General features: G+C 33.4%; 55 protein-coding genes. 34 read left to right on the forward strand and 21 right to left on the reverse strand.

Features of this window, described 5'->3' with window-relative positions:
* Nucleotides 1-63: 63 nt before the first annotated feature.
* From ACRBBL_RS06760 to ACRBBL_RS06845, 18 genes are all read left to right on the forward strand, one after another.
* Nucleotides 64-2,160 carry a gliding motility-associated C-terminal domain-containing protein gene (locus ACRBBL_RS06760; RefSeq protein WP_431368263.1) on the forward strand — a complete coding sequence of 699 codons (2,097 nt, stop codon included), beginning with the start codon at nucleotides 64-66 and terminating at the stop codon, nucleotides 2,158-2,160.
* A 208-nt stretch (nucleotides 2,161-2,368) separates the two neighbouring features.
* Nucleotides 2,369-7,204, forward strand: a complete 4,836-nt coding sequence (locus ACRBBL_RS06765; protein WP_431368264.1) for a choice-of-anchor L domain-containing protein — start codon at nucleotides 2,369-2,371, stop codon at nucleotides 7,202-7,204.
* Nucleotides 7,205-7,374: 170 nt separating this feature from the next.
* Nucleotides 7,375-9,753: a TonB-dependent receptor domain-containing protein gene (locus ACRBBL_RS06770; protein ID WP_431368265.1), complete on the forward strand. Its 2,379-nt coding sequence runs from the start codon at nucleotides 7,375-7,377 to the stop codon at nucleotides 9,751-9,753.
* Between the two features lie 150 nt (nucleotides 9,754-9,903).
* On the forward strand, nucleotides 9,904-10,272 hold the full coding sequence (locus ACRBBL_RS06775) for a glyoxalase (RefSeq protein ID WP_431368266.1): 369 nt from the start codon (nucleotides 9,904-9,906) through the stop codon (nucleotides 10,270-10,272).
* 219 nt (nucleotides 10,273-10,491) lie between these two features.
* Nucleotides 10,492-11,019 carry a hypothetical protein gene (locus ACRBBL_RS06780; protein ID WP_431368267.1) on the forward strand — a complete coding sequence of 176 codons (528 nt, stop codon included), beginning with the start codon at nucleotides 10,492-10,494 and terminating at the stop codon, nucleotides 11,017-11,019.
* A gap of 9 nt (nucleotides 11,020-11,028) precedes the next feature.
* Nucleotides 11,029-11,583, forward strand: coding sequence for a hypothetical protein (locus tag ACRBBL_RS06785; protein ID WP_431368268.1), 555 nt, complete (start codon nucleotides 11,029-11,031; stop codon nucleotides 11,581-11,583).
* 272 nt (nucleotides 11,584-11,855) lie between these two features.
* On the forward strand, nucleotides 11,856-12,269 hold the full coding sequence (locus ACRBBL_RS06790) for a 5-fold beta-flower protein (protein ID WP_431368269.1): 414 nt from the start codon (nucleotides 11,856-11,858) through the stop codon (nucleotides 12,267-12,269).
* Between the two features lie 309 nt (nucleotides 12,270-12,578).
* Complete coding sequence (uvrB, locus tag ACRBBL_RS06795; protein ID WP_431368270.1) at nucleotides 12,579-14,567, forward strand: excinuclease ABC subunit UvrB; 1,989 nt, start codon at nucleotides 12,579-12,581, stop codon at nucleotides 14,565-14,567.
* Between the two features lie 80 nt (nucleotides 14,568-14,647).
* The gene (locus tag ACRBBL_RS06800; protein WP_431368271.1) at nucleotides 14,648-15,220 is read left to right on the forward strand and encodes a hypothetical protein; all 573 of its coding nucleotides are present in this window, start codon (nucleotides 14,648-14,650) and stop codon (nucleotides 15,218-15,220) included.
* Nucleotides 15,221-15,604: 384 nt separating this feature from the next.
* Complete coding sequence (locus ACRBBL_RS06805) at nucleotides 15,605-16,528, forward strand: ABC transporter permease (RefSeq protein ID WP_431368272.1); 924 nt, start codon at nucleotides 15,605-15,607, stop codon at nucleotides 16,526-16,528.
* On the forward strand, nucleotides 16,522-17,202 hold the full coding sequence (locus tag ACRBBL_RS06810) for an ATP-binding cassette domain-containing protein (RefSeq protein ID WP_431368273.1): 681 nt from the start codon (nucleotides 16,522-16,524) through the stop codon (nucleotides 17,200-17,202). Before ACRBBL_RS06805 ends, ACRBBL_RS06810 begins: the two co-directional genes overlap by 7 nt.
* Before the next feature lie 95 nt (nucleotides 17,203-17,297).
* On the forward strand, nucleotides 17,298-17,489 hold the full coding sequence (locus tag ACRBBL_RS06815; protein WP_431368274.1) for a cold-shock protein: 192 nt from the start codon (nucleotides 17,298-17,300) through the stop codon (nucleotides 17,487-17,489).
* A gap of 110 nt (nucleotides 17,490-17,599) precedes the next feature.
* Nucleotides 17,600-17,884, forward strand: a complete 285-nt coding sequence (locus tag ACRBBL_RS06820; protein ID WP_431368275.1) for a DUF1456 family protein — start codon at nucleotides 17,600-17,602, stop codon at nucleotides 17,882-17,884.
* 50 nt (nucleotides 17,885-17,934) lie between these two features.
* Complete coding sequence (locus ACRBBL_RS06825) at nucleotides 17,935-18,537, forward strand: short chain dehydrogenase (protein WP_431368276.1); 603 nt, start codon at nucleotides 17,935-17,937, stop codon at nucleotides 18,535-18,537.
* Between the two features lie 32 nt (nucleotides 18,538-18,569).
* Complete coding sequence (locus tag ACRBBL_RS06830) at nucleotides 18,570-19,415, forward strand: hypothetical protein (RefSeq protein ID WP_431368277.1); 846 nt, start codon at nucleotides 18,570-18,572, stop codon at nucleotides 19,413-19,415.
* A 71-nt stretch (nucleotides 19,416-19,486) separates the two neighbouring features.
* A complete protein-coding gene (locus tag ACRBBL_RS06835; protein ID WP_431368278.1) occupies nucleotides 19,487-20,065 on the forward strand; it encodes a PhnA domain-containing protein in 579 nt (192 codons plus the stop codon).
* Between the two features lie 90 nt (nucleotides 20,066-20,155).
* Nucleotides 20,156-21,043, forward strand: coding sequence for a radical SAM protein (locus ACRBBL_RS06840; RefSeq protein WP_431368279.1), 888 nt, complete (start codon nucleotides 20,156-20,158; stop codon nucleotides 21,041-21,043).
* Between the two features lie 38 nt (nucleotides 21,044-21,081).
* Nucleotides 21,082-21,498: a GNAT family N-acetyltransferase gene (locus tag ACRBBL_RS06845; RefSeq protein WP_431368280.1), complete on the forward strand. Its 417-nt coding sequence runs from the start codon at nucleotides 21,082-21,084 to the stop codon at nucleotides 21,496-21,498.
* Nucleotides 21,499-21,712: 214 nt separating this feature from the next.
* On the opposite strand, the gene ACRBBL_RS06850 is transcribed toward ACRBBL_RS06845, so the two are convergent.
* Complete coding sequence (locus ACRBBL_RS06850) at nucleotides 21,713-22,210, reverse strand: hypothetical protein (protein WP_431368281.1); 498 nt, start codon at nucleotides 22,208-22,210, stop codon at nucleotides 21,713-21,715.
* Nucleotides 22,211-22,973: 763 nt separating this feature from the next.
* On the opposite strand from ACRBBL_RS06850, the gene ACRBBL_RS06855 reads away from it, so the two are divergent.
* Entirely contained in the window at nucleotides 22,974-23,198 is a 225-nt protein-coding gene (locus ACRBBL_RS06855; RefSeq protein WP_431368282.1) for a hypothetical protein, read from the forward strand.
* Nucleotides 23,199-23,272: 74 nt separating this feature from the next.
* On the opposite strand, the gene ACRBBL_RS06860 is transcribed toward ACRBBL_RS06855, so the two are convergent.
* Nucleotides 23,273-23,710: an Hsp20/alpha crystallin family protein gene (locus ACRBBL_RS06860; RefSeq protein WP_431368283.1), complete on the reverse strand. Its 438-nt coding sequence runs from the start codon at nucleotides 23,708-23,710 to the stop codon at nucleotides 23,273-23,275.
* 363 nt (nucleotides 23,711-24,073) lie between these two features.
* Between ACRBBL_RS06860 and ACRBBL_RS06865 the strand changes: the two genes are divergently transcribed.
* Nucleotides 24,074-24,889, forward strand: a complete 816-nt coding sequence (locus ACRBBL_RS06865; RefSeq protein WP_431368284.1) for a GH25 family lysozyme — start codon at nucleotides 24,074-24,076, stop codon at nucleotides 24,887-24,889.
* Nucleotides 24,890-24,988: 99 nt separating this feature from the next.
* Here ACRBBL_RS06865 and sucC read toward each other — a convergent pair whose 3' ends face one another.
* The 5 genes from sucC to ACRBBL_RS06890 form a co-directional block, all read right to left on the reverse strand.
* A complete protein-coding gene (gene sucC / locus ACRBBL_RS06870) occupies nucleotides 24,989-26,182 on the reverse strand; it encodes an ADP-forming succinate--CoA ligase subunit beta (protein WP_431368285.1) in 1,194 nt (397 codons plus the stop codon).
* Nucleotides 26,183-26,378: 196 nt separating this feature from the next.
* On the reverse strand, nucleotides 26,379-26,642 hold the full coding sequence (locus ACRBBL_RS06875) for a hypothetical protein (RefSeq protein ID WP_431368286.1): 264 nt from the start codon (nucleotides 26,640-26,642) through the stop codon (nucleotides 26,379-26,381).
* Between the two features lie 231 nt (nucleotides 26,643-26,873).
* Nucleotides 26,874-27,044 (reverse strand): hypothetical protein, encoded by a 171-nt coding sequence (locus ACRBBL_RS06880; RefSeq protein ID WP_431368287.1) that lies wholly within the window; start codon nucleotides 27,042-27,044, stop codon nucleotides 26,874-26,876.
* A gap of 177 nt (nucleotides 27,045-27,221) precedes the next feature.
* Nucleotides 27,222-27,407, reverse strand: coding sequence for a hypothetical protein (locus tag ACRBBL_RS06885; RefSeq protein ID WP_431368288.1), 186 nt, complete (start codon nucleotides 27,405-27,407; stop codon nucleotides 27,222-27,224).
* Between the two features lie 121 nt (nucleotides 27,408-27,528).
* Nucleotides 27,529-27,699, reverse strand: a complete 171-nt coding sequence (locus ACRBBL_RS06890; RefSeq protein WP_431368289.1) for a hypothetical protein — start codon at nucleotides 27,697-27,699, stop codon at nucleotides 27,529-27,531.
* A 223-nt stretch (nucleotides 27,700-27,922) separates the two neighbouring features.
* On the opposite strand from ACRBBL_RS06890, the gene lysA reads away from it, so the two are divergent.
* Nucleotides 27,923-29,167: a diaminopimelate decarboxylase gene (gene lysA, locus ACRBBL_RS06895; protein ID WP_431368290.1), complete on the forward strand. Its 1,245-nt coding sequence runs from the start codon at nucleotides 27,923-27,925 to the stop codon at nucleotides 29,165-29,167.
* A gap of 49 nt (nucleotides 29,168-29,216) precedes the next feature.
* Here lysA and ACRBBL_RS06900 read toward each other — a convergent pair whose 3' ends face one another.
* Nucleotides 29,217-29,483 carry a hypothetical protein gene (locus ACRBBL_RS06900; protein WP_431368291.1) on the reverse strand — a complete coding sequence of 89 codons (267 nt, stop codon included), beginning with the start codon at nucleotides 29,481-29,483 and terminating at the stop codon, nucleotides 29,217-29,219.
* A gap of 253 nt (nucleotides 29,484-29,736) precedes the next feature.
* Between ACRBBL_RS06900 and ACRBBL_RS06905 the strand changes: the two genes are divergently transcribed.
* The 3 genes from ACRBBL_RS06905 to ACRBBL_RS06915 all read left to right on the forward strand — a co-directional run bounded on the left by ACRBBL_RS06905 (nucleotide 29,737) and on the right by ACRBBL_RS06915 (nucleotide 32,523).
* On the forward strand, nucleotides 29,737-30,849 hold the full coding sequence (locus tag ACRBBL_RS06905) for a serine hydrolase (protein ID WP_431368292.1): 1,113 nt from the start codon (nucleotides 29,737-29,739) through the stop codon (nucleotides 30,847-30,849).
* A gap of 4 nt (nucleotides 30,850-30,853) precedes the next feature.
* A complete protein-coding gene (locus ACRBBL_RS06910; protein ID WP_431368293.1) occupies nucleotides 30,854-31,678 on the forward strand; it encodes a M23 family metallopeptidase in 825 nt (274 codons plus the stop codon).
* 119 nt (nucleotides 31,679-31,797) lie between these two features.
* Nucleotides 31,798-32,523, forward strand: coding sequence for a DUF6090 family protein (locus tag ACRBBL_RS06915; RefSeq protein ID WP_431368294.1), 726 nt, complete (start codon nucleotides 31,798-31,800; stop codon nucleotides 32,521-32,523).
* A gap of 3 nt (nucleotides 32,524-32,526) precedes the next feature.
* On the opposite strand, the gene ACRBBL_RS06920 is transcribed toward ACRBBL_RS06915, so the two are convergent.
* The gene (locus tag ACRBBL_RS06920; protein WP_431368295.1) at nucleotides 32,527-32,907 is read right to left on the reverse strand and encodes a glyoxalase superfamily protein; all 381 of its coding nucleotides are present in this window, start codon (nucleotides 32,905-32,907) and stop codon (nucleotides 32,527-32,529) included.
* 96 nt (nucleotides 32,908-33,003) lie between these two features.
* On the opposite strand from ACRBBL_RS06920, the gene ACRBBL_RS06925 reads away from it, so the two are divergent.
* Complete coding sequence (locus ACRBBL_RS06925) at nucleotides 33,004-34,311, forward strand: DUF2314 domain-containing protein (protein WP_431368296.1); 1,308 nt, start codon at nucleotides 33,004-33,006, stop codon at nucleotides 34,309-34,311.
* A 249-nt stretch (nucleotides 34,312-34,560) separates the two neighbouring features.
* On the opposite strand, the gene ACRBBL_RS06930 is transcribed toward ACRBBL_RS06925, so the two are convergent.
* The 4 genes from ACRBBL_RS06930 to ACRBBL_RS06945 all read right to left on the reverse strand — a co-directional run bounded on the left by ACRBBL_RS06930 (nucleotide 34,561) and on the right by ACRBBL_RS06945 (nucleotide 39,912).
* Nucleotides 34,561-35,520, reverse strand: coding sequence for an NAD(P)H-dependent flavin oxidoreductase (locus ACRBBL_RS06930; RefSeq protein ID WP_431368297.1), 960 nt, complete (start codon nucleotides 35,518-35,520; stop codon nucleotides 34,561-34,563).
* A gap of 14 nt (nucleotides 35,521-35,534) precedes the next feature.
* Complete coding sequence (locus tag ACRBBL_RS06935) at nucleotides 35,535-37,151, reverse strand: S8 family serine peptidase (RefSeq protein WP_431368298.1); 1,617 nt, start codon at nucleotides 37,149-37,151, stop codon at nucleotides 35,535-35,537.
* A gap of 145 nt (nucleotides 37,152-37,296) precedes the next feature.
* Nucleotides 37,297-38,484 (reverse strand): tRNA 2-thiouridine(34) synthase MnmA, encoded by a 1,188-nt coding sequence (gene mnmA / locus ACRBBL_RS06940; protein WP_431368299.1) that lies wholly within the window; start codon nucleotides 38,482-38,484, stop codon nucleotides 37,297-37,299.
* Nucleotides 38,485-38,766: 282 nt separating this feature from the next.
* The gene (locus ACRBBL_RS06945) at nucleotides 38,767-39,912 is read right to left on the reverse strand and encodes a carboxypeptidase-like regulatory domain-containing protein (protein WP_431368300.1); all 1,146 of its coding nucleotides are present in this window, start codon (nucleotides 39,910-39,912) and stop codon (nucleotides 38,767-38,769) included.
* Nucleotides 39,913-40,240: 328 nt separating this feature from the next.
* Between ACRBBL_RS06945 and ACRBBL_RS06950 the strand changes: the two genes are divergently transcribed.
* The 7 genes from ACRBBL_RS06950 to ACRBBL_RS06980 all read left to right on the forward strand — a co-directional run bounded on the left by ACRBBL_RS06950 (nucleotide 40,241) and on the right by ACRBBL_RS06980 (nucleotide 45,903).
* Nucleotides 40,241-40,576 carry a hypothetical protein gene (locus ACRBBL_RS06950; RefSeq protein ID WP_431368301.1) on the forward strand — a complete coding sequence of 112 codons (336 nt, stop codon included), beginning with the start codon at nucleotides 40,241-40,243 and terminating at the stop codon, nucleotides 40,574-40,576.
* Nucleotides 40,577-40,579: 3 nt separating this feature from the next.
* Nucleotides 40,580-41,680: a glycoside hydrolase family 3 protein gene (locus ACRBBL_RS06955; protein WP_431368302.1), complete on the forward strand. Its 1,101-nt coding sequence runs from the start codon at nucleotides 40,580-40,582 to the stop codon at nucleotides 41,678-41,680.
* Nucleotides 41,681-41,687: 7 nt separating this feature from the next.
* Nucleotides 41,688-42,638 (forward strand): SDR family NAD(P)-dependent oxidoreductase, encoded by a 951-nt coding sequence (locus ACRBBL_RS06960; protein WP_431368303.1) that lies wholly within the window; start codon nucleotides 41,688-41,690, stop codon nucleotides 42,636-42,638.
* Entirely contained in the window at nucleotides 42,635-43,312 is a 678-nt protein-coding gene (locus tag ACRBBL_RS06965) for a nucleotidyltransferase family protein (protein WP_431368304.1), read from the forward strand. The genes ACRBBL_RS06960 and ACRBBL_RS06965 overlap by 4 nt, the downstream gene beginning before the upstream one ends.
* 85 nt (nucleotides 43,313-43,397) lie before the next feature.
* Nucleotides 43,398-43,637: an acyl carrier protein gene (locus ACRBBL_RS06970; RefSeq protein ID WP_431368305.1), complete on the forward strand. Its 240-nt coding sequence runs from the start codon at nucleotides 43,398-43,400 to the stop codon at nucleotides 43,635-43,637.
* Between the two features lie 3 nt (nucleotides 43,638-43,640).
* The gene (locus tag ACRBBL_RS06975) at nucleotides 43,641-44,744 is read left to right on the forward strand and encodes a hypothetical protein (RefSeq protein ID WP_431368306.1); all 1,104 of its coding nucleotides are present in this window, start codon (nucleotides 43,641-43,643) and stop codon (nucleotides 44,742-44,744) included.
* Nucleotides 44,728-45,903, forward strand: a complete 1,176-nt coding sequence (locus ACRBBL_RS06980; protein ID WP_431368307.1) for a radical SAM protein — start codon at nucleotides 44,728-44,730, stop codon at nucleotides 45,901-45,903. The genes ACRBBL_RS06975 and ACRBBL_RS06980 overlap by 17 nt, the downstream gene beginning before the upstream one ends.
* A gap of 4 nt (nucleotides 45,904-45,907) precedes the next feature.
* Here the strand turns inward: ACRBBL_RS06980 and ACRBBL_RS06985 are convergent, their stop codons facing one another.
* Nucleotides 45,908-46,837: a hypothetical protein gene (locus tag ACRBBL_RS06985; protein WP_431368308.1), complete on the reverse strand. Its 930-nt coding sequence runs from the start codon at nucleotides 46,835-46,837 to the stop codon at nucleotides 45,908-45,910.
* 170 nt (nucleotides 46,838-47,007) lie between these two features.
* Between ACRBBL_RS06985 and ACRBBL_RS06990 the strand changes: the two genes are divergently transcribed.
* Nucleotides 47,008-48,312: an AMP-binding protein gene (locus ACRBBL_RS06990; RefSeq protein ID WP_431368309.1), complete on the forward strand. Its 1,305-nt coding sequence runs from the start codon at nucleotides 47,008-47,010 to the stop codon at nucleotides 48,310-48,312.
* Between the two features lies 1 nt (nucleotide 48,313).
* Nucleotides 48,314-49,306 (forward strand): LLM class flavin-dependent oxidoreductase, encoded by a 993-nt coding sequence (locus ACRBBL_RS06995; RefSeq protein ID WP_431368310.1) that lies wholly within the window; start codon nucleotides 48,314-48,316, stop codon nucleotides 49,304-49,306.
* A gap of 96 nt (nucleotides 49,307-49,402) precedes the next feature.
* Here the strand turns inward: ACRBBL_RS06995 and ACRBBL_RS07000 are convergent, their stop codons facing one another.
* The 7 genes from ACRBBL_RS07000 to ACRBBL_RS07030 form a co-directional block, all read right to left on the reverse strand.
* Nucleotides 49,403-49,579 carry a hypothetical protein gene (locus tag ACRBBL_RS07000; RefSeq protein WP_431368311.1) on the reverse strand — a complete coding sequence of 59 codons (177 nt, stop codon included), beginning with the start codon at nucleotides 49,577-49,579 and terminating at the stop codon, nucleotides 49,403-49,405.
* A 431-nt stretch (nucleotides 49,580-50,010) separates the two neighbouring features.
* Complete coding sequence (gene yidC, locus ACRBBL_RS07005) at nucleotides 50,011-51,942, reverse strand: membrane protein insertase YidC (RefSeq protein WP_431368312.1); 1,932 nt, start codon at nucleotides 51,940-51,942, stop codon at nucleotides 50,011-50,013.
* Between the two features lie 103 nt (nucleotides 51,943-52,045).
* Complete coding sequence (locus tag ACRBBL_RS07010; RefSeq protein WP_431368313.1) at nucleotides 52,046-53,680, reverse strand: CTP synthase; 1,635 nt, start codon at nucleotides 53,678-53,680, stop codon at nucleotides 52,046-52,048.
* 197 nt (nucleotides 53,681-53,877) lie between these two features.
* A complete protein-coding gene (locus tag ACRBBL_RS07015) occupies nucleotides 53,878-54,234 on the reverse strand; it encodes a hypothetical protein (RefSeq protein ID WP_431368314.1) in 357 nt (118 codons plus the stop codon).
* A gap of 21 nt (nucleotides 54,235-54,255) precedes the next feature.
* On the reverse strand, nucleotides 54,256-54,720 hold the full coding sequence (locus ACRBBL_RS07020) for a hypothetical protein (RefSeq protein WP_431368315.1): 465 nt from the start codon (nucleotides 54,718-54,720) through the stop codon (nucleotides 54,256-54,258).
* Between the two features lie 20 nt (nucleotides 54,721-54,740).
* A complete protein-coding gene (locus ACRBBL_RS07025) occupies nucleotides 54,741-55,337 on the reverse strand; it encodes an N-acetylmuramoyl-L-alanine amidase (protein ID WP_431368316.1) in 597 nt (198 codons plus the stop codon).
* Nucleotides 55,338-55,681: 344 nt separating this feature from the next.
* On the reverse strand, nucleotides 55,682-55,897 hold the full coding sequence (locus ACRBBL_RS07030) for a class I lanthipeptide (protein ID WP_431368317.1): 216 nt from the start codon (nucleotides 55,895-55,897) through the stop codon (nucleotides 55,682-55,684).
* Nucleotides 55,898-56,188: the final 291 nt, after the last annotated feature.

Consider the following 56,188-nt stretch of genomic DNA (forward strand, 5'->3'; position numbering starts at 1 on the left):
AGATATTCTTCGGTTTTTTTATGAAGTAAGAAATTGTTACTTTCAAGCATAAATTAAGTATGTGTGAATAAACGAACTTACATAAGTATTTTTCTGTTTCTAAGTTGTTTTTTTAACACATACAAATCGGCTGCTCAAGATATTACTCTATTCCAACAATTTAATGGCCGTTATGACTACACCGCATTCGGAAACACACTTAATACAGTTGAAAATGGCGCCAATGGTATTTGCATTATCAATACCAGTTCTAGCGCAAGCTTAACACTCAATTCCGATCAAACTATGGTTGCTGCTTACTTATATTGGGCAGGTTCAGATGATGGTGATTTTGACATTGAATTGAACGGAACTCCCGTAACAGCACAACGTACATTTAGCGATGCCTTAGATGCCAATCGCACTTTTTTTGCAGCTTTTGCAGATGTAACAGACATTATACAAGCCGAAGGTAATGGATTGTATACCGTAAGTGAATTCGATTTAACTTCTGTAATTCCTCCATATTGCCCTAGTGGAACTAATTTTGGAGGCTGGGCGATTACTGTTATTTACGAAAATCCTTCGCTTCCGCTGAATCAACTCAATGTATATGATGGTTTAGAAAGTGTACCTGATGAATTAGAAATTACACTGACCAACCTCAACGTTTTTGATAATATGGGCGCAAAAATAGGTTTTATTGCATGGGAAGGTGATCAGGCTTTAAGCGTGAATGAATCGTTGCGCGTGAACGGAAATATTATTTCAAATTTTCCCTTGAATCCTCCTGATAATGCTTTTAATGGAACCAATAGTTTTACAGGCGCAACAAACCTATATAATATGGATATTGATTTTTACAGTATTCAAAATAACATCAGTATAGGTGACACAGAAGCTACTATTTCGCTGACTTCAGGGCAAGATTTTGTAATGATTAATAATATTATTACCGTATTAAACAGTCAACTTCCAGACGCTACAGTTATGATTGATCAAATAGATTCTGAATGTGACTCGCGCGATTTAGACATTACATATACCATTTCAAATACGAATAGCACAGCTGCTCTACCACAAAATACGCCCATAGCATTTTATGCTGACGGCATTTTAATTGCTACAGATGTGACGCAAATTGCGCTTCCTATCGGCGGAAGCACGCAACAAACAATTACAGTTAGCATTCCTACCACAATTCCAAATACATTTAATTTTTTAATTGTAGTAGATGACGATGGAACTGGCACAGGAACTGTTGATGAAATTAATGAAGACAACAACAGCGCATCACAAATTTTCACCTTACCTACTTCACCTGTAATCCCTACTTTACCTGCTTTAGAACGTTGTGATAATAGTGAAGTTATTATGTTTGATTTAACTGTTCAAGAAAGTTTGTTTAGCGATCCTTCTTTCACTTTTGAATATTACGAAACACTACTAGATGCTTCAAACAATACGGATGCCATTGTAAATCCTGATTCATATAGTGCTACAAATTATCCCGCAGATATTTTTATAAAAGTGACCAATAGTACTACATTATGTACTTCCATCGGGAATTTTGAATTGATTCTTTTAGAAAGCCCAGAAGCAACTCAACCAGAAGATTTAGAAGCTTGCAAATTAGACGAAACCGAATCAGTTACTTTCGATTTAACCATTAATGAAACTATTATAAATCCTGCATCAAACCTAATTTTCACCTATTACGAAACTGCAAATGCTGATGGAACGTTTCAAGATGAAATAACAACTCCAACAGCTTATGACAACAATTCCAATCCGCAAACAGTTTATGTAACTCTCGAAAACATTTTTGGCTGTATTTCTTCAACTAATTTTGATTTAATCGTAGACGATTGTGAAATTTATATTCCAAACGGTTTTTCCCCCAATGATGATGGAAAAAATGATGTGTTCAATATTTTAAACTTAGAAGCACATCCAAATCATACCATTCATATTTACAATAGATACGGTACACTCATCTTTGAAGGAAATAAAAATACCTCACGTTGGGATGGTTATTCGAATAGAGGTACTCCAAAAAATAAAAAACTTCCTACAGGAACTTACTTTTATGTACTCTATCTAAATGACGAAAACACCTTAGCGAGTCCTTTGTTTCTAGAGCAAACATACACAGGCTGGGTATATTTACAGAATAATTAAGTTTTCTTTACGGTAATGTCCTTGATTTTCTGTATTTTAGTATGGATCAATAGCTAATTTTAAAATAAGTCATAAGTGTTAAAAATAATTTCAAAGGCATGAAATTATGTATATATTTGTCCATAATTTACAATGACCTAGAAGCCAAATAATGGAGCTTGCCCAGCTCACATTGTTTTAGTCACAAATATGACTTAACCCCACATCTATGAAAAAAGTACTCTTGACGCTTTTCACTATTTGCGCCTACCAAATAGTTTCTGCACAACAAGTAACTACCAACGAGTCGTTTACTTTACAACAACTTGTAGAACAGCTTGTACAAGGTTGTGTTGAAATCTCAAATGTCACCTCAAATATCAATGGAAATATAGATGGTTTTGCCAGTTATGCTGCGTTTAATCAAAACGGTTCTAACTTTCCTTTTACCAATGGTTTGGTATTAACTTCTGGTCGTGCTTCCGATGCTGGAACACCTGTAATGACTACACCATTAAATAGCGGAACAACTGCTTGGGGAACAGATCCAGATCTTGAAGCCGCTTTAGGCGTAAACAATACATTAAATGCAACTTCAATTGAATTTGACTTTATTGCAGTTACCAATCAGATAAGTTTTAATTATTTACTTGCGTCAGAAGAATATGCGGAAGATTTCCCGTGTCGATTTTCAGATAGTTTTGCATTTTTAATTAGACCTACAGGAAGTGCCGCACCATATACCAATATTGCTGTAGTACCAGGCACAAATATTCCTGTGAGCACAAGTGTTATTCACGATGAAATTGTAGGTTTCTGCCCTGCTGAAAATGAAGAATTTTTTGAAGGATATAATTTAGGAGATACTAACTATAATGGACGTACAACTGTACTAACAGCTACTGCAACTTTAATTCCAAATCAACAATATCACATCAAATTAGTATTGGCTGATGGAACGGATCAAAATGCTGATTCAGCAATCTTTATCCAAGGAAATAGTTTCAATGCCACAGTAGATTTAGGTCCAGATGTAACAACTTGTGCAAACTCATATTTATTAAATGCTGATATTGGAAATCCACTAGCAACATACGAATGGTTTAGAAATGGTGTTACAATTCCTGGAAGTAATGGTGTTACACATGATGCTGTATTAACAGGAACCTATCGTGTAGAAATCACAATTCCAGTAGGAACTGAAACCTGTACTATTGAAGATACTGTAGAAGTTACTCTAAACTCAGCCCAAACTGTTGGTCCTATCACAGATTTTGAACTTTGTGATACTACAGGAGCTGTTGGCGTTGAAAGTTTTGATTTAACGATCAAAGAGCCAGAAATACTAGCAACAGTTCCAACTGCAAACTATACAGTAAGCTATCACCCAACTCAAAATGATGCAGATAATGACACCAATGCATTTCCTACTACAATTTTAAATACAAGTTCTCCACAAGAAATCTTTGTACGTGTATTAGATGTAGACAATGGTTGTTTGGCTTTTACTAGTTTCAACTTGATTGTAAATGAATTGCCAGTAATTAACGATCCAACGCCAATTGATGTTTGTGATGAAGATAGTGATGGATTTACTCAAATAGATTTAACGGTTCGTAACGACGAAATTACTGGAATGAATCCTGTATTTGGTGTTACATATCACTTCACGCAAAGTGATGCTGACAACAATATCAATCCTATTGTAAACAACTATTCAAATATTTCAGCGAATGATACTGTTTTTGTTCGTGTGGTAAATACTGAAACTGGTTGTGTAAGCACAACTACCTTAGACATAAACGTAGGAACATCTCCGCTATTAACTTTACCAAACAGAAACTTATTAGATGCTTGTGATCCCGAACATGATGGTATTGCAACATTTGACTTAACAGACATTCTTAACGAAATTACGGCTGGACTTACTGATATTACCGTCACAGTTCATACTTCTCCAGAAGATGCACAAACGGGCGACAATCCGATACCAGACATCACAGATTTTACTAATACAAATCCTGAACAGCAAACTTTATTTATCCGAGTAGTCGATGACAATACAGGTTGCTTCACAGTAACACAATTCAACGTACATGCCAATGCGCTTCTTACCGCAACAAACATACAAGATATAAATCGTTGTGATGATGCTAGTAATGATGGTGTTCACGAGTTTGATTTTCAAAACATCATTTTACCTTCTATCCAAAATAGTTTAGCTTTTGTAGGAGTCGATTTCTTTGTCTCTGAAGATGATCGCGATAATAATGTAAATGCAATTGACATTACAGTTCCGTTTAGCAACACTTCCAATCCGCAAGAAATTTTCCTTAGACTTACCGATACAGATACAGGTTGTGAAGATGTAGCTTCTATCAATTTAATGGTACAACCATTTGTAAGCGCTCCAACTGTTGGTACGCTTACCGCTTGTGACACAAATTCCAACGCCATTGCTGTGGTAGATTTAGAAATGTTTACACCAGACATCGTAGGAACAAATACAGACTTTAGTGTTATCTATTTTTTAACACTAAATGATGCTACATTTTCTACAAATGCTGTTACAGAACCTATTGTTAATACTTCCAATCCACAGGAAATATTTTTTAGGTATAGAAACACAAACACTTTTTGTTCCGATATTGGTTCGTTTATGCTAGAAGTACTGCCAGCTCCAGAAGTGAATGACCCAAGTACTGTTTTAATCTGTGATGATGATACGGATGGAATTGCTGATGTAGACATCGCTGCGAGTCTCCCAGAAATCATTACAGACTTAACCAATATCAACATTTCATACCATACTTCTGCTAATGGTGTTACAAATAACACAGGCATCATCGTTGATCCTACAGCATATAATACTGCAACTGGCTCAGCTTTTGTTCGTGTAGAAAATGCAACAACAGGTTGTTTTGCTACTGTAGAAATTCCAATCATCGTAAATACAATTCCAAACGTTGTTGCTACAGATATTTATCAATTGTGTGAGACAGATACCGATCAAACGGAAAACTTCATCATGGAAACTAGAGATGATGAAATCTTAAATGGTCAAACCGATATGACTGTGCTCTACTATCCTACTGCGCAAGATGCGTTGGACAAAACCAATGAGATTGACAAAACGATGCCGTATGCAAATCAGACGAATCCGCAAACCATTCATGTTCGTATTGAAAATGATACGGATGCAGACTGTTTTGCCGTTTCAGATTTTGTCATTCAAGTAAGTCCTGCACCTATGTTTAATGTTCCTACAGATATTTTTGTTTGTGATGATATTACAAATGATGGTGTAGATACGTTCGATTTAACGGCTACGCAAGATGAAATTGCCGCGGGAATTGCTCAAAACTTAACCATTACCTTTCACTTATCGCTTGAAGATGCTTCTACAGATGTAAATCCAATAGCAAATACATTTACAAATACCGTAAATCCACAAGATATTTATGCACGAATTACGAATGATTCTGAGTGTTTTACTGTGATAGATTTCGCGTTGAATGTCATTCAAGTTCCAGAAGCAAATCCTGCGCCAGATGTAACCGTTTGTGATGTAGATTATGATGGACAAGTTGTTTTTGATTTGACAGAAGCTGAATTCTCCATCTTAAATATTCGTCAAGATAATGTTGTAATTACCTATCATGAAGATGAAGATGATGCCGAAAATGGAATAAACGCAGTTCCAGATCCTACAAATTATACCAATACAAACAATCCGCAACCAATTTTTGTGCGATTAATAAATACGATTTCTGGCTGTTATGTAATTATTCCGTTTACACTGAATGTAAATTTACCGCCATTGCTAAACAATATTACCGAAGCAACTTTTTGTGATTCAGAAGTACCTGGTACTGTTGACATACGTCAAATTGATGAAATTATAATTGATGACGACACAGGAGTAACATTATCATACTACAACTCTGCTGCCGATGCACAAGCTGACACCAATGCGCTTCCAGATATTTACACATACATGTCAACTCCTGAAACTATATTCATCAGAGCTGAAAATGATACAACAGGTTGTTTCTTTGTACAAAGTATTGATATTATCATCAATCCAAATCCAATTGCAAACCCTGTAAGTAACATGCAAGCATGTATTAGCGACAATGCAAATACAACACAGACATTCAACTTTTCAACACAAACTCCAACCATCTTAGGTACGCAAAATGCTGCCTTATTCACCGTGAGTTACCATGTAAGTATTGAAGATGCAGAAGATGATGTAAGTCCAATACCGCAACTATTTAATGCCTTTAACGAACAAATTATTTTTGTGCGAGTAGAAAATAATGCCACAGGTTGTTATGCAACTACTTCGTTTATGACAATTATACATCCGCTACCTGTAATTGATTTACCAGAAGATATTACTTTATGTCTAAATGATCTGCCATTGACAGTAACTGCAGGTTCTGCCATTGGAAACACGTATTTGTGGTCTACTGGAGAAACAAGCGCTTCTATTGATATTACTACAGTAGGAACATATTCCGTAACCGTAACAAGTCCGTTTGGCTGTGTGGAAATGGATAGTTTTACTGTAAATGAATCAGAATTGGCTACTATTGTTGATGTTGAAGTTGTAAACTTCTCAGATAATAATACAATTACTGTAACCGCAAGTGGAAACGGAGACTATTTATATTCTTTAGATGGTGGAACACCACAAACTTCAAACGTATTTGAATTTGTAGCACCAGGATATCATGTCGTTACCGTTTCAGATGTAAATGGTTGTGGCGAAGTAAGCGAAGAAGCCGTTGTAATTGATTACATCAAATTTGTGACACCAAACAGCGATGGATACAACGATACATGGCATATTATCGGAATTGAAACCTTGCCAAAATCGGTAGTATACATCTTTGATCGTTATGGAAAACTTCTCAAAACCTTACGTGCAAGCGATCCAGGTTGGGACGGAAATTACAGAGGTCAAAGAATGCCATCAAGTGATTATTGGTTCTTAGCTGAAATAAAAGACGGTCCAGATTCTTTTGATGTAAAAGGACATTTTACGCTGAAGCGATAATACAAAGACAAGCTATTACAAAACATTCGCACGCAAAGTCATTGTAAACAACCAATATTATATACTGAAAACACAAATGTTGTTTATAGGAATCTTATTGCTGTTCACAGGAATATTTTTTAATATAAGAAACTGCTCATAGATATTTGTCATCAAAAATAATCGCATCTATGAAAATCAACTTGTTTTGCTTTTTAATTACATTATGTTACATCGGTATATTTTCAGCTAATGCTCAAAAAAATACCGAAACAACAATCACTGGAACTGTGGTTGAAAGCAACGGTGTTCCTATAGAATTTGCAACAGTGATCATTGCTACCAATGATACTCAAAAAGCCATTACAGGAGCTACAACAAACGAAAAAGGAGAATTCTCTCTTACAACTTCAACAGCTAACTTTTATGTTGAAGTAAGCTTTATAGGTTTTAAAAACAAAAAAATCGAAAACTTTACAATACAAAAAAACCGCATAGATTTAGGTAAAATTGTATTATCTGAAGATCAATCTCAATTAGACGAAGTAATTGTTAGTGCTGAAAAATCGCAAACGGTTTTTAAACTTGACAAACGTGTATTTAATGTTGGATCTGATCTTAGTAGTACTGGAGCAAGTGCGTTAGAAATTTTAAACAATGTTCCTTCTGTAAATGTAAATATAGAGGGACAAATAAGTTTACGTGGAAATTCAGGTGTGCAAATCCTTATCAACGGAAAACCATCTGTACTTGCTAGTGAAGAAGGAAATGCATTGGGAAGTATTACTGCTGATATGATTGATAAAATAGAAGTTATTACAAATCCTTCAGCAAAATATGATGCCGAAGGAACTTCTGGAATCATTAATATCATTTTAAAAAAGAGTGAAAAAAAAGGGTTAAATGGTTCAGTAACACTCAATACTGGAATTCCAAACAATCATAGTATTGGCTTAAGCTTAAACAGACGTACAGAAAAATTCAACCTCTTCAGTCAATTAGGATATGGAAGACGTACCTTTCCAAGAGAGAGTGAATCTACAAGTTTAAACAGAGCGGCGGAGACTAGCTTAAATACAGCTGGTGAAAGTGATAAAAATGAAAAATTTTTCAATATCATTTTAGGTACAGATTATCACATTAATGATTTAAATGTACTTACACTATCTGGACATTATGCCTTTGAAGATGAAAAAGAAAATTCAAATCAGGTGTATCAATTTATTGACAACACAGCAACAACTACAGATGCTTGGAATCGTCGTGAGCTCACTACTGCTAGCAATCCAAAATGGCAATATGAATTACAATACAAAAAGGACTTTAAAGACCATGAAGATCACGACTTACTTTTTAGTGCTTTAGGAACCTCATTCGGCAAAGACAAAACTTCCAATTTTAATAATACAACTACTATTGGTAATATTCCTGATATGCTACAAGAAGCGCTGACAAATTTTGCGCAAAATGAATATACTTTTAAACTGGACTACACACATCCTTTTGGTGAAAAATACACCTTAGAAACTGGTGCTCAATTTATCATAGATGACGTAAGCAATGATTATCAAGTTCGAGATTTCATCAACAATGTTTGGATAATCAATACGGATTTTAGCAATGTTTTTGATTACAATCAAAATGTACTTGGCGTGTATTCTACATTTGCATACGAAGCTGAAAAATGGGGAATTAAAGGTGGATTACGTTTAGAGAGTACTGATTTAAAAACCAAACTAGTAAATACAAATGAACGCAACTCTCAAAAATATACCAACCTATTCCCTAGCGTTCATACTTCTTATAAAGTTACTGAAGATCTTTCATTACAAGCAGGATATTCCAAGCGTATTTACAGACCACGTTTATGGGATTTGAATCCTTTTTTCTCCTTCCGAGACAACTTTAATATTTCAACCGGAAACCCTAATTTGAATCCTGAATTCACAGATTCTTTTGAAATCACAAGTATTCTTAAATTTAATCAAGGATCACTAAACTTTGGAATTTACCATCGAGCTACTAAAGATGTAATTGAGGACATTTCTACTTTTGAAAACAATGTTACAACCTCACAACCAAGTAATGTTGGAACTAATAATGGGACTGGTATTGAACTCAACGCAAAATACAATCTGACAAATTGGGTAACATTAACCACTGACTTTAACTACAATTCTTTTGCGCGAAAAGGACAATTTGAAGACCTAAGTTTTGACTTTAATGGAAATCAGTGGAGCTCGAGACTAACAGGAAAGTTTAAATTGCCATTAGATTTTACCTTAGAAACAACAGGAAACTATCGTTCAAAATATAAAACAGTTCAAGGAGAAGTTGCAGACAACATATTTATGAATCTTGGAATTCGCAAAAAGATGATGAAAGGACGTTTGAATATTAACTTAAGTGTTAGAGATGTGTTTGCCTCTCGTCGTCGTCAATCAATTACAAATCAAGTTGATTTCTTAAGAACATCTGATAGTCAAAGCGGACGTTTTGTAACCATTGGAATTAGCTTTGGATTTGGAAAAGGAGAAGCTATGGAATTTTCTGGGCATAAAAACTTTTAAATACAATATTATCATATAATTCCCCTATTTACTTTACTACCACTTGAAAAAGACAACCAATTTAGGTTGTCTTTTTTTTTAAAACTAATCACAGAATTTCGTAAATTACAACTCATACAAAATCCTTAGTATCTTTAAAAAACACCTAAAATGAAAATAGCAGGAAAATCAATCAGAGCGTTTATTGGCGCTAAAGACTATACTATTTCTCGTAATTTTTATTTGGATTTAGGGTTTGAAGAAGTCATTACGTCTGAAAACATGTCTTACTTCTATATGGGCGAATTCGGGTTTTATCTTCAAAATGCATATGTAAAAGATTGGGTAGACAATTCAATGATTTTCTTTGAAGTAGATGATTTACAAAACACCTTAAAACACATACAAGGTTTACAACTAACTGAAAAGTATGAAAAAGTAAGAATATCCGAAATTGTATATAAAGAATGGGGAAATGAGTTCTTTCTCCATGATCCTAGCGGAATATTATGGCATTTTGGAATATTTAAATCCAAATGATTATTCGTGAATAAACTTTTGCATTTTGCTTGAAAAAAAACGACTCTGACCTGATGGACAGGTACACAATAAAGCACCTCCTGAGAAATTAACGTACGCAACAACATCTCCTATAAATGGAACATTTTACTGTTAAATCTATCTCAAAAAAGAAAAACTGAACATCAAAACAATTGACTTTTATTATTTTAGAGCGAATCACTCCAAAAAAACACACAAATGAAAAAGTTTGTACTGCTACTCTTCCTAAGTATTTCACTCACTGCAATTGCACAAAAGAAAGAAACAACACATGTAGAAGCTGTAAAATCTATTGACGGAATTCTTTCCCGAATGTTAGAACTTCTTTCTGTTGAAAAAGGAAACGCTATTGACCACAAATCATTAAAAGATTTATTCTTACCAAACGCTACATTTAGTGTTCGCTCGCCAGATGACAGTTATCCCAATCCATTAGAAACTGTCAACTTAAAAGACTTTATAGAATCGCTCAAAGATAGTTATTACGAAGACGGCTATACAGAAATAGAAATGGGCAAAGTAGTAAATGAATTTAATGGCATTGCTAGTGTTTTTCAGAGTTTCACTGGAATTGATTCGGAAGGAAATAAAGAAAAAGGCATCAATAGTTATCAATTGGTTTATTTAAAAAATCGTTGGTGGATAGCTAATATGATTTGGACTTTAGAAACGAGTGACGCAAAAATTCCTGAGAAATATTTAAAAGGAGACTCTAAAAAAATGTAATCCCAAATTATGAAAACATATTGCATCTATATACTTATAGTTATAACATTTATTAGCTGTGAGACATATCCAAAAAGCTATTCACTAGAAAAATTAGATTCTTATTCATTCCGAAGAAACTACTTTGGAAGCGATACCTTAACAGGAAAAGCATTGTATGATTTCATGAATCGAAAACCTTTTGTAGATCATGCTGACATTCAAAAAGAGAGTACTTTCTACAAACATTTTGTGAGAGAAAAAATCATTGACAATCACCGTTGGGATTTGGCAAAATTTGATACACTTCCTGAGAATTTTAGCTATAATTTAAATGACAAGAAAGTTACGGTTTCCATCGACTTTTCATACTTCGAAAAAGAAAACACCAACAATTATATTGTTACGTTTACAGATGCAGCAAAAACCATTACAAAAGACACGCTCAGCTATGAATTTCCGCCAGATGTTATTTTTAGTAAGATGGATTTAAACAAAAATGGTACTGATGAATTGTATGCTTTGTATAAAAATTACGCTATTAATGGTGATAATTTTGAGTTGACTGTTTATGAACTAAAATAGATTCTTGAATACAACAAAGCTCACTCCTTATTTTGTACTTTTATAGAATGACACGTTTCACACAAAAGGAAATTGAAACCAATTTGTAGAAAAACGAAAAAAATAAGATTACATATATTCGGTTGTGACATATATCATAAATACTGTGTTTTATTTACAAGTATAAACACTGAAATTTCAATAAATCATAGGCAATTGTATTGAGAAAAATAGTTTCGTAGACTTTTGAACACAGGCGCCATATTAAATTTTAAAAACTAAATTAAGCAACAATGAAAAAAGCATTATTTCTTCTGGTATTTCTATGTATTGGAACTAGCTGTTATGCACAAAGTGTGTATTACAAAGGAAGTAGAATTGGTAAAATTGAAAGTGATGGAGATATCTATGTAAAAGGATCTCGTGTAGGTAAGATTGAATCTGATGGCGATGTTTACAGAAAAGGTTCTCGTATTGGGAAGATTGAGAGTGATGGAGACATTTATTACAAAGGATCTAGAGTTGGAAAAATAGAAAGCGATGGAGATGTATATGTGAACGGATCTAGAGTTGGAAAGATAGAAAGCGACGGAGATGTGTATTACAAAGGCAGTAGAATTGGAGATTGTGACGGAATCAAGCCCGAAATGGCTGCGGGGTTTTTCTTTTTCTATTTCTGGGATCTAGATTCTGGTCGCGCAAGATAAGCACAGTCTTTTATAACTTCAGAAACAATAAATCAGGAATAGACTTTCTGAACAATAAATCGAGCATCATCATATCTTTAGCAATGATTAATTTTCAATGTATAATGAATGTTGATGCTCGTTTCTTTTCGTTATTTTTGCACGAAGTTGCGTTAAGGATGCTTCGACTTGGCTCAGCATAACAAAATTTTGTTGAAGCCTCCATTTTTATGGGAATTCTGCGTTAAGGATAGAAGCAAGTTACCGTGTAACGCGGATAGCCTGCCCCAAAGGGAAACGCCCAAAATACTAAAAAAGCACACACATAATATGAAGTTTAAAATTGTATCTGACTTTTCTCCTACGGGAGATCAACCACAAGCCATAAAACAATTAGTTTCAGGGCTTGAAACCAATGAACAATACCAAACTTTACTCGGTGTTACAGGTTCTGGAAAAACATTTACGGTTGCCAATGTGATTGAAAAGGTAGAAAAACCTACATTGATTTTAGCACATAATAAAACCTTGGCAGCACAGTTATATTCTGAATTCAAGCAGTTTTTTCCTGAAAATGCCGTAGAGTATTTTGTGTCGTACTATGATTATTATCAGCCAGAAGCCTACATTCCGACTTCGGGAACGTATATAGAGAAAGATTTATCAATCAATGAAGAGATTGAAAAGTTGCGTTTAAGCACCACTTCTTCCCTACTTTCGGGTCGTCGTGATGTGATTGTAATTGCCTCAGTTTCGTGTTTGTACGGTATTGGAAACCCGATTGAATTTCAAAAAAACGTAATCAAACTAGAGCGCGATCAAGTGATTTCACGAACGAAGTTATTACATCGTTTGGTACAAAGTCTGTATTCGCGAACTACTGCCGATTTTTTACGCGGTTCGTTTCGTGTAAAAGGTGATGTTGTGGATGTGTTTCCTGGATACGCAGATTTTGCGTTTAGAATTCACTTTTTTGGAGATGAGATTGAAGAAATAGAATCCTTTGATCCTGGCACAAATACAGTATTAGAAAAATACGAACAGCTTACAATTTATCCTGCAAATATGTTTGTGACTTCGCCAGAAGTATTGCAAAATGCCATTCATCAAATTCAAGAAGATATGGTAAAACAGGTAGATTATTTTAGAGAAATAGGGAAACATTTGGAAGCAAAACGTTTGGAAGAACGTACAAATTTTGACTTGGAAATGATTCGTGAATTGGGCTATTGCTCAGGAATTGAAAATTACTCAAGATACTTAGATGGTCGTTTGCCTGGAACACGTCCTTTTTGTCTGTTAGATTATTTTCCAGATGATTATTTGATGGTCGTGGATGAAAGTCACGTAACAGTTTCGCAAGTGCATGCCATGTATGGAGGCGACAGAAGTAGAAAAGAGAACTTGGTAGAATACGGTTTCCGTTTGCCAGCCGCAATGGACAACCGACCGTTGAAGTTTGAAGAATTTGAAGCCATTCAGAATCAGGTGATTTATGTGAGTGCAACGCCAGCAGATTATGAATTGCATAAAACGGATGGTGTGTATGTAGAACAGGTAATTCGTCCGACAGGATTATTAGATCCAGTTATAGAAGTGCGCCCAAGTTTAAATCAGATTGATGATTTGGTAGAAGAAATTCATCAACGAACAGAAAAAGATGAACGTGTATTAGTGACAACGCTGACGAAACGTATGGCTGAAGAATTAACGAAGTATTTATCGCGCATTCAAATTCGTTGCCGTTATATTCACAGTGATGTAGATACGCTAGAACGTGTACAAATTATGCAAGATTTGCGTAAAGGGTTGTTTGATGTGTTGATTGGTGTCAACTTATTGCGTGAAGGTTTGGATTTACCTGAAGTATCTTTAGTTGCGATTTTAGATGCAGATAAAGAAGGTTTTTTACGCTCGGCGCGATCGTTAACACAAACGGTTGGTAGAGCTGCGAGAAACATCAATGGAAAAGCTATTTTATACGCGGATAAGATTACGAAAAGTATGCAAAAAACCATGGATGAAACCGCATACAGACGTGAGAAACAAATTGAATACAACACCGAACACGGAATTACACCAAAAGGCTTGAATAAATCGTTGAACAATGCATTAAGTAAAGATGAAAGCTTAGCTTGGGAAGATACGATAGAAGCAAAAGCAGCTGCCGAACCAGATTTGGAATACTTGTCCAAAGCGCAAATAGAAAAGTTGATTCGCGAAAAACGAAAAGCAATGGAAACTGCTGCCAAAGAATTAAACTTTATGGATGCTGCCAAATATCGTGACGAGATTAAAGTACTTCAAGAGAAATTGTAAAAACTAAAAAGCGTCAAAAAAATGTAACATAACTTGATTCCTACATACAAATTTGTGAATACAATTACACAACTGAACGTATGAACTTAAAAGATAAACTGCAATCAATTGGCTTTAGTTTCTTAACTGTCCTATTTATAATTTCAGTTATTTTTATCATTGTTGGTCTAAAATCTTCTAAAATTAATTGGACATTTATCATTATTGGAATCGCTATTCTAGTGCCTTTTTTTATTTACCTAATTTATCAAAGCTTTCTAATGTCGCATGAAGCAGAAGAACGCGGTGAACTATATGAAGCGCACTTACACAAGTTGAAACAATCTGCGAATCGTATACCTATTAATTTGGACAAAGCTATTATTCAAGAAAGATATCGTTATCAAACCAATACAGTTGTGAGAGGAAAAGCCGCTGCATTCAATGAAATTTCAGGACATGGACACCACAACGAAGAAACCGTAAAACATACATCTTGTGAAGTTACATTTAAAGTAAATTATAACAATGAAGAGTTGACTTTTGGAAGAACTATTAACATGGGAGAAACTGCTCTACGCATGCAATTTTATATAAAAAAAGAAACTATTCTTTATATAGATCCGTTTGATTCTGAAAACTATTATCTTGATTTAGACTTTCTTGAAGATTAAAGAAACGCAAGAAAATCTGTAACGGCAAATAATACGTCTTCTCTTGCGCTTCACAACAATTATATATACTAAACAAAATTTTATTTCATATTCCTAAGTGGTTTTAAATAAAAGCAACGTTAAAACTCACCATCTTTTTTGCGCAGTAAACACATAGCGCTTTTTTAATTTCATTCAATGTAAAAATAGGATAATACAACTATTTTATAGAGCGTAGAATTTCGGAAACTAAAAAATAGGTAAAAGTACTTGCCTGCGCTTTTATAAGATCATTTTAACTAGATTCGTTAAGAATTTGCTAAACTTTTATGCTAACAGTTCATATCAAAGATCATTTTCAAGAATCTACGTATATTCGATACTTACAGTATTTAAACAACTACATTGAAATTTTATTTCACATTACAATTTAAAAGAATCTATCGGCATATTGACGAATTTGGATTGATTCCATTAGTTGGGTTTGCTATAATATTTGCGCTTTTCATTTGGGTTTCTAAATCAATATTTCAGCATCTTTCAAATGCTTCTTATTACTATCTTGGAATTAGTGTACTGTTGAGTTTATCCTTAGGAAATATAAAACGCACTACTTTTTTAAAGCAATGTTTCTCGTCTAAAAATTTCTGGAAAGCTCGTATGTTAGAAAATACACTTTTCAGTTTACCTTTTAGTATTTTTTTATGTTACCAGCATGCTTTTATAGAAGCATTGATAGTACATATTGTCGTTATTGCAACCTCTTTTTTAAATAATCTTGGTATTCGTAGTATAACCATTCCGACGCCTTTTGGGAGACATCCATTTGAATTTGCAATTGGTTTTCGAACTACTTTTTGGATATTTCCATTACTCTATACACTTACTTTTATTGCAATAGATGTAGACAATTATAATTTAGGAATTTTCAGTCTAATTGCGGTTTTTGTCTGTTGCATGTCATACTATTCAAAACCAGAACCGCTATATTATATATGGATTCACAATATGTCAGCCAAAGATTTTTTAATAGTTAAAATAAAAACTGCATTGTTATTTAGTAGTGTTTTAATTTTACCTATTGCGATTGGTATGTCTTTCTTTTTTCCTTTTAAAAACATCCAAATTACAGGTATTTTCATTCTATTAGGATACTGTTTTATCATCGTTACCATACTTGGAAAATATAGCAATTATCCATCAAGAGTTCCTATATTTCAAGCACTCGCAATGATTATATCTTTAATGTTTCCACCATTTTTAATTATCATAATACCGTTTTTCTACCAACGAGCTATTAAAAATTTAAATCCCATTTTAACATGCTAACTATTAAGGATCTTTCCAAATCATATCATAAAAAGAAAGTATTAGACACAATTCAGCTACAGTTCAAAATTGGAGAAATTAATGGGATTGTAGGCGAAAATGGAGCTGGAAAAACCTCCTTATTTAAATGTATTGCTGGATTGGAATCGTATCAAGGAGAAGTTCTTCATGAAAACAACAACAAAAAAAGTACTATTGGCTTCTTAGAAACAAACCCGCAATTTCTATCAAAAATTACTGGAAAAGAATACTTACAATTACTTTGCAATGCAAGAAATATAAAAAATATTGATTTTGAAGCAAAAAACATTTTCGAATTGCCATTAAAGCAATATGCCGAAACTTATTCTACTGGAATGAAAAAGAAATTAGCTTTGACGGGTATTTTATTACAAGAAAATGATATTTTCATCTTAGATGAACCATTTAATGGTGTCGATATTTATAGCAATATCATTATCAAAGAATTGCTTAAATCACTCAAAGAAAAAGGGAAAATTATCGTTCTTTCTTCCCATATATTTTCCACATTACAAGACACTTGTGATTATTTACACTACTTAAAAGCAGGAAAAATTGAAAAATCTGTACAAAAAGAAAAATTTAAAATAATCGAAGAACTCATGAAAGACAAGGGTTTGAGCGAGAAAATCAAAAAATTCAATATTAAATAATTGTAACTATTTCAAAAAAATTGCACAATCTGTCGAGCGCATACATTTTGGCAGTATCTTTGTATTTATTAAAACAATTATTTAAATTTATTACAATGAGTAAAGGAACAGTAAAATTTTTCAATGACACTAAAGGTTTTGGTTTTATCGTTGAAGAAGGTTCGAACAAAGAACATTTTGTGCACATTTCAGGATTAATCGACGAAGTTCGTGAAGGAGACGAAGTTGAATTCGAATTAACAGAAGGCCGCAAAGGTTTAAACGCCGTGAACGTGAAAGTGATTTAATATTATATATATATTATTCCTTAATGAAGTAAAAGTCTATCAATTGATAGACTTTTTTTTATGTTTATTTTTAAAACCTTAACTCTCCTCTTTTTGAGTATCTTTGTCGCATGGCATTAACGAATAACGACATCTTTAAAAAACTTCGTGTGGCTTTGAAGCTACGCGATGACGATATTGTAAAAATATTAGAATTGGTAGATTTTAGAATCACCAAAAGTGAATTGGGCGCATTTTTTAGAAATGAAGATCATCCAAAATATAAAAACTGCGGCGATCAAATACTACGTAACTTTTTAAATGGTTTAGTTATTCACTTACGTGGTCCAATGCCAAAAAAAGGCGAAAAACCTAAATCCACTCCATCTACTTCGAAACGGAAAGAACGAAAATAAATGATTCTTTTAGATCATCTTTTTAATTTTAAAAGCTACCTATTATTATCATGAAAATACTCATCATTGGCGGAAACGGAACTATTGGTAAGAAACTTACGGAATATTTTAAACAAAATCATGACGTACTTGTTGCTGGACGAACTACTGGCGATGTAACTGTTGACATCAGCAGCAGCGAAAGTATCAAAGCTATGTTTGATAAAGTTGGAACGCTCGATGCCATTATTTGTGCCGCAGGAGAAGCCAAATGGAAACCATTTGATGAACTCCAAGAAGAAGAATATTATATTGGTTTTAAAAGTAAATTGATGGGACAAGTCAATTTGGTTCGTATTGGACAAAATTACCTAACTAAAGGCGGATCAATTACCTTAACAACAGGAATTTTAGCAGACGAACCTGTTCCTATGACTACAAGTGCCGCAATGGTAAATGGTGCCATTCATAGTTTTGTAAAAGCAGTTATTTTAGAATTAGAAGGCAACATTCGTGTGAATGTAGTTTCTTCTGGTTTGGTTGAAGATGCCGTGGAAAAGTACGATGCATATTTCCCTGGACACAATCCAATTTCGATGCAAAAAGTGATCAATGGATATCGTAAAAGTGTAGATGGAAAACAAACAGGTGAAATTATCCGAATTTATAATTAATAGAAATTATGAAGTTTCAAAATCTGTTCTTAATGCTGTTAGCAAGCCTCTTTTTTTCTTGCGAAATCAGTATTTCTAATGAATATCTTCAAGATGTAACGGTAAAAAGTGAAGGACTTTCCTGTGATGGTATTAAAATGGTCAATTACACAGGACAGATCAATAGAACTAAATTTCACTATGGAGAAAAAGTTCTCTTCATTTATGAAAACATGACCGGATTTGTGTTGCAGAACAATTTAGCGTATCCAGAAATGGATATATATGTTCTAAACAAAAAAGGAGATACAATTATGGCAAAACCTAATTTATTCTTCAAAGACTCAAAAGGATATTCAGAAGCAGATTTAAACTTACGATCCGAACTCATATTTGCAAAACCAATGCTTCCAAGCAAGGAATATATAGCAATGGTAAACATTCGAGATAAAAACAGCGATACATATTATAATTGGAGTAAAAATTTCGAGATCATTCATAGTCCACTAATAAACACCAAAAAGGACGGGCTTGACTATGACATTCAATATTTATATTCTAAAGAACGTGATATTGGAATTATTGACAATGTAATTAAGCGCAATGAAAAAATATATCTAATTATTGAAAACTTAAGTGGTTTTGATATTGACGAATACGGAAGTGCTAACATAGAAGCTTCTATCAGTTTGACGTCGGCAGATGGAACGCTGATTAATAAAAATGACAATCTGTTCCCAAACCTTGTCAGCGCAAAAGATTTAAAAGATCAATTATATGCATCTATTCAAATCGCTTCTGCAAGTGGAAAAAAACCTGTGACTTGTATTTTTAAAATGAAGGATACTAAAAGCGGTCATAGTTTAGAAACTACTTTTGATCTTACTGTGGTAGAATAGAAATAAGTAAACAATCTACTTTTATATCTAAACGAAACTTATATTTTTGCTTTAAATTCCAAAATACAATCATGAGTATCGAAAGAGACATCAAAAAACGTAGTGGCGCAAGTTGTGAATTGTGTAGTGCTACTGAGAAATTAGCCATTTACCATGTTCCGCCAAATCACGAAAACAAATTAGAAAAGTCTATTCAAGCATGTGAAACGTGTATTTCTCAAATTGAAGATGCGGATACAATGGATGCTAACCATTGGCGTTGTTTGAATGATAGTATGTGGAGTGAAGTTAAAGCTGTGCAAATTGTTGCTTGGCGCATGTTGCACCGATTGAAAAAAGAAGGTTGGCCACAAGATTTGCTAGATATGATGTATTTGGACGAAGACGATTTAGCTTGGGCTGCAGCAACAGGAGAAGATGTAGATAAAGATACTCTTATCAAACATGTAGATGTAAACGGCGTACAATTACAAGCTGGTGATAGTGTCGTTTTAATTAAAGATTTGAATGTAAAAGGTGCTGGTTTTGTTGCAAAACGCGGATCGGCAGTTAGAAACATTACACTAACGCATGACAATGCAGAACATATCGAAGGTCGTTTAAACGGGCAACATATTGTAATTATTACAAAATATGTGAAGAAGACGTAATTTTTCATCACACAAAAAAATAATGAAACGACTTATACTGTAAAAGGAATAAGTCGTTTTTTGTATCTTTCAACTTGATAGTTATGCATAATGATCAAAGAAATTGAAGTCAAATCGGTACTAAATAAAACGAAAAAAAGAGATGCTTGGTTTTTGGATGATTATACCTTCAATCCGTATCAAAGTTGCTCATACAATTGCCTCTATTGTTACATTCGCGGAAGCAAATACGGAAGTAATCTAGCTACAAGTTTATCGGTAAAAGTGAACGCGATTGAATTGCTAGAAAAACAACTTAAAAAACGTGCTGAAAAAGGCGAATATGGTTTTATAGTATTATCATCAGTGACAGATCCGTATATCAATATTGAAGAAGAATATCAGCTCACACGGAAAGCTTTGGAAGTCATTTTAAAGTATAAATTTCCTGTGCATATCATTACAAAATCGACAATGGTTGAACGTGATTTTGATATTTTAAAAGAAATTCATCAACAAGCAATTTTACCTAAAGATTTACAGCAGAAACTTTCTGGCGGCACGCTACTCACCTTCTCTTTCTCTACTGTAGATGATGCAATTGGGAAGATTTTTGAACCTGGCGCACCAAGACCATCACAACGAATTGAAGCTTTACAAAAAGCCATTCAAGCTGGTTTCCATTCTGGCGTAAGCATGATGCCTTTATTACCATTTATTACAGATACGACTGCGCATTTAGAAAAACTATTTAATACATTTAAAAACTGTGGTGCCAACTATGTTATGCCAGCAACATTGACGGTTTTTGGAAATGGAAAAGCAGATAGTAAGGTTTTAATGTTGAATGCAATCAAAAAGCACTTTCCAGAACTCGAAGCACGGTATTTAAAATACTTTTCAAACAGTCATCAATTGCCTGAATATTATAGAAATGCCTTTTACTTAAAGATGAAGGAACTTTCCAAAACGTATAATATAAAAGATCGAATTATCTAGTTTTAGAAGTACTTTTAAACTTTTAATTCAAAATTGAAATGAGCATCAAAATAAAAGAAATACACGCTAAAGAGACGTATCATCTTAGACACCAAGTAATGTGGCCAAACAAACCCCTGGAATTTGTAATGTTAGATAATGACGAAGAAGGCATCCATTTTGGGCTTTTGAAAGACTCAATTATTATTTCTGTAGTATCCTTATTTATAGAAAATAATGCTGCTCAATTTAGAAAGTTTGCAACCAATGCTTCTGAACAAGGAAACGGATATGGCTCTATGCTACTTACGCATATAATAGATGTAGTTTCTAAAGATAAAAATATTGACAAATTATGGTGTAACGCCAGAGTTGACAAGACTTTATTCTATGAAAGATTTGGAATGGTACAAACGACCAAAAGATTCAACAAAGCAGATATACAATATATAATTATGGAGAAAAATGTTTCTTAAAAATGTATTTGGAGCTAAACAGAAACCCTATTTTATAGATCATCCAAAAAAAGTAAACCTTTACCGATTGCGCTATCACAAAAAGAAACCATTTAACTACTGAAATCTAGTGGCATTTAATAAGAAAACTAATAATTACATTCGATATTGGTTTCATATATGACAATTGAACTAAAGCTTGTTTTAATAGCTTTGTTATGGAGTATCTACTATATTATAAACTATTTTCATTCGCCAAATTATAATTATAAGGTCCACCAAAACCTTCAATATCTGCGTTATTATTAAGAGTCCAATTAATTTGTTCTCCTGTATTATTATTAAACACCGCCGTTTTCTGAATATTTCTCACATTGAGTCCAATATTTTGAATATATGTTCTAATTAGAAGATGCTCAACATCAATTCCACCTGCCACTCCATCCTCTCCTGGAGTTCTGTTAACTCCATCAATCTGTATTTGTACTTCCATTACAATAATATTATTTAGCTCAACTTGAGAAAACCCCATTTCTCTTATAATCTCTAGGCGAAGAATAAATCGATCTCGCAGGTTTGCAGAAGTACCTACATATACAGGTCTGTTAGTAGCCGGATTGTGAATCACATAAAGTCTCGAAGCTTGATGAATAGCTGGATTGGCAGTCACAAGACCATCATTGATAACTATACTATTTGTAAAGTTGTAATTAAAATCTATATTAATTGGCATAATGTTTTCCTTTTATTTTAGTTGAAATTATAGGTTTTCTTTATTTCCTATAACATATAATTAATTGCTCCTACGCTATTTTAGCATTTCGAATTTCACCTCTTATAATCAAAAGAAAAGGTGGCAGTTACTCAATCGAATATTTCTCTTTTGATTACGTTTCAAAATTACTTTGGCGACTTGATTTTACTTTTATAGGGTTTAATAATTAGGTGTTTCCCCCAATGACCAAAATTGTCTACCTAGCTTTTTGACACTATAAATTTGAGAAATAAATAAAAGGAGATTAAAAAAAATGACACGAATGGAAATATTTATGTCGTAAACAACTGAATTAGATATGTAAAAGAAAAAGATTAACAAATTATGGTGCAATACCAGAATTGACAAGGCTTTATTTTATGAAATATTTGGAATGAAGCAAGTTTCAAAAAAAATTACTAAAGCCAATATAGATTATGTTATAATAGAAAAAACATTTGTAGAAAAAGACTAAAGTATCAAATTGTATTTTTCAAACAATCTAAAAATACTACCCTGAGCTAGAGGAAAAGTCTCTAAAACACTTTTCAAACTGTCATCAATTGCTCGATTTTCACAGAGATACTTTTTATGTAAAGATGGGAGAACTTTCTAGAAAGCGCCTTATACCAAACCGCATCTTTCATAATCGAAATTCATAAATCGTAAGCATCATTACTTTGGGACTCATACAATTTCGGATAGATTTGTTTTAATAATTTAACTTAAACATTTTACTATTATGAAAAAAAGGAATCTAAAATCTCTGAATTTAAACAAGAAAACAATTTCTGGATTTGACGGAAAATTATCTGGAGGAAGATTGGGTCTTTTAACTGAAAATGATGTACGTGTTTGTAATTTATCTATTATTGATGGTTCAAACTGTCAGTCGCAAGGTGGTTGTACTGGAGGAACTGATGAAACACTTACATGCGCTGCTTGGTCATGTATGTGTAACAAGTAATAATTAAAAAACAAAAGGCTCTGCAATTTCTTGACAGAGCCTTTTTCCATTAACTAACCAATCCTAAATAATATTTATGAAATTTCTATGGTGCGCTTAGGCTTCACCTTATCTTCTTCTTTTTTTGGCAAAGCAACATTCAAAATTCCGTTTGTATATGTTGCGTTGATTTCTTCTTTGTTTACGGTTTGTGGTAACTTAAAAGAACGTGTAAATGCTGAAAAACTAAATTCTTTGCGCGTATAATTTTCTTCTAATTTCACTTCTTCTTTCTTCTCTTCTGTACTAATTGTCAACACATCATGATCTAAAGAAAGCTTAAAATCTTCTTTTGCTTTTCCTGGCGCAGCTACTTCCAATATAAAATCATCTGCCGTTTCTTTAATATTTGTAGCTGGAATATTTCCTTTTGTCGCTGTCGCTGGATTTGTAATTCCACCAAACCAATCTGTTTGGAATAATTCATCAAAAATTGAAGGGAAATCTGCGTTTTTTCTTTTTACTATGTTCATCTTATTTGTTTTTTAAAGTTTAATTTTTGTTTTGTTCAGTTTGTTATTCAAATACGAGTTGTATAAGTCAAAAAGGATTCCAAGTACAAAAATGCGTCATCTTGACAGTTTTGCGTGTTAAAATAATGACATAATGGCATTTTTTACTAAAAAACGATGTGACATGGTGACGGAAATACCGCTATTTTAAACAAGTTCATCTCTCGTTTGCTATTCAACTGATAAACCAAAGACTTATGAAAAAGTGAATTTTATAAGTTTAAAGTGTTTTAATAATTAAAATTATACACTACTTTGATCTAAAATTAAATTCATCTACTTTTAAATACAACTAACTTATATATCAATCATAACCTCTATTAAATGAAAAAAAAACACATCGGAATACTTGTACTTATGTGCTTTATGATTTCTTCTTGCGAATATTTTAATTCCGGAAAAGAAAAAGAGAGTACTCCATCAGAAACAAAAACTACTAAAAAAGAAGATTCTGCTAAAGAAGAAAAAACAGAGGAAGCAGAAAAAGAAAAAGTAATTGAAAACACAAAACCTGCTTTTGGAATTGATATTTCCTCGTATCAAGGCAATGAGATTGATGCACTTGAAAAAGATAGAGATAGCATCGATTTTATTATCTGTAAAGCAACACAAGGCGCAACATTCATAGATCCAAGATTTCAACAAAATTGGACAACTATCAAAGAAAAAGGATTTATTAGAGGTGCCTATCACTATTATAACAGTCAAGACAATCCTATACATCAAGCTGAATTTTTTATAAATACAATTAAAGACATTCAACCAACCGATCTTCCTCCTGTTATCGATATAGAAGGTGGCTCAGTTGAGAGAGGACAATCTATTGACGAAATTCAATTAAGTCTTTTAACGCTTTTGAAAGAGATAGAAAGCAGACTTCTGGTTACACCTATCATATACACAAATACTGAGTTTGCTAATGAATACTTAAACAACCCAGAACTTGCTAATTTCCCATTATGGATTGCCGATTATGAATCTAAAGATTCTCCAATACTACCAAATACATGGAAAGAAAAAGGATATGTACTTTGGCAAAAATCTGACACCTATAAGATTTTAAATTACACCAATGATGAAGATTATTTCAATGGCGATTTAGAAGCATTGAAAGCATTTATTAAAAATAGTCGCAAGTAAAAGTATATCTGACATAGACTAAACATAAAAAGACCTTTCTCACAAACGAGAAAGGTCTTTTCTATATATAAATTGAATACTATTTTATAACTAAAAAGCTTATGCTAATACAGCTTGAACTTTATCAGCAGCTTCTTGGAATTCTACTGCAGATTGAACATCCAATCCAGAGTTATCAATTAATTCCTTAGCGATATCTGCATTCGTTCCTTGTAAACGAACAATAATTGGTACTTGAATTGCGTCTCCCATACTCTTGTATGCATCAACAACTCCTTGTGCAACACGGTCACAACGAACAATTCCACCAAATATATTGATTAAGATCGCTTTTACATTGTCATCTTTTAAAATGATTCTGAATGCTTCTTCAACACGTTTTGCATCAGCAGTTCCTCCAACATCTAAAAAGTTAGCAGGTTCTCCACCAGCCATCTTAATTAAATCCATTGTTGCCATTGCCAATCCAGCTCCATTTACCATACATCCAACGTTTCCGTCAAGATCAACATAGTTTAAACCAACTTCTTTTGCTTCAACTTCAATTGGGTTTTCCTCACGTAAATCGCGCATTGCTGCGTAATCTTTGTGACGGAATAATGCATTTTCATCTAAAGTAACTTTCGCATCAACTGCCATGATTTTATCATCAGAAGTTTTCAATACAGGATTGATTTCAAATAATGAAGAATCAGAAGCTACATATGCTTTATATAATGAAGTAACAAAACGCGTCATTTCTTTAAAAGCTGTTCCGCTTAATCCTAAGTTGAAAGCAACTTTTCGCGCTTGAAATCCTAATAATCCTTGTGCAGGGTCAACTTCTTCAGTAAAAATTAAATGTGGCGTTTCTTCTGCAACAGTTTCAATATCCATTCCACCTTCTGTAGAATACATAATCATGTTACGTCCAGTTGCTCTATTTAACAATACAGACATGTAAAACTCGTTTGTTTCGCTCTCACCAGGATAATATACATCTTCAGTAACTAAAACTTGGTGTACACGCTTTCCTTCTGCAGAAGTTTGTGGTGTTACCAAATCCATTCCGATAATTTGTCCAGCGATGTCTTCTACTTCTTGAAGATTTTTGGCAAGCTTCACTCCGCCGCCTTTTCCACGTCCACCAGCATGAACTTGTGCTTTAATCACATGCCATCCTGTTCCTGTTTCTTCTGTCAATTGCTTTGCAGCCTCAACAGCTTCTGCAGGTGTAGAAGCTACTTTTCCTCTTTGAACGCGTACGCCAAAACTTGCTAATATTTCTTTTCCTTGGTATTCGTGTAAGTTCATTTTACGAAATTTTTTATAGAGCACAAATGTAAAAAATCGAATGCATTAAAACCAATTAATTTTTGTTTTTGATGAATTAAAAAAAGAAAAAGAGCCATTCGAGTGAATGACCCTTTTAAAATATGCGTATGATTCTTTTTTCATAACTAAAAAAAGAAGTCTAAATATGCTTTCCCTTTCTAATTTAATGAGGTTTTTATGGTATTTCCTTATCAATTGGGAATGGACAAGTAAAAATTGAGCAATCCAATGTACAATCAATGGTACACAAATCTGTTGGTTGAGGCGGACAACCTAAAAAGGTATTTGTCCCGCATCCATGAGGCAAACAGGAAACACAAGTACAGGTACTCATCGTAGGTACATTTGTAGTAAATGGTCCAGCGCCACCACTTTGTTCTTGTAATTGGCTAATTTTTCGTTTGTTTAACGATAATGATGTAAGATTCTTTTTTTTCATGATAGTATAATTTTGGTTATACTTAAAGTTAATTACACTAAAAATCAAAGCATTACGGTTTAACCATAAAAAAAAACAAGAAATTCACCTTGAAAATCGTTTGTCTAATTGTATAAAACTAAACACTTTAAAAATCAAACTATAACTGTTTATCCATAAAAAAAAAGAGTCAATCCTAAGAATGACTCTTTCAAGAGTATGTCGGTTATGTATTAAGGCTTATAACAAACATTATTTCTCACAATGGTCAGAATGATTGACACATGACATGATACAAGATTCTACTTTGCTTTTATCAACAGTAACCGAACTAGCAGCTCTAGCACCTCCAAAAACATTGTTTTGTAATTTAGAAATTGATTTTTTGTTTAGTTTTAAGTTTTGTGAGATTCTATTCTTCATGACTTTTAAATTTTATGTTCATGTAAAACTCAGCATAAAAACCTTTATAAACAACACTTTACAGGTAGTTACTAGTGACATTTTATAAAATATCACACTTAAAATTCACAACATTTACATAAAAATTATCCTACAAAAAAGCGAACATTGCTGTCCGCTTTTCATAAAATTTCATAATTACTTGTCACAACCTTGATTTGTAATTCCCACTGGTTCTTCACAACTAGGTCTGCAACTTACACAACTACAACCACTATTTGTTGGACATCCGTCGGATTCATTTCTAAATCCTCCAATAGAGTTTTGTAATTCACTAATTTTTCGTTTGTTTAAAGCAAGTATGCTTACATTTCTTTTTTTCATGATTTAAAATTTTAATTAATGATTAATAAAACATTTATCTAATATAAAGCATATCTGAGTTGAAAAACTTGTATATACTGCATTTTACAAATTGAATGTACTATTCATACTTATACAAGTATCAATGATGACAAAGATTCAATGTTTTTTTAGGACCACATGGATCTTCCGAAGCACATTGCGCTCCTTCTGATGGTTCTTCCGTAGGATGTCCTCCATGCAATTTTCTTGATTCTAATTTTGAAATTGTTCTAAAATTGAGTTCCAATTTCTTAAAAGTAATTTTTTTCATGACTTTCTGTTTTTGGTTTAATTACTTAAAGATAAAACTCATTACTCTGAACAAAAACTTTTAAAACTCGCCTTTTATAAATTTGGAGAAGCCTTTTATACTCAAAAAGGTGCTATTTTAAAACTGTTACAAATATAACTTTTTGTGTTATTTTTATATTTTTTAAATATTTTTTTTATTGTAATTTCATTTTAATATAGTTTTGAATTGTTAAAATAATACGATGAAGCATACCGATTTATTAAAAATAGCGCAAACGTTTGGAAATCCAACGTATGTTTATGATGCGAGTAAGATAACTTCGCAATACGAACGCTTAACGAAAGCGTTTCAAACTGTACCAAAGCTAAAGTTGCATTACGCAGTAAAAGCCTTGTCTAATTTGAGTATTTTAAAGTTGATGAAATCGCTTGGCGCGGGATTGGACACTGTTTCCATTCAAGAAGTTCAATTAGGTTTAGCAGCAGGGTTTAACGCCGAAGATATTATGTATACACCCAATGGTGTTTCGCTACAAGAAATTGAACATGCAGCTCAATTAGGCGTAAAAATTAATATCGATAATCTTTCTATTTTAGAACAGTTTGGTAGTAAACACCCAACTATCCCTGTGTGTATTCGAATCAATCCGCATGTAATGGCTGGTGGAAATCACAATATTTCTGTAGGACATATTGATTCAAAGTTTGGGATTTCCATTCACCAAATTCCGCATGTATTGCGTATTGTAGAATTGACAGGAATGCACATTAACGGAATTCACATGCATACAGGAAGTGATATTTTAGACATTGACGTGTTTTTGTACGCTTCCGAAATTTTGTTTAAAACCGCAAAGAACTTTAAAAATCTAGATTTTATCGATTTTGGAAGCGGATTTAAGGTTCCTTATAAAAAAGATGATATTCATACTAATATTGAAGAGTTAGGAGAAAAATTAAGTGCACGTTTCAATGAATTTAGCAAAGAATACGGAAAAGAGCTGTCACTCAATTTTGAACCTGGAAAGTTTCTTGTAAGTGAAGCTGGTTCTTTTCTTGCCGAAGTTAATGTTGTAAAACAGACAACCTCAACGGTTTTTGCTGGAATTGATAGTGGTTTTAATCACTTAATTCGTCCAATGCTATATAATTCTTATCATCATATAGAAAATATTTCTAATCCTGAAGGTCGCGAACGCTACTACTCAGTTGTTGGTTATATCTGTGAAACTGATACGTTTGGTAACAACCGAAGAATTAGTGAAATCCGCGAAGGCGATATTTTAAAATTTAATAATGCCGGAGCTTACTGTTTCTCAATGGCGAGCAATTACAATTCTCGTTATCGTCCTGCCGAAGTTTTATGGCACAATAATGAAGCGCATCTAATTCGCAAACGCGAAACATTTGACGACATATTAAAAAATCAGGTTGAAATTGATCTTTCCGTCAAGAAAAAGAAAAAAAGTGTTCCCAAAGCTGTTTAGGAAGGGAATTAAGTGTTGAGAAAGTGTCTGGTAGTGCAGACACTTTTTTTTATTCTGTACTTTTTTTTACAGAAATAATCTTTTTTTGATCACGATCATATTTAACTATAAATTCTGTACTACCTGCAAAACCTAAGTCTTCTTCAATAAAAGCAAGTGTTATATTTTTTGTGGAATCTTCTGGAAAAAATGATTCTTTGATAATGTTGACAGTTATTTTAGCATCTACTCCTTTTTCTTTTAAAGAATCTATTCGATATTCTATCGCTTTGAATTCCTTCAATTTAGTCAATTTGCTCGAAAAGTCATCTTCCATAGTTTTTGCAACTTCATTTTTGCATGAAGAAAATCCTAGAAAACAGAAGATCAATATAATTGCGCTTTTCGTGTATCGTTTTATAATATGCCTATTCATTAAGTTTTTATATATCTTATTTTTAGAAATATACTAAATATAAGAATGCTTCAAAACTATTCTCAATCTTTAATTATAAAACCTCAATATCCACAAGAATTTAAAATCTTTATATAAAATAGTATCTTGTAGAAACATTTATTTATTTCGCTTGATGAAAAAATTACTACTTGTATTGTTTTTAATCTGTTTGGGCTGTACTAAAGAAAAAAAGTATGATAATCCTATTGAGTTTGCACTTTCGGCAGATACTGATAAGATTCAAAATGTGATGAAAAACCTGAGAGCACATGAAGTTCAAATCATGGTCACAGATGCGGAAGGAAATACATTTGATTTTCAACTGAACGCTTTCAATTATTTTTATCCTGCAAGCAGCGTTAAATTTCCAATTGCGCTTTTAGCGCTAGAAAAGGCAAATAAAATTCCACTAATTACAAGTGAAACTCCTTTTTCTATTGAAGGTGATTCGATACAAACGACCATTCGCAAAGAGGTTCAGAAAATTTTTGCCGTAAGCAATAATGAAGCCTATAATCGATTGTTTGAGTTTTTACGAAAGGATAACATCAATACTAGTTTACACAGAAAATCATATATTTTAACCCGCATTTCTCACAGATTAAGCACTTCAAATCCTGCGTCTATATTTTCTAAAGCAATTATGTTTACCAAAAATGACAGTATTGTATATCGTCAAAGGAAAGTTAAAAATAGATTGATTGATTCTTTAGATTTAAAAAGAACATATAAAGGCAAAAGTTTTTATAGAAATGATTCTTTAATTGAGCATCCAATGGATTTCTCAAAGAAGAATTACATTCCGCTACAAACACTTCATCAACTTATGTATCGATTTCATCATACAAAAAGTCAACGAAAAGAAACTGTATTTAATCTTTCTGAAAAGGATCGTGATTTTGTTTTAGAAGTAATGCACAAAACACCAAAACAACTAGGGTTTAACGATCCTGAATATTATGATAGTTATGTGAAGTTTTTTATGTTTGGTGACAGTAAAGAACCAATGCCTGCACATATTAAAATATATAATAAAGTTGGATATGCCTATGGTTATTTGACAGATTGTGCACATATTGTAGATACAAAAAACAATATTTCGTTTACCATTACAGCGACAATTCATGTAAATAAAAATCAAATTTTTAATGATGACACATATGAGTATGACGAAATTGGCATTCCGTTTTTAGCAGAATTAGGTAGACAAATACATACGTTTTACATCCAACAACAAAAGAATTAACATAATGAGAAAATTTGCTTTTTTATTAATTTTAAGTGTTTCTATAAGTCAAGCTCAGCAAATTCAACTGGAAAGAGATTCGGTTTTAACAACAAAAGACACTATATATTTTTCTGTTAAAAATAATATGTTATCGCCTTTATATTTTATTCTTAATTCAAAAGACTCTGTTCCTGACGCTATCGTTTATAATAGAGGAACACTTTTAAAACCAAATCAGAAACTAAGAGGTTTTGTAAAAGTTCCGCGCAATATTTTAGAACATGATAGTGCGTTGTTTAACTTTAGCAAATATTTTAAATTCAAAGCTGGTTATGGCAATCCAGCTACTGTAAACCATAATAATTCATATCGATATTTATTACCGTATAAGAAAAAACGAAAATTGATTCAAGGAAATTACGGGAACTTTTCACACGATCATATTGCATCTTTCCATGCATATGATTTTGGAACTAAGATTGGAGATACAATTTATGCTGCTCGCGAAGGAAAAGTGGTTATGATTAAAGAGAATTCAAAAAAACATGGTCGAAGCCGAAAGTTTGTCAATGATGGTAATTATGTAATTATTCAACATGATGACGGAACAACTGCTTCGTATTTTCATCTAGATTTTAATGGTGCTTTGGTTGAAAAAGGTGATATTGTACAACGTGGACAAAAAATAGGAATTTCAGGCATGACTGGTTTTACCACAACGCCACATTTACATTTTGTAGTTCATAAAGCTACCGAAGAAAAAGGGAATGTTTCAGTTCCAATTGAATTTGAAGGTTTTGTTGGAAAGAAACTTAAGAAAGGGAAAAAATATAAACGAAGAAACTAAGAATGGAAGGTTTAAACATAGTCATTATTATTGCAGTGCTACTATTTGTAAGATTAGGCATTCGACTGTATAGAAATTATCCAAAATCAGACGACTAACACATCAATTAACACCATATTATGCTAAAAATTTTTCGTTCTGTTCGGCAACGACTTTTAAAAGAAAATAAGTTTAAAAACTATTTTTTGTATGCTATTGGAGAAACGCTATTGGTTATGATTGGAATTCTATTAGCGCTACAAGTGAATAACTGGAATGAAGTCAGAAAAACAAAAGTACAATTAAACAATACCTTAAGTACTGTAGTGAATGATTTGTCTTTGGATACCTTAATGGCTACTCAAATTATAAAGTATTACGAAGCAAATCAAAAAAATAGCTTGCGAATTATCAATAAAGAAATCACCCTTAATAATTATAAAGAATGTCCAAGTTGTGCAAGTTTAATTACCTTATACAAACCTTTTAATATCCAAACCAAAGGATATGATATTTTGAAAAAAATTACGAATCAACAAATTGATAAAAAGGATAGTTTGATTACCGATCTTTCTCAACTGTATTCATTATTTCTACCAATGCTTCAAAAAAGCAATGATCGTTTAGAGAATGATGTTTTGAAAAATTTAGAAAGTTTTAAGCAGTATTCTTGGTTTGTAGATTGGACTCAACAAAAATTCAATTCAGAAATGATTACTTATTTTTCTTCCAGTGAAGATTACCGAAAAAAAGTAGCCGCGCACAATTTACTAGCTTCCAGAAATCATTTATTAATAGTCAAATCATATAAAGCAAATGCAAAAGTGATGTTGGAGCGAATTAAAACTAGATTAGAAGATGAATGAAGTTTATAAATCTTCATAAAACGTCAACCCATTCATATCCAAATCATAAAAAGCAAATTCTTTTGTTCCCCAACCTGTTTCTCTAAGTTGTGTTTGCGCATGAAATACATCTTTGGTTTTATATTCATCAAAAAGTGTTTCTGTACTTGCTATTAAAAAACGTAACATTGGGCGATCTATATTATTTTCCCATTCGGAAGCATCATGCCATTGCAAATGAATTTCTACATTTCCGCGTTTGATTCCTACATATTTCGGATCTGTTTTATGATCGGCAAAAGCGACTTCAAATCCGAGTTTATTCACATAAAAACCCAACGCTTTTAGTACATCTTTTACAGCTAGTACAGGATGAACACTTAAAAATTGTTCGGGTGCTTTCATACAATTAAAGATAGGAGTTTTTAAAGAAGATTTTATTTTGTTTGGTAAAAAAGTATCTTTAACATGTATTTACACACTATTTTGAATATAATTCTTATGAAACGTTTTTGTTTTTTTATTTTTTTATTGAATTCACTCATCACAATCGCACAAAATGACAATGAATCAATCGGCGCTCTTTCTGAAATTGGATTCTACACTATGGATACTACTTTGGATGAAACCGCAATCAAAAAAGAATTGAAAACAATTTTTCCAGATGTCTATTTTGTTGATGATGCTCCAGAAATAATTGATCGAACTATGGTTTATTTAGAAGCTATCACAGATGTAGCTGAAGATTATCCTGCGCATAACATGGAATATTTAAAATATTTTGCAGAAGGATTCTCAAAGACACAAAAGGAACAATTAACGACTTCCAAAAACGCATTTATTCTAGTATTGTATTATGAAGACAAAGACGTTTTTACACACACAAAAAAGCTATTTGATTGGGTTTATAACAAGACAAAAAATACAGACTTTTTTATTTATGATGGTGAAGTCAGAGAATATTTTTTACCAGAAATCTGGAAAAGAGACCGCGTAGACGCATGGGAAAATGGAATTCCTAATGCTGTCAAGCAACTTACATTGCATTCGTACAGAGAAGATGAGTACTGTCGCTCAATCACATTTGGAATGCAACGTTTTGGCTTGCCAGATCTTGTAATTGATGATTCTCCCTGTACAAATGTTTCTAATACAAGTCAATTGCTTGCAATTATAGCACAATTGCTACTTGAAGGAAATCAAATTGAAGAAAGTAATCTTTCCGTAGATTTAGATGCTATTAAGAATACGAGTTTTCAAAAGTTGATTCCAGAAATGACCTATGAGAATGCTGGCAAAAAAGCGACAATTAACTTTACTAGACTCGCTATACAAGAAGAAGGCGATCCTTTCAACACAATATTTCGAGTGAATTTTAAAAATGATGATTACGAAAATAGTCAGGCGTATGAAAGTGAAATTTACAAGCAGCTTTTTGGCTCAGAAGATGAAGTTACACATGTAAGTCATAATGATGAAATTATGGCGGCAAGCCAACGTGCTAAAGAAAAATTACCTGAGTTAAGAGCTTTATTTAACGAAGGACTAGAACAAGCTACTTTGGTACTAAAAGCTCCTTTTACAACTGATGAAGGAGGAAACGAATGGATGTGGATTGAAGTTACAAAATGGAAAGGAGAAACGATTGAAGGTATTTTACAAAACGAACCGCATTATATCAAAAATTTAAAATCGGGAGCGAAAGTAACCGTACAACAAATAGATATTTTTGATTATATCCTTTATAAAGCTGATGGCAGTCAAGAAGGTAATGAAACAGGAAAGTTGATTATGAAGTATGGGAATTGATTTTTAATTAGATACGCTTTGCTTTTAGACTCATTCCCGTGTAGACGGGAATCTCTTAGATTTGCTGTGCTCTTAGATTTTTAGACTTGCTTATTGTTTGAAACTATGTTTTTCGAAGTACTTCTCGATACAACAAATCGGAGATTTGCCACTCGAAGTGACGTTTGGAAATTTTAAATTATAAATATTGATTTTTAAATGTTGAAGTATTTAAAAATGCACGCTAAGCGATCCAAAAGCAAAGCGTGTCTATAAGCGATAGCGCTCCAAAGAAGCAACACTCTCTTGAAATTCAGTAACCATTTCTTCCACAACTGTTCCCGCAGGTTTTATTTCGTGAATTAATGCAGATACTTGTCCAATTTCTAATTCACCTTCTACCAAATCACCTTCAAACATTCCGCGTTTTGCACGTGCTCTACCCAATAAAGTTTTGAGCTCTTCCACAGATGGAGCTTTGGTATATAATTCTTCTAAATCTTCGTAGAATTTATTTTTCAACAAACGAACTGGTGCCAATTCTTTCAACATTAATTTCGTACTTCCTTCTTTGGCAGCTACCACTTGTTTTTTGAATTCAATATGTGAAGAAGCTTCGTCTGTTGCTACAAATCGGCTTCCAACTTGCACGCCATCAGCGCCTAAGACCATTGCTGCCAACATTGCTTTTCCACTTCCAATTCCTCCAGCAGCAATCAATGGAATTTCTAGTTGCTCTTTTACTGTTGGAATCAAGGTTAAGGTTGTTGTTTCCTCTCGCCCGTTATGTCCACCAGCTTCAAAACCTTCTGCTACGACTGCATCTACACCAGCTGCTTGCGATTTTAAAGCAAATTTTGAACTACTTACTACATGTGTTACTGTAATTCCGTTTTCTTTTAAAAATGGCGTCCATGTTTTAGGATTTCCCGCAGATGTAAAAACTACTTTTACACCTTCTTCCACAATGATATCCATAATTTCTTCAATGTTCGGATACAACATTGGGACATTCACACCAAACGGTTTGTCCGTTGCTTTTTTACACTTTTGAATATGTTCACGCAATACATCTGGATACATTGAACCAGCACCAATCAAGCCTAATCCGCCAGCGTTACTTACTGCAGAAGCCAATCGCCAGCCACTTGCCCAAATCATTCCTCCTTGAATTATTGGATATTGTATTTTGTATAATTGTGTGATTCTATTGTGTTCGAACAAAGCCATTCGTTAGTTAAGTTTTATTGTTTTATGATTTTTTTCGTGATCGTTTCTCCATTAGCTTCAATGCGTAACAAATACATTCCTGCTGCCAATTGACGTACATCTATTTGCTGAGAACTTGTTGAAGTCGTGTATACTTTGATGGTTTTTCCAACCAAACTCCCTAAAGTAATTGTTGCGTTTTGAGTTTCCGTTGGTAAGTTGATTTGTACAATCGCTTTCGCGGGATTTGGAAATACTTGAATCGTTTCTACATTTCCAGCTTCATTCGTATACAAAGTTTGAAATACAGATTCAAAGTCTGGAATTCCGTATCCTAATTGAATCGTAGGATTAGTATAAATAGAAGCTGATTCGCGAACGAGTTGCATCAACTCTACATTTGTTTTGTTTGGAAACGCTTGAACCAAGCATGCCATAGATCCTGCAATAATTGGCGATGAAAAAGAAGTTCCATTAGACGTTGTTAAACCAGCTGTATTAACAACATAAGCTTCAAAACCTTGTGCTACAACATCAGGTTTTACAGGAACATTTGGCGTTCTTCCTCGCGAACTAAATGATGCATAGTCTCCGCTTGCATCTACGGCTCCAATAGTAAATCCATTGCCATCTCCTGGTGCTATAATAATTCCCCAAGCTGTATTTCCTGAGTTTCCAGCAGAGTTTACGATGAGTAATCCTTTTTCAACTGCAATGTTAGAACCTTTCGTAATAAACGCAGTATTTCCATCCATATCGGCAGTTGTATAATTATATCTACTGTCATCAAAAGTATTGTATCCTAACGACGTATTTACCACATCAACTCCCAAACTATCTGCACGTTCAGCAGCTTCTACCCAATACGATTCTTCCAAAGGAGTTTCACTAGCTACATCTTCGGTTCTGAATAAATAATAACTTGCATCTGGTGCTGTACCCACAAATTGTCCGTCAATATATCCTGCCATATTTGACAAAACTCTAGTTCCATGATCACTTCCTGTAAAGGCATAAATATCTGTAGTACGATCTACAAAATCATACCCATTTAATAAATCTCCATTATTTCTTAAACGTTGAAAAGCCGGCATTGTATTTACGCTCGAAAAACCACTATCCATTACAGCAACCGTAATCCCTTCTCCCGTAAAATCTAACTCGTGCAATTTATCTACATTAATCATAGAAACTTGATTGGTACCATTTCCGTAATTGAATATAACCTGATTTTCAAAATTCTCTTTATTTCTATTTGAATTAGCTGTTACAGAAGGTCTGCCAGAAATATTTAATGAGCGATCAGCATATACTACTTGATCTACAAATGAGAGATTTAGTAAATTATCAATATCTGTTTGTGTTCCCAGAACATGTATACAATTGAACCATTTTGATTTTGCCTTAACCGTAATTCCTGTTTCATTTTTGACTTGCGTAATGTATGATTCATTCACAGGAACATCGCGTTCGTCAATTGCAACACTATGATTTGCTTTCAGATCGATTGCTTTTTGTGTAAGAATCGTTGTCGGATTGGCTAATGCATTGGCTACATCTGCTTTATCAGTAAAATACACCCAAGCATGTTGTGTTTGTGCAACACTGAATTGTGCTGTAAGTATGATTACGAATACGATCAGTTTTTTCATGGTTTGGGTCTTTGGTCTTGGGTTTTGGGTTTTGTCGCTTTGCTTCTTTTTTGGGTTTTGTTAATTTGTTGATTTGTTTTTTGTTGATTTGTTGGTTTGTCAAATTCTAATTCAAGTTCAAGTTCAATTTCGACTTCAAACTTCATCAAGAAATCACTCCTGAACCTATCAATTCTTCATCTATATACCAAGCTACAAATTGTCCTTCGGTGATTGCGCTTTGCGGATTTTCGAAATCTACATACGCTCCGCCATCTATTTTGTAAATCAATGCTTTTTGTAATGGTTGACGATATCGAATACGCGCCATGACTTCCATAGATTCGTCTGGTTGTAACGCCATATCTTCACGAACCCAATGCAATTCATCATCTTTTACAAATAAGGTACGTCTGTACAAACCTGGATGTGATTTTCCTTGTCCTGTATAAATTACGTTTTCTTTTACATCAGTTTCAATGACAAATAATGGCTCGGTAGTTCCACCAACAGCCAATCCTTTTCGTTGACCTTTGGTAAAGTAATGTGCACCTTGATGCTTTCCGACTACTTTTCCATCTGTTTTTTGATAGGTATGTTTTTGCGCATAGAATGCCAATTCTTCTTCTTTATTAGCAAAACTTGGCAGTTCTTTATGATAACTTTCTTTGTTGTTAGGAACCTCTACAATAACACCTTCTTTTGGTTGTAATTGTTGCTGTAAGAAGTCTGGTAATTTTACTTTCCCGATGAAACACAATCCTTGTGAATCTTTCTTTTCTGCTGTAATTAAATCTGCTTTTGCAGCAATTTCACGCACTTCTGGTTTTGTAAGTTCACCAATTGGAAATAATGATTTTTCTAATTGTTCTTGCGATAGTTGACATAAGAAATACGATTGATCTTTGTTACCATCTTTTCCTGCCAACAGTTTGTGAATCGTTTTTCCGTTTTCTTCAATGGTTTCTTTACGGCAATAATGTCCAGTTGCAACATAATCGGCTCCTAAATCGAGAGCGATTTTTAAGAAAACATCAAATTTTATTTCCCGATTGCATAATACATCTGGATTTGGCGTACGTCCTTTTTCATATTCGTTGAACATGTAATCAACAATACGCTCTTTATATTGCTCGCTTAAGTCTACTGTTTGAAATGGAATTCCTAGTTTATCTGCCACAATTAAGGCATCATTGCTATCTTCTAACCATGGACATTCGTCAGAAATAGTTACCGAGTCATCGTGCCAATTTTTCATGAATAAGCCAATGACTTCATATCCTTGTTCTTTCAATAGGTACGCAGTTACACTTGAATCTACTCCTCCAGAAAGTCCTACTATTACTCGTTTCATCTGTTTATTCCTTTCGTTTGTTTTATACTATGACTACTCATATATCTAACATCATTTTCGTACTTATTTCTAAGTTATTCTCGATACAATTTTTATACAAAAATCACTCGAATTGGCGTATTTAGTTTGCTAGAGTATGTATAGACGTACTAAATACATTTAGCTGACAAAGATACTACCTTTTTCGCTTTTTTACGAGTGGTTTCGCGCCAAGCATTTTTAAACACAAAAAAGCCTGAGTCGAAAGAACACTCAGGCTTTTTTTATATATTACATTTATAGTTACAATGCAGACAATTCAAATACTAAGTATTCTAAGAGTCTGTCAACTGTATTGAATCCGTCGTCGTGGTTTTCCGTATGAAATGAAGAGTAAAACACGCCTCCTTCTCCAACTAAAAATGTAAACGCCAAGTCTTTATTTTCTGTGATTTCTGCACCTGCTGCATCTCGGTATGTTACTGGTCCGTTAAACCAACTTACTACCGAAGCATCATTAGCACTTTCTACTACTTGCCATCCTCCAATGAATTCGTCAAGTAATATGGTATCGTCATTGCTTATTGTAATTCCAAAGTTTATTTGTAACCAATCAATCAAGTCTTGATCAAAAATTGTTGCTTCTGTTTCTGTAGAACGTCCGCTTTTTTCAGGATCTAAGAAATTGATGAATTGTTGTCCATCTCCTGTGATTCCTTCTAAGTATTTAAAAGCCCAATCGGTTGCATATAAAATTCCGCCATTACTTACGTATTGCGTAATATTGTCATTGTGTTCTGTGTAGCTTTCACTCAATCCACAGTTTAAAAAGAGAATATCATATTCTGCTAATAATGCAGGATCTGCAATTAAGTCTGCAAAGTAAAAGTCAACATTAGGCTGTAAGTTATCATTGGTTTTCGCCGTAAAAGCGCCAGTAGTACTTCCATGACCATGTCCGTGACTGTCTCCTCCTGAAGGTCTTCCTGCAAAAGTTCCATTAATGATATCAAATAATGGCTCTTGTGTAAATGGGTTTACCAAACCAATATCATATAATACAGATTCAATATTATCAAAGTTTCCTGTTACTACTCCAATTCTTGGAAAGCTTTCAATAGGAATGTCTGGAATATCAATATTGTCTTCACTAGCAACTTCTAGAGTTCTTTCTGAGCTAAACAATCCTTTTTTCAAAGATATCGTATAAGTTCCTGCAGTTAGGTTTGTCAATGTAAACGTTCCATCGGTTGCCGTGAGTGTTTCAGAAACTACCGTTTCATCTTTAGTTGCCGTAATCAATCCGTTTACAATTGGATCTGCATTATTTGGCGCTAAAAATTTTCCAGAGATACTACTTTCTCCTATTGGAGCTGCTTCGTTGTCCTTTTCACACGAAAGTAAAAAAGAAAAAACGAGTACAATCAGTGCTATTTTTTGAATTCTCATATCGTAATTTCGGTTAGATTGTTATAGTGTAGATGCACAAAACTCAATTTGGTTGCGTGCATTTTGTAATTTTAATTATTTAATCTCTAAGCTATTAAGCTTTTTATTTACATATTTAGAACAATTAAAAACTTGAAATTCCCCTAAACTTCTCAAAATTCAAGCAATAATTACCTTACTATTGCTGTTAAAAGTTTTGTGATACAGAATAGTAACAGCTTTTTATTTTATCTTATTTTAGCGTATATTCGAAAAACTAGCGTAGAATCTACTTATAAAATAAAGGTTTTACGATTCATTACATTAGAGATATTATTCCATTATACAAATGAAAACCATCATCCCAATTGATTCTTGTGAAGAAAAATTGAGAGCGCAATTTGAAAAAGTTTTCAGAATGCGTGTTCCCTATGAAAATGCGGTCTACGAGAGCAATGAAGAAGTAGAACGCGAGTATTTTAAAACAGGTGGCATATTTTATGTTAAGTATAGAATATATTATAAAGTTAAAGACGAACAATGCTTAACAGATCGGATTATTTTGTTTTTCCATAAAAATGGAGAATTAGCCTATTGCTTTTTCTATGATAATTTTGTGGTAGAGCAATATCATAAGTTCGATCAAGACGGAGACAAAACCATTGAAGCAATTAAAAAAAAGTAGTACATGAAATTGAAAATAGGAATTATTGCCATCACCTTTCTTTTTGTTTGGAACACAGGATTTTCACAAACAAAGAAAACAGACAGTCTAGAGATAAAGATTGGTCAGATGATTATGCTTGGTATTGGAAAAGATACCGAAATACGATCTGACAATAAGATTTTGGCAGATATTAAAGCGCAAAAACTCGGTGGTGTTTTGATATATGAAAAGAATATTACAAAGTTAAATTCGGTTGAAAATCTAACTAAATTGATTGCCACACTTAAGAAAGACTCAAAACTTCCGCTATTGGTAAGTATTGATGAAGAAGGTGGAAAAGTAAACCGATTGAAACAAAAATATGGTTTTCCAAAAACAGTTACCGCAAAATACTTAGGAGAAATAAACGATATTGATTCTACAAAATATTACAGTGATATTATTGCACACAACTTATTAGAGTTAGGTATCAATGTGAATTACACACCAGTTTTAGATGTTCATAATGATGATAATCCTCCAATTGGAAAGAATCACCGTGCATTTTCTACAAATCCGCAAGATATTATCAAGCATGCGCGACAAGTAATTTTAAGTCATCGTTATTTTAATGTAAAAACGGTGGTAAAACATTTTCCTGGACACGGAAATTCGCGTCAAGATTCACATTACAATGTAACAGATGTGAGCAAGTATTGGAAACAACAAGAAGTGTTTCCGTATATGAAATTGTTGTATGAAGGCAATGTAGATGCGATTATGACTGCGCATATTGTGAATGAAAAGTTAGACGATTCTAAATTACCTGCAACACTTTCTAAAAAGATTATGACCGATTATTTACGTGGTGATCTAGGTTTTGATGGTGTTATTTTTTCTGATGATATGCAAATGAAAGCCATTGCCGATCAGTTTGGTTTTGAAAAATCTATTCAAATGGCAATTCATGCTGGTGTGGACGTGTTGATGTTTTCAAACCATATTCCAATGAAAGGCCGCGATATGATTTTACCTCAAGATATTATTAATATCGTAAAAAAGATGATTGCAGATGGCGAGATTTCAGAAGAACGTATCAATGAGTCCTATCAAAGAATTCTAAAATTCAAGAAAAATTTGTAATTCATAAATGAAGAAAATTTTAATCACAGGCGGAACAGGTTTCTTAGGTCGTGCGTTGGCACGAAAGTTCAAAGAACACTATCATGTTGTGCTTTGTGGTCGAAACAATTATCTAAACGAACGTGTTCGAAAAGTGATTGGCTGTGAAGTAATTCCCATGGATATCACCAATATGGATGCTATACGCGAGACACTTTCATTGACAAAACCCGATGTGATTATTCATGCAGCAGCGACAAAATATGTACACTTAGCTGAAAAATTTCCAAACGAATGTTTAGACATCAATATCAAAGGTTCACAAAATATTGCACGTGCAGCTATTGAGCACAATGTAAAAACCGTGATTGGAATTTCCACTGACAAAGCCAGCGTGAAAAACAATTCGTTTTACGGTTTATCCAAGCGTGTCATGGAAAAATTATTCTTATTGATGAATGACGATGCAAAGACAAAATTTGCTTGTGTACGCTTCGGAAACATTGCTTGGTCTACAGGTTCTGTATTTCCAATTTGGCAAAAAATGTTGAAAGAAAACGACAATTGCATCGAAACTACTGGCGCGCACATGCGACGTTTTATCTTTAGTTTGGATGATGCTGCAAGTTTGGTAGAAAACTGCTTGAATCATATTGAACATACCAAAGGAAAAATTCTTTGTCCAGAAATGAAAACAGTATTCATGCAAGATGCCTTGGATTGTTTTATTGAACTCAACGGCGGAAGCTACAAAAAGATTCCTGCGAGAGCTGGTGAAAGTATTGACGAAGTTATGATTGATCCGTATGAAGTAAAAGCAACTTCAAGAATTGAACTTAATGGTGAAAATTTCTACCTGATTCACAATCATATTGTAGAAAATCCGATTGAAGATTCTGTTTCAACCGACAATCAAGAATACTTGACAAAAGACAAATTACAGCAATTACTAACTTTTGAAACCGATCATATATTTTGATTAAACATGCTTTGATACTAGCTGCTGGAAGAGGATTACGCATGATGCCTCTCACAAGCAACACCTCAAAAGCAATGATTCAGTTTAATAATGCAATGTTGATTGGTAATTCGTTAAAACAACTTGTCAAACTTCATTTAGAAACCATCAGTATTACGGTTGGTTACAAAGGTGCAGAACTCGCAGAATACGCGATCAAAGAAGGCGTTCACAATATTTTCAACACCAACGGAAAAGGAAATTCTTGGTGGCTATATAATACTTTATTAAAACAATTGGATGAACCATTATTAGTTTTGACTTGTGATAATATTGTAGAGATTGATTTGGAATGGATTTCACAGCAATACCAACAGTTCAACAAACCTGCGTGTATGCTAATTCCTGTGCAACCTGTAGATGGAATTGAAGGTGATTTCATTCAACATGAAAACAACAAAATCAAGCAATTAAGCAGAACGGAAGTCAGTCCAATTTACGGTTCGGGAATTCAAATTCTCAATCCGAAGAAAATAAATGACACTACAGAAGCAGCAGAAAATTTTTATGATGTTTGGCAACAGCTTATATCACAAAAATTATTAGTTGCTTCCGAAACCTATACAAAAACCTGGTATTCTGTAAATACCAAAGCGCAATTGCATATTGCTGAAAAATTATATACAAACTCATAAAACACTTTTTCAAAAGGTTACATATAGATTAAAATGGTAATTTAGAATGTTCCATTTGATAAGAATAGAAAATAGACAGCAACAAATGAAAGAAAAACTAGCTAGCATTCTCACAGAGATTTTAGATGATACAATCACGCCAAAAGATATTCAGGAAGAAACGAATTTGACAACCGATTTAGGAATGACATCGTTGAATATGATGTATTTTATCTTGGAAATTGAAAATGTTTTTGGTGTGGAAGTCGATTTAGAAGAAGTCGATTTGGAAACATTTTTCGTCTATAAAACAGTAAAAGCATATATCGAAAAAGAGCTAGAATAACGCATGAATTCTAAAGAAACGCATACCATAAACATCCTTTCTTCCATCATTGGGTATGGAGTTTATTTTCCTGCGCTTATTATTTATGAACAACTAAAAGCGTTGAATTACAATGTAAATATTTACAGTATTGAACGTTATTTTGACGAGAAAGCAACTTCCGAATTTGAACGCACAAAAACAGCTTTTAAAAAAGATGTGCGTTTGGTGCAAATCGCTTCTCGAATTCCTGTAAAATATACCAAAAAACTAAGCTCCGAAAAGACGGAAACGTTATTTCAAGAATGGTCAGAAAACAATACTACGCACTTTTTATGCTTTTCAGGATTGTGGCTTGAAACGCTTCAAACCTATAAAAAACAACAGCCTAATTGTGTGATTGATGCATGTCGTGTAGATTCGGCTGTTTCTTCCACTTGGGAATCGTTGTTACGACACGAAAACCTGATTACAAACGATGTATCATTTTTCAACGCAGCAACCAACAAAATCAATTATGTATTGAATATTCCTGAGATTGAACCACTTCCCTATTCGGAACGAACAAACAATGTGACCATTCATGGTGGCGGTTGGGACTTGGGAGATTTTGCTTCAAAAACGGAACAATTCACGGAAGATTATCATGTCAATTTAATAGTGAATGCTATTCAAGAGCTTTCCACTGAAAATATCTCACTTCACGCGAATCAACCAAATTGGAATCCTTTGTATGATGATGGTTTTCCTCCTTTCGGGAGAATTGACGCTGCTTCAAAATTAGTTGCAAAAAACTATACAAAACATCCAGGAATTTTGACTGTTCTTTCTAAAAGTAAAGCCATTGTTAGCAAACCTGGTGGTATGACATTAATGGATTCTTTGATTTCGGAAACACCTTTACTCTTTCTAAAAACTGTGGGGAAAAACGAGAACAGCAATAAAAAACTCTGGGAAACATTACAACTCGGAATCTCGCTTGAAACATGGCAAGAAAGTGAACAGAAAGACGAATTATTACAAGAAATGCAATCGCGAATTCTTGCTATCAAAACGAAAACTCCGTGTTTTCTAAAAACCTATACAAACTTAGTCGCTAATTCAGTATCGTATGCAGCCAAAAAGTAACAAACCTTATACAAAAGAAGCCTTGCAACGCTTTAAGGAGAAGATCGATTTTACTCGAAAATGCTATGCAGAACGCATGAAAGATCCAACTTATGCTGCCGAAGTTCCGAATGAAATTGGTTTGAAATTGACGAATCGTTGCGATTTGCGTTGCACACATTGTTTTCAATGGAATGACGTTGGTTTTCACAGACATTTGGACAAGAAAGAAGTGAAAGTCCAAGGTGATTTAGACATTGATATTATCAAGAAATTACTGGAAGAAACACGTCATAAAAAGTCGCACATTTATTTATGGGGCGGCGAACCAATGATTTATACGTATTGGAACGAATTGGTTGAATTGTTGGCAAGCGATCCGCGTGATACGGTGGTGTGCACGAATGGTTTGTCCATCAAACGAAAGATAGATTCGTTGGTAAAAATCTCAGAAAAGCTAACTACGTTGGTAAGTGTGGAAGGTTTGGAAGCGCAACATGATAAACTTCGCGGAAAAGGAACATTTAAAAAAATCATGGATAATGTAGATCATTTGATTGATTTACAACAACAAGGAGTTTACAAAGGTCATATTTCGATTGCTGCCGTGTTTAGCGAAGATGTGATTCCGCATTTGTATGAATGTTGTGAATATTTTGAATCGAAAGGAATTGACACCTTGTATTTTAATTTCCCTTGGTACATTCCTGAAGATGAAGCAGAAAAGATGACGGATTTCTACGAAGAAAAGTATGATTGGTTAGAAAAACCACGCATTCGCAAGCGGACTTGGGAATCTTTTGATTTTCATATTGATATGAAATTGTATGATGATTTGTTAGCGCAGATTCACCGTATTTTAGAGAAAACGTGGAACATTCGCATTCGTTTTCAACCAGATTTGGAGTTAAGCGAAATTGAAGCCTATCTCAAAGGAAAATCGGAAGCGCCATCGTGTAAAGCGACTTGCTTAGGAATTTCCAATCGTATGGATGTAATGCCTTCTGGAAATGTGGTTTCTTGTAAAAAGTTTACAGAATTTAAAATGGGGAATTTGTATGAAAACGATATGAAGGATGTTTGGCATGGCGAAACGTTTACCAAATTCCGTGAAACACATAATAATGAATTGATGCCGATTTGTTCGAAGTGCGAGATTTTGTTTTCTAATGGGATGTAGTGTTTTAAGTATTAAATTCTTCATCTACCTCTTTTAACATTTCAGAAAGTTCTGATATTTGATTATCTAAGCTATCAAGGAAAATTTCTGCATCATCATTATTTAGAAGTAGGTTTTCACTATCCCATTCTCTAAATCTTAATAAAATATGATCAATCATTCTGAAAGACTCAGAAATACTAGCTGGTAAATTACTATTATACCTTAATGCCAATTCTTTTTTTAAATTTTGAATAGATTTTTCTACTCCAGATATTCCCCACTCTCCTTCAAAACTTCTCTCACCATCCCTAATTCCACGAGAAATTAATTGTATGTTTCTATCAGCTTCTATTATCATTTCACTAAGCTTAATATTTTTATGCTCTTCTTTTTTCATTTCTATCTTTTGTTTGATATTATTTTGTATAAATAGCAATACTTTTTCTGCAAAATCGAATTGTTTTTGTATGAAAATTTTTAAATCAACATCTACTGTTCTGAATTCAGGTGTATAACCTGCATATGTAAATTCATATTTTGTTGTAGTTCCTTTAGCTATAAAATAGAATTCAGAACTGTGTCTATTTGTTGGATGACCAGCAATATCATTACGTACTTCACGAATATTTTTATCGAAAGAAAATAGATTAAAAAAGTCATCTCGTTTTATATTTCTATTTACAATACATTTATACAGATAAAAAAGTCCATCGTGTTGAAGAAAAAATGATTGTAATAAGCCATATATTAATAAAGTACTTCTTCCTTGAATTCCATCAATATCGATATTTTCAAATTCTTCAATAGCTATTTGGCTATCTTCAACTAAATCAATTGAGGTAAATGTCTGATTATAGTTTAGTTGATCTGGTATGTTATAAAAATTGTGAAATAATGGATTATGTATTTGTCTATTTAAGTTTTTACATAATTTTATAATGTCCGTTTTCATTTTTATATTTTTCACCTTGATTTCTAACTTACTATTAAGTCATTTTAAATCTATCACATTCCTATACAAATTCAAAACAATAAGTAAGATTTTTCAATCTATTTTAAATTTTAGTAATGATTCTCAATTCACAATATTTTCCATACTTTTAAAAAGAAAGAAAAACACAAATGCTTTTATACAATTTCTTAGCAAACCGTAAACCTGATGCAATCTATCTACAAACAGATAAAGCAGCATATACGTATGCGGAATGGTTTTCGTTTGTCAATGATTTTGAAAAGCAGTTTTTAGCAAATACAAACGAGATTATTGCGTTGAAAATTAAAGATCAAGCGTTGTTAGCGTTTTGTAATTGGTCATGTATTATACATAGAAAAACATTTGTATTACTTCCGTTTGAAATAGATCGAAATCTTGAAGAGAGTTTACTTTTAGAAGCTTCATGTACTTTGGTGATTACTCCTAAAGAACATGTTTCAAGCGCTTTTACTGTGAACGATTTGACAAGTTATCGCATCAAAGAACAAACTGCAACAGCAGAGCAACCAAACCTTGCAAAGATCGGTTTTGTGTCTAGCGGAACAACAGGAATACCAAAATTAATCTGGAATACACACCAACAAATAGGCGTGAGTTTGGAAAGTATTCGCATGAATGATTGTATGCCGTATTGTAACGACCAGCACGTATTGATTAGTCCGTTTTTGACACATTCCTATGGTTTTAGTGCGTTGTTGGAATATACGCAGGGAAATAGCACGATTTACATTCCGAGTGAAGCTACGTTTGCAGGAATTTTTCGTTTGATGGCAAAGAAAGAGGTTCAATCAAAAATAACCGCAATTGAAGGTGTTCCGTATTTTTATAAACAGTTGCTCGTATTTAAAAAGAAGATTCATTTTAGCAATTTGAAACATATTAGTTTTGGTGGCGATTTTGTACACGATTCGCTGTTGAAATCACTTCGTGAAGTGTATCTTGATGTTTCATTTTCGGTTCGCTATGGAGTTTCTGAAATTCCTTCTGTAATTGGCTTGAACACATTTACACGTTTAGAAGACAATACAAATTCATATACAATACTGCCAATTTATAACATTGATATTACAGATGAAATTGTGATTCAGAATATGTATGATACAACTGAGATTGCTACAGGAGATATTGGTTTTATGGAAACAGGAAGATTATGCATTATAGATCGGAAAGCATCTTTTTTGAAAGTGAAAGGATATAAAGTTTCACCAAATCATATTGAGAAAGTGTGTTTGGATGCTGAGATGATTCAAGATGTACAGGTATTCACTAAAAATGATGCACTGATTGCACATATTATTCCGCTAGAAAATTATGATAAAGTTGCTTTGAAGAATTATCTTAGAAGTCATTTACCAACCTATGCACTTCCAGATAGCATTAAAGAAGTAAAAACTATTGAACGAACCAACACAGGAAAAATAATTAGAAAGTAATATGAGTGTACAGATATTTAATTTGTTGGGCATTTCGCGCGATTCTATTTTTGAAGAAAAGGTATCGTTTTCAAGCTATCTAACAGATTTTATTGAACAAACAGATGCATTGCATTTTTCAGGAACCTTGTTACCAGAATCGATTGAAGGTCCGATAAATCCGTGGTTTTTTGCACAAGAGTTATTGTCTAAATCTTCCAAACTTCCTTTTATTGCGATCAATCCGTGTTTTGTACATCCTTTGTATGTCGTTCGGAATTTGTACAATCTATCTACATTTTACCAACGACCTATTTACCTCAACTTTATTACTGGCGGATCTGCAGCAGATTCTTTAAAAATTAACGATTCACTTTCTAAAGAAGAAAAATACAAACGCTTGAATGAATTTATAACGATTGTACAAGAACTATTGACCGCAAATGAAGCCGAAACGTATTCCTTCAAAGGAAAGTATTATACTTTAGAAAACATTGTATTTAAAGGTTCATTACCTAAAGAATTACAACCTATGTTTCATATTGCAGGAAGTTCTGAGTTTGCACAACAGTTGATTCAGCAAAAAAATATGACACAATTAAAGATGGGCGAAAGTTTGTCAAAACTATCCTTGAATTCTTCACAAAAGATTAGTTATCATTTTGGTATTATTGCCAGAGAAACCAACGAAGAAGCTCAAGATATATTAGCAAGTTTTAGTAAAGTTGATCGGAAGCGATCTATTCTGCAACAAATCTCCATTAAACAATCGCAATCAGTTTGGAAACAAAACGTATACAACCGTTATAAGAATTCGGAAGAAGATACCGTGTATAGTTTACAACCATTTATGAATGGTTATACTGATGTTCCGTATTTGGTTGGTAGTTACGAAGAAGTTTCAAGCTATATACAAACGTATATTAAAGAAGGTGTTGAAAGTATGATTATTGAAATACCAAAGACTGGTTTCAACGAAATACAAGAGATCAATACTGTCATTAAAAAACTCTAATTCCCTACTTAAATCAGCTACATTTTAAAACAAGAAATTGCCTTTATGAATACAAACGTATTACACAAAGACAATTTTTATATATTATTTTAGTCTTTAGCTTCTTGGTGAGCTATCAACAGGAGCCATTGGGGCTTTATGGTCACAACAACTACATGTTGGATCGTCACAATCAGCTACTCTATGATTTAAATTTAAGTCTCCTTTAAATCCTCCTAATAGCGTTTCTTTTTCGTGAACTTTTAATACTTTTATTTTTTTACTTGCTTTCATAATTCTTTCATTTTAATGTAATTCACTACAATATAAGTATTATTTTCATATGTAACGAATTTTCGCTCCGTTTTTCAGAGTGAATCCCAGTTAGAAACAACTTAATTCTTAACACTTTAAGAAGGTTTTCTTCTATTATAAATTGTACAAGTAGCTACTCATTCTCTTTAATTTTGTATTCACTAAATAATCATCTAATTATTTTGTCTTGATGTTTGTCTCACCTCATCAAATAGCTGTAGCAATTCGATTTAGATTAAAGATAATTAGGCACAAAAAAAGCTCCTCAAATTGAGGAGCTTTTTATATAATACTTTTTAAATTCTTGCGTCAGCAAGAACAAATCTAAAAGCGTTCACACTGAGCGAAGTCGAAGTGAAGCGTTCTAAGGTCTAACTTCTAACAGCACGCATGTGCGGTCTAAATTAAACCTATTTCCCTTTCGCCTTTTTCTGAGCTTCCGCTTGCTCCATCATCGTTTGCATTTTCTTTTGGAAACGATTCTGCTTTTTAGGCTTCTTTTTGTTTATTTCTATCTGTGCATGAATTTTGTCTTCATCAATAATATACTTCTTGATAACTAACATGATTCCGATTGTAATTAAGTTAGATACGAAATAGTATAAACTTAATCCACTCGCGTAGTTGTTAAAGAAGAATAACATCATTAATGGAGAGAAATACATCATGTACTTCATCATTTTGCTCATGTCTGGCATTCCATCTTGCTTCGGCTGCTGCATTGAGCTCATTTGCTGACCTGTTGTCATTCTCATATAGAAGAAAATTGCAATAGAAGCCAAAATTGGAAATAAACTAATGTGATCTCCATATAATGGAATACTGAATCCTTCTGGGAATTTGTAGATGGTATCATACGATGATAAATCTTCTGCCCATAAGAAGCTTTTTTGTCTTAATTCGAACGCCGATGGGAAGAACATAAATAATGCGTAGAATACAGGAATTTGCATCAATGCAGGAATACAACCTGCCATTGGACTGACGCCTGCTTTTCCATACAACTTCATTGTTTCTTGCTGCTTCTTCATTGCATCGTCCTTGTACTTTTCGTTGATCTCAGCGATCTCTGGACGAATTACTTTCATCTTCGCTTGCGATAAGTATGACTTGTACGTGATTGGCGATAATAATAATCGCACTAAAATAGTCATCACAATAATAGCTATACCTGCTGGTAAAAATGCTCCTAGCAATCCAAACAATGGAATTAAGAAGTAACGGTTTATCCAACCAAAAATTCCCCAACCTAACGGTACAATTTCGTCTAAGTTTCTGTCATACGCTGAAAGTGTGTCATAATCTGTAGGACCATGATACATGTCCATCGCATAATTTAATTCTCCTCCTTTTAACTCTAAAGGAATTGTAGAACTGAAGTTCTTTAAGAATTTAACATCTTTCTCAGCCATTTCGCTGTCTACAATGTTTTCAGAAGTAATATCTGCTCTTCTAAAAGGTGTATCTGTTAATAAGATAGAAGTAAAGAAATGCTGCTTATACCCTAACCAAGTAACTCCTTTAGGTTTTTCCTCATCGGTCATTTGCCCTAGGTAGCTATCTTTTCCATCTTCGTATTCGTAGTGTAAATCTGTATAACGGTTTTCATACGTTACACTTTTTGCATGTCTAAAACTTTTTAGTTTCCATTCCAAGTTTACTGGCTGACTCGCATTGATGAATCCATTTAGTCCTTGCGAACGAACCGTGAAATCCATCATATAATCATCTTTCAGCTCGTATCTGTATTCTAAATATTTATCAGCTGCTACTTTCAATTTCATCGAAAGTACTTTTACACCATCAGTTTCTGTATATGTTGGTTCAAAAGCTAAGTCTTTCGTATTGATTACACGATTTTCTGATGTCGTTAAGTTTAATCCAAATGAAGCATTTCCATCTTTAACTAAGTATACAGGTTTTGCATCGTAGGTTTCAAGCTTTTCTACTTTACCATTATCCTTTTTTCCTTTGACAAGTGCTTCTACAATTTGTCCACCTTTGTTACTAATTTTTAAGGAAATTAAATCATTTTCAATCGTAGTTACACCATCTATTGAAACTTTTCCTTCGTTGAAACCAAAAGCGCCTGTATTACTTTTAGGCTTTACCACTTTCGTGGAATCAGTCAAATCTAAAGTTGTTACTTCCTGTCCTGACGTTTTAGGTGTTGTAGTTCCTGTACTGTCGGTTGCAACTTGTTCTGTTTTTGCTTTTTCAGCTTCAGCTTTAGCAGCTTCTTCTTCCGGAGTTGGCTTGACGCTGTTTAACCAAAAAACCCCTATTAAGGCTATTAGAGCAAATCCTATTAATTGTTTGTAATCAAACTTGTTTTCTTCCATTTAATCGATAATTTATGCTAATCTCACTAAAAGTGATCTATCTATTTACAATAGACTTCTTTTTTGCCTTTTTGTTACTCAAAAAGGTGTCCAATTTATGTATTTATGCCATAGTGGCATTTTGTTTTTTTTCTGTATGTACTAATGCTGCTTTTACAAATGCAACAAATAGTGGATGCGGATTGGCTACAGTACTTTTGTATTCAGGGTGATATTGCACACCGACAAACCAAGGATGTGACGGCAATTCAACAATTTCCACCAATCCAGTTTTCGGATTGAATCCTGTAGCAGTTAATCCTGCATTTTCTAATTTTTCTTTGTATTCGTTGTTAAACTCATAACGATGGCGATGACGTTCTAAAATCATTGATTTTTCGTAGATGTCATACGCTTTGCTTCCTTCTTTCAATTCACATTCCCAAGCTCCTAAACGCATCGTTCCGCCTTTGTCTGTGATTTCTTTTTGCTCTTCCATCAAATTAATCACTGGACTAGCCGTATTCGGATTCATCTCCGTAGAGTTGGCACTATCTAAACCTAATACATTTCTTGAGAATTCAATTACTGCCATTTGCATTCCTAAGCAAATTCCTAAGAAAGGCACATTGTTTTCACGAGCATATTGTACGGCACGTATCTTCCCTTCTATTCCACGGTCTCCAAATCCTGGCGCAACCAAAATTCCATCTAAGTTTTTAAACTTTTCTGCAATGGTTTTTTCTGTGATATGTTCTGAGTGAATTGATTCTACTTTTACTTTGATTTCGTTTTCTGCTCCTGCATGAATGAACGCTTCCAAAATAGATTTGTATGAATCTTGTAATTCTACATATTTTCCAATGAGTCCAATAGTGACTTCATTTTTAGGATTTTTTAGTTTGGTTAGGAATTTGTTCCAAGTTGTTAACGCTGGTGTTCCTTCGTCTACCAAGTTCAGCTTCTTCATTACCACAGCGTCCAAACGTTCTTCCAACATTAAATTTGGCACATCATAAATCGTTTTCGCATCAATCGATTGAATGACAGCTTCACGTTTTACATTGCAGAATAAAGCAAGTTTATGACGTAATTCTTCTGAGAGTTCATGTTCCGTTCTACACACCAAAACATCTGCTTTAATTCCGCTTTCCATTAAGGTTTTTACAGAATGCTGCGTTGGTTTTGTTTTTAATTCACCTGCGGCAGAAAGATATGGCACTAAGGTTAAATGAATTACCATTCCGTTGTCCTCTCCTAATTCCCACAATAATTGACGAACAGATTCGATGTACGGTAACGATTCAATATCTCCGACAGTTCCACCAATTTCTGTAATAACGATGTCGTAGTTTCCTGATTTCCCAAGAATTTGAATGCGTTCTTTTATTTCGTTTGTGATATGCGGAACTACTTGTACTGTTTTTCCTAAGAATTCACCTCTACGTTCTTTTTCTATCACACTTTGATAGATACGTCCTGTAGTTACATTATTGGCTTGCGACGTAGGAACATTTAAAAAACGTTCATAGTGTCCTAAATCCAAATCAGTTTCTGCGCCATCGTCCGTTACATAGCATTCGCCATGCTCATACGGATTTAACGTTCCAGGATCAACATTGATGTAAGGATCTAGTTTTTGAATAGTCGTTCTGTAACCTCTAGCTTGGAGTAATTTGGCTAATGAAGCCGCAATTATTCCTTTTCCCAAAGAAGAGGTAACACCGCCCGTAACAAATATGTATTTGGTGTTTGCCATTATTGTAATTGTGTGTTGTGTTGTTGTTGTATTCGGCGGCAAAAGTACAAAGAAGTATTTATAATTAATAAAGGTTGAATAACTATTTTTCAAGTGTATTCAACCTTTGTATTTTTTTCTGATAAAACTGATTATCAGCATCCTATGTTTCATAAAGTGATACCAAACTTTATAGTGATGATTTTTTAATGCTTACATTAGGCATTTGCCTCATCATTTTTATCCTCATCTTTCTTTACAAAACCTATAGCAGTACTGATTACAGTGTCTAAAATGCTGTTTTTTAAATGTCCTAATTTTATTTTGGAAACACCAGCCGCATATAGTCCTTCTAACACTACTAAATCTTTTTGACTTTCCACCAACCATTTGTAATCATCGAGTGTTAAGTTTCCTTCGGCAAGTAATGTTGTCCAACGTTCTAGTTTTTCTTTAGAAGCTTTTAAAAAGTCTTGCACATCTTTTTTTGACTCATCTTTTAAGTCGTCAAACTTTGCTCCCATGAGACTTAATAAGTTCCCTTTTAGTTCTTTCAATAAATCTTTAAAGTCCATATTGTGTATATTGTTATGTCGTTATTGTATTCCTAACATTCCTTGCAGTCTTTTTTCTGCTGCAGGATCTTTTTTTCCTTCGTATTGTAGAATTAAATCCAATGCTTCTACAGTTTGTCCCTTTGCTTCTTTGATAAAAAATGATGATAAGGTTCCTTTATCTTTCCATCGCTTTAAAAATCCTGCGATAAAATTTTTATCTGGATTTGCTATCATTTTCCACATGGCATAGCTTATTTTATTGTCTGGCTTATTTTTTTCGTACTCAACCATTTTCTCTAATTCAGCTTGAAGGTTTTCTATCGCTGCTTTTTGAGAATCGTAAGACATCGTAGCTTTGTCCATCAAGCGAGAAGCATCTACTTTTATTTCTGTTCCTTTTTGATAGGAATATTGATCAAAGGCTGCTGTGCGGAGTGAAGCACAAGAGGTGACTAATAAAAATGCTAGTGCGCTTAAATACACTGCATAAAAACGTGTTTTCATATTTGAATTGTTATGTTAGGTTAAAATAATTCGCGTTGTACTCTTTTGATCGCGTTTACATGATAGTGGATAACTTTTAATCGTCCTTCACGCGTCATTAAGATAGATTTGCATTCTTCTTCATTGTCCATAAAGAAGTTTTCGGTCAAAATGGCTGGCATTTTTGTATGTTTTAAAACATAAAAGTTTTTTTCTTTGTCTAAGTCGCCATCAGAGAAATCGGTACGCAATCGTCTGTTTGGAAATTCTCTTTTGAATTCTTCCCCAAAAACAGTGGCAATTGCATCACTTCTGGTGTTTCTAACAGAGGTAAATATTTCACTTCCGTGTCCGCCTCCAGCATTTGAATGTACACTAATGTAAAAACAGTTTCGAGAGCCGTATTTGTTAGCTCTTCGTACACGTGTTTGTAGCGTTACATCTCTGTATTCTGGTGCTAAGTTTTCATACGGAATGCCAAGTGCTGTAAGTTCTTCAATAATTCCATTGACGATGGCACGATTGAATTCGCCTTCAAATAGTTGCGTGCCATCATTCCATATAGGAGAACGTTTTCCTGGCGTTTGGTATTGTCCGTTGATTAACCCTCCATGTCCGTTGTCAAGTAATACTATCATAATATGGTATGTTTAAACAAAAAATCCCTTCAAAACATAACTTCAATAAGTACATGTTTTACTTATTGAATGTATGCAAAAGGGGAATTCTTAAAGATAGGCATTATTGAGATATTCTGAAAAGGGGAAAAACCCCTTTTCCGTAGTTTCAGGTTAAATGTTCGTTAATGTGTTATTGAAGTTGTTAGGATTTTAAGATTCGTCCTTAACAAATATTATAAAAACATTCTAGCGTGTTTACAACAGAAGCTATCAGTTTCTGAATGTTCCTCAGAAACTGATAGCTTCAATATTATTTACTAAAAAAAAGATCTTTTTGAAAGCCCAAAAAAACCTTTTAGCAGTTAACAATCTTCAGTAAAATTAGCCTGGCATATCAACCTATTAAGAGTTTCTACAGTACAAGTCTCGAAACAAGTACCTCCCATAGCTATTGATGCAACCTTGGTGACTCCATTAACTATCGTTGTAGTAACGTTTGCTCCTCCCGTTGCTGCGTTTAATGTACTAATCTTTTCTTTGTGAAAACTCAGTTTTTGAATACTTCTTTTTTTCTTCATAATGGTAATTGTTTTAGTGTTAGATAAAACTCATTGGTATTTTGAAAGAATGATAGAATTCTTGATACACAATGGATGCATCAAATATATCTGCAAAAAAAACTCAACCGTACTATTCATAAAGCTTTGTGATAAACTCTCATATAAATAGTGATGAATTAAAAGTGAGATGTGACAAAATGAGAAGTTTTTGGGATAATTTTTTTAGCAACTTTATCTATACGAAGTAGATATCACTTATGAATCTGGGTATTGGGTATTGGGTATTTGGTGTTGGGTGTTGGGTATTGG

The organism is Kordia sp. (genome assembly GCF_050633145.1).
GTDB lineage: Bacteria > Bacteroidota > Bacteroidia > Flavobacteriales > Flavobacteriaceae > Kordia.

What these genes read in the sequence shown, in the direction of transcription:
- ACRBBL_RS06765 (WP_431368264.1), top strand. Translation starts at nt 2,369, where the DNA reads ATGAAAAAAGTACTCTTGACGCTTTTCACTATTTGCGCCTACCAAATA.
- ACRBBL_RS06770 (WP_431368265.1), top strand. Translation starts at nt 7,375, where the DNA reads ATGAAAATCAACTTGTTTTGCTTTTTAATTACATTATGTTACATCGGT.
- ACRBBL_RS06775 (WP_431368266.1), top strand. Translation starts at nt 9,904, where the DNA reads ATGAAAATAGCAGGAAAATCAATCAGAGCGTTTATTGGCGCTAAAGAC.
- ACRBBL_RS06780 (WP_431368267.1), top strand. Translation starts at nt 10,492, where the DNA reads ATGAAAAAGTTTGTACTGCTACTCTTCCTAAGTATTTCACTCACTGCA.
- ACRBBL_RS06785 (WP_431368268.1), top strand. Translation starts at nt 11,029, where the DNA reads ATGAAAACATATTGCATCTATATACTTATAGTTATAACATTTATTAGC.
- ACRBBL_RS06790 (WP_431368269.1), top strand. Translation starts at nt 11,856, where the DNA reads ATGAAAAAAGCATTATTTCTTCTGGTATTTCTATGTATTGGAACTAGC.
- uvrB (WP_431368270.1), top strand. Translation starts at nt 12,579, where the DNA reads ATGAAGTTTAAAATTGTATCTGACTTTTCTCCTACGGGAGATCAACCA.
- ACRBBL_RS06800 (WP_431368271.1), top strand. Translation starts at nt 14,648, where the DNA reads ATGAACTTAAAAGATAAACTGCAATCAATTGGCTTTAGTTTCTTAACT.
- ACRBBL_RS06810 (WP_431368273.1), top strand. Translation starts at nt 16,522, where the DNA reads ATGCTAACTATTAAGGATCTTTCCAAATCATATCATAAAAAGAAAGTA.
- ACRBBL_RS06815 (WP_431368274.1), top strand. Translation starts at nt 17,298, where the DNA reads ATGAGTAAAGGAACAGTAAAATTTTTCAATGACACTAAAGGTTTTGGT.
- ACRBBL_RS06820 (WP_431368275.1), top strand. Translation starts at nt 17,600, where the DNA reads ATGGCATTAACGAATAACGACATCTTTAAAAAACTTCGTGTGGCTTTG.
- ACRBBL_RS06825 (WP_431368276.1), top strand. Translation starts at nt 17,935, where the DNA reads ATGAAAATACTCATCATTGGCGGAAACGGAACTATTGGTAAGAAACTT.
- ACRBBL_RS06830 (WP_431368277.1), top strand. Translation starts at nt 18,570, where the DNA reads ATGCTGTTAGCAAGCCTCTTTTTTTCTTGCGAAATCAGTATTTCTAAT.
- ACRBBL_RS06835 (WP_431368278.1), top strand. Translation starts at nt 19,487, where the DNA reads ATGAGTATCGAAAGAGACATCAAAAAACGTAGTGGCGCAAGTTGTGAA.
- ACRBBL_RS06840 (WP_431368279.1), top strand. Translation starts at nt 20,156, where the DNA reads ATGATCAAAGAAATTGAAGTCAAATCGGTACTAAATAAAACGAAAAAA.
- ACRBBL_RS06845 (WP_431368280.1), top strand. Translation starts at nt 21,082, where the DNA reads ATGAGCATCAAAATAAAAGAAATACACGCTAAAGAGACGTATCATCTT.
- ACRBBL_RS06850 (WP_431368281.1), bottom strand. Translation starts at nt 22,210, where the DNA reads ATGCCAATTAATATAGATTTTAATTACAACTTTACAAATAGTATAGTT.
- ACRBBL_RS06855 (WP_431368282.1), top strand. Translation starts at nt 22,974, where the DNA reads ATGAAAAAAAGGAATCTAAAATCTCTGAATTTAAACAAGAAAACAATT.
- ACRBBL_RS06860 (WP_431368283.1), bottom strand. Translation starts at nt 23,710, where the DNA reads ATGAACATAGTAAAAAGAAAAAACGCAGATTTCCCTTCAATTTTTGAT.
- ACRBBL_RS06865 (WP_431368284.1), top strand. Translation starts at nt 24,074, where the DNA reads ATGAAAAAAAAACACATCGGAATACTTGTACTTATGTGCTTTATGATT.
- sucC (WP_431368285.1), bottom strand. Translation starts at nt 26,182, where the DNA reads ATGAACTTACACGAATACCAAGGAAAAGAAATATTAGCAAGTTTTGGC.
- ACRBBL_RS06875 (WP_431368286.1), bottom strand. Translation starts at nt 26,642, where the DNA reads ATGAAAAAAAAGAATCTTACATCATTATCGTTAAACAAACGAAAAATT.
- ACRBBL_RS06880 (WP_431368287.1), bottom strand. Translation starts at nt 27,044, where the DNA reads ATGAAGAATAGAATCTCACAAAACTTAAAACTAAACAAAAAATCAATT.
- ACRBBL_RS06885 (WP_431368288.1), bottom strand. Translation starts at nt 27,407, where the DNA reads ATGAAAAAAAGAAATGTAAGCATACTTGCTTTAAACAAACGAAAAATT.
- ACRBBL_RS06890 (WP_431368289.1), bottom strand. Translation starts at nt 27,699, where the DNA reads ATGAAAAAAATTACTTTTAAGAAATTGGAACTCAATTTTAGAACAATT.
- lysA (WP_431368290.1), top strand. Translation starts at nt 27,923, where the DNA reads ATGAAGCATACCGATTTATTAAAAATAGCGCAAACGTTTGGAAATCCA.
- ACRBBL_RS06900 (WP_431368291.1), bottom strand. Translation starts at nt 29,483, where the DNA reads ATGGAAGATGACTTTTCGAGCAAATTGACTAAATTGAAGGAATTCAAA.
- ACRBBL_RS06905 (WP_431368292.1), top strand. Translation starts at nt 29,737, where the DNA reads ATGAAAAAATTACTACTTGTATTGTTTTTAATCTGTTTGGGCTGTACT.
- ACRBBL_RS06910 (WP_431368293.1), top strand. Translation starts at nt 30,854, where the DNA reads ATGAGAAAATTTGCTTTTTTATTAATTTTAAGTGTTTCTATAAGTCAA.
- ACRBBL_RS06915 (WP_431368294.1), top strand. Translation starts at nt 31,798, where the DNA reads ATGCTAAAAATTTTTCGTTCTGTTCGGCAACGACTTTTAAAAGAAAAT.
- ACRBBL_RS06920 (WP_431368295.1), bottom strand. Translation starts at nt 32,907, where the DNA reads ATGAAAGCACCCGAACAATTTTTAAGTGTTCATCCTGTACTAGCTGTA.
- ACRBBL_RS06925 (WP_431368296.1), top strand. Translation starts at nt 33,004, where the DNA reads ATGAAACGTTTTTGTTTTTTTATTTTTTTATTGAATTCACTCATCACA.
- ACRBBL_RS06930 (WP_431368297.1), bottom strand. Translation starts at nt 35,520, where the DNA reads ATGGCTTTGTTCGAACACAATAGAATCACACAATTATACAAAATACAA.
- ACRBBL_RS06935 (WP_431368298.1), bottom strand. Translation starts at nt 37,151, where the DNA reads ATGAAAAAACTGATCGTATTCGTAATCATACTTACAGCACAATTCAGT.
- mnmA (WP_431368299.1), bottom strand. Translation starts at nt 38,484, where the DNA reads ATGAAACGAGTAATAGTAGGACTTTCTGGAGGAGTAGATTCAAGTGTA.
- ACRBBL_RS06945 (WP_431368300.1), bottom strand. Translation starts at nt 39,912, where the DNA reads ATGAGAATTCAAAAAATAGCACTGATTGTACTCGTTTTTTCTTTTTTA.
- ACRBBL_RS06950 (WP_431368301.1), top strand. Translation starts at nt 40,241, where the DNA reads ATGAAAACCATCATCCCAATTGATTCTTGTGAAGAAAAATTGAGAGCG.
- ACRBBL_RS06955 (WP_431368302.1), top strand. Translation starts at nt 40,580, where the DNA reads ATGAAATTGAAAATAGGAATTATTGCCATCACCTTTCTTTTTGTTTGG.
- ACRBBL_RS06960 (WP_431368303.1), top strand. Translation starts at nt 41,688, where the DNA reads ATGAAGAAAATTTTAATCACAGGCGGAACAGGTTTCTTAGGTCGTGCG.
- ACRBBL_RS06970 (WP_431368305.1), top strand. Translation starts at nt 43,398, where the DNA reads ATGAAAGAAAAACTAGCTAGCATTCTCACAGAGATTTTAGATGATACA.
- ACRBBL_RS06975 (WP_431368306.1), top strand. Translation starts at nt 43,641, where the DNA reads ATGAATTCTAAAGAAACGCATACCATAAACATCCTTTCTTCCATCATT.
- ACRBBL_RS06980 (WP_431368307.1), top strand. Translation starts at nt 44,728, where the DNA reads ATGCAGCCAAAAAGTAACAAACCTTATACAAAAGAAGCCTTGCAACGC.
- ACRBBL_RS06985 (WP_431368308.1), bottom strand. Translation starts at nt 46,837, where the DNA reads ATGAAAACGGACATTATAAAATTATGTAAAAACTTAAATAGACAAATA.
- ACRBBL_RS06990 (WP_431368309.1), top strand. Translation starts at nt 47,008, where the DNA reads ATGCTTTTATACAATTTCTTAGCAAACCGTAAACCTGATGCAATCTAT.
- ACRBBL_RS06995 (WP_431368310.1), top strand. Translation starts at nt 48,314, where the DNA reads ATGAGTGTACAGATATTTAATTTGTTGGGCATTTCGCGCGATTCTATT.
- ACRBBL_RS07000 (WP_431368311.1), bottom strand. Translation starts at nt 49,579, where the DNA reads ATGAAAGCAAGTAAAAAAATAAAAGTATTAAAAGTTCACGAAAAAGAA.
- yidC (WP_431368312.1), bottom strand. Translation starts at nt 51,942, where the DNA reads ATGGAAGAAAACAAGTTTGATTACAAACAATTAATAGGATTTGCTCTA.
- ACRBBL_RS07010 (WP_431368313.1), bottom strand. Translation starts at nt 53,680, where the DNA reads ATGGCAAACACCAAATACATATTTGTTACGGGCGGTGTTACCTCTTCT.
- ACRBBL_RS07015 (WP_431368314.1), bottom strand. Translation starts at nt 54,234, where the DNA reads ATGGACTTTAAAGATTTATTGAAAGAACTAAAAGGGAACTTATTAAGT.
- ACRBBL_RS07020 (WP_431368315.1), bottom strand. Translation starts at nt 54,720, where the DNA reads ATGAAAACACGTTTTTATGCAGTGTATTTAAGCGCACTAGCATTTTTA.
- ACRBBL_RS07025 (WP_431368316.1), bottom strand. Translation starts at nt 55,337, where the DNA reads ATGATAGTATTACTTGACAACGGACATGGAGGGTTAATCAACGGACAA.
- ACRBBL_RS07030 (WP_431368317.1), bottom strand. Translation starts at nt 55,897, where the DNA reads ATGAAGAAAAAAAGAAGTATTCAAAAACTGAGTTTTCACAAAGAAAAG.